Origin of the sequence: Pseudomonas sp. CAN1, from assembly GCF_030462585.1 — a bacterium.
Taxonomy (GTDB): Bacteria; Pseudomonadota; Gammaproteobacteria; order Pseudomonadales; family Pseudomonadaceae; genus Pseudomonas.
The window spans coordinates 1-41,261 of sequence record NZ_JASMRU010000039.1 but is presented as its reverse complement, the minus strand read 5'-3'; the positions used below and the strand labels follow the sequence as shown (position 1 = coordinate 41,261).

The 41,261-nt window shown below is 63.5% G+C and carries 34 protein-coding genes and 2 pseudogenes; 23 read left to right on the top strand and 13 right to left on the bottom strand.

The genetic code is table 11. The features are described 5' to 3' along the window. Positions 1-17: 17 nt before the first annotated feature. The 3 genes and pseudogenes from QO207_RS31570 to QO207_RS28075 all read left to right on the top strand — a co-directional run. Positions 18-119, top strand: a pseudogene (locus QO207_RS31570) (hypothetical protein); the annotation flags it as partial. 55 nt (positions 120-174) lie between these two features. Continuing rightward, positions 175-672 (top strand): annotated as a pseudogene (locus QO207_RS28080) (APC family permease); the annotation flags it as partial. Between the two features lie 56 nt (positions 673-728). Then, positions 729-1,373 carry a glutathione S-transferase family protein gene (locus tag QO207_RS28075; protein WP_301535527.1) on the top strand — a complete coding sequence of 215 codons (645 nt, stop codon included), beginning with the start codon at positions 729-731 and terminating at the stop codon, positions 1,371-1,373. 618 nt (positions 1,374-1,991) lie between these two features. Here the strand turns inward: QO207_RS28075 and metR are convergent. Together metR and QO207_RS28065 are read right to left on the bottom strand one after the other, a co-directional pair. Next, positions 1,992-2,912, bottom strand: a complete 921-nt coding sequence (gene metR / locus QO207_RS28070) for a transcriptional regulator MetR (RefSeq protein ID WP_301535526.1) — start codon at positions 2,910-2,912, stop codon at positions 1,992-1,994. Positions 2,913-3,029: 117 nt separating this feature from the next. After that, complete coding sequence (locus QO207_RS28065; protein ID WP_301535525.1) at positions 3,030-3,473, bottom strand: CopD family copper resistance protein; 444 nt, start codon at positions 3,471-3,473, stop codon at positions 3,030-3,032. A gap of 194 nt (positions 3,474-3,667) precedes the next feature. Here QO207_RS28065 and QO207_RS28060 point away from each other — a divergent pair, with 194 nt between their 5' ends. Then, a complete protein-coding gene (locus QO207_RS28060; protein WP_301535524.1) occupies positions 3,668-4,663 on the top strand; it encodes an alpha/beta fold hydrolase in 996 nt (331 codons plus the stop codon). A 131-nt stretch (positions 4,664-4,794) separates the two neighbouring features. Here QO207_RS28060 and QO207_RS28055 read toward each other — a convergent pair whose 3' ends face one another. Further along, positions 4,795-5,709: a LysR substrate-binding domain-containing protein gene (locus tag QO207_RS28055; RefSeq protein WP_301535523.1), complete on the bottom strand. Its 915-nt coding sequence runs from the start codon at positions 5,707-5,709 to the stop codon at positions 4,795-4,797. 96 nt (positions 5,710-5,805) lie between these two features. On the opposite strand from QO207_RS28055, the gene QO207_RS28050 reads away from it, so the two are divergent. The 10 genes from QO207_RS28050 (at position 5,806) to QO207_RS28005 (ending at position 21,418) form a co-directional block, all read left to right on the top strand. Further along, complete coding sequence (locus QO207_RS28050; protein ID WP_301535530.1) at positions 5,806-6,894, top strand: tartrate dehydrogenase; 1,089 nt, start codon at positions 5,806-5,808, stop codon at positions 6,892-6,894. Positions 6,895-7,137: 243 nt separating this feature from the next. Further along, positions 7,138-8,787, top strand: coding sequence for a BCCT family transporter (locus QO207_RS28045; protein ID WP_301535522.1), 1,650 nt, complete (start codon positions 7,138-7,140; stop codon positions 8,785-8,787). Positions 8,788-8,926: 139 nt separating this feature from the next. Continuing rightward, positions 8,927-10,048 carry an aromatic ring-hydroxylating dioxygenase subunit alpha gene (locus QO207_RS28040; protein ID WP_301535521.1) on the top strand — a complete coding sequence of 374 codons (1,122 nt, stop codon included), beginning with the start codon at positions 8,927-8,929 and terminating at the stop codon, positions 10,046-10,048. A gap of 137 nt (positions 10,049-10,185) precedes the next feature. Continuing rightward, positions 10,186-11,145: a PDR/VanB family oxidoreductase gene (locus QO207_RS28035; protein WP_301535520.1), complete on the top strand. Its 960-nt coding sequence runs from the start codon at positions 10,186-10,188 to the stop codon at positions 11,143-11,145. Between the two features lie 214 nt (positions 11,146-11,359). Then, on the top strand, positions 11,360-12,445 hold the full coding sequence (locus QO207_RS28030) for a helix-turn-helix transcriptional regulator (protein WP_301535519.1): 1,086 nt from the start codon (positions 11,360-11,362) through the stop codon (positions 12,443-12,445). 346 nt (positions 12,446-12,791) lie between these two features. Further along, complete coding sequence (locus QO207_RS28025) at positions 12,792-13,046, top strand: RHS repeat domain-containing protein (protein ID WP_301535518.1); 255 nt, start codon at positions 12,792-12,794, stop codon at positions 13,044-13,046. Between the two features lie 129 nt (positions 13,047-13,175). Further along, the gene (locus QO207_RS28020; RefSeq protein ID WP_301535517.1) at positions 13,176-19,277 is read left to right on the top strand and encodes an RHS repeat-associated core domain-containing protein; all 6,102 of its coding nucleotides are present in this window, start codon (positions 13,176-13,178) and stop codon (positions 19,275-19,277) included. A gap of 2 nt (positions 19,278-19,279) precedes the next feature. Then, a complete protein-coding gene (locus QO207_RS28015; RefSeq protein WP_301535516.1) occupies positions 19,280-19,714 on the top strand; it encodes a hypothetical protein in 435 nt (144 codons plus the stop codon). 213 nt (positions 19,715-19,927) lie between these two features. Then, the gene (locus QO207_RS28010) at positions 19,928-20,341 is read left to right on the top strand and encodes a hypothetical protein (RefSeq protein WP_301535515.1); all 414 of its coding nucleotides are present in this window, start codon (positions 19,928-19,930) and stop codon (positions 20,339-20,341) included. Positions 20,342-21,184: 843 nt separating this feature from the next. Next, positions 21,185-21,418 carry a hypothetical protein gene (locus tag QO207_RS28005; RefSeq protein ID WP_301535514.1) on the top strand — a complete coding sequence of 78 codons (234 nt, stop codon included), beginning with the start codon at positions 21,185-21,187 and terminating at the stop codon, positions 21,416-21,418. A gap of 163 nt (positions 21,419-21,581) precedes the next feature. On the opposite strand, the gene QO207_RS28000 is transcribed toward QO207_RS28005, so the two are convergent. The 4 genes from QO207_RS28000 to glpK all read right to left on the bottom strand — a co-directional run bounded on the left by QO207_RS28000 (position 21,582) and on the right by glpK (position 26,111). Further along, positions 21,582-21,908 (bottom strand): GlpM family protein, encoded by a 327-nt coding sequence (locus QO207_RS28000; protein WP_301535529.1) that lies wholly within the window; start codon positions 21,906-21,908, stop codon positions 21,582-21,584. A 91-nt stretch (positions 21,909-21,999) separates the two neighbouring features. After that, entirely contained in the window at positions 22,000-23,541 is a 1,542-nt protein-coding gene (glpD, locus tag QO207_RS27995) for a glycerol-3-phosphate dehydrogenase (protein WP_301535513.1), read from the bottom strand. 146 nt (positions 23,542-23,687) lie between these two features. After that, positions 23,688-24,443 (bottom strand): DeoR/GlpR family transcriptional regulator, encoded by a 756-nt coding sequence (locus tag QO207_RS27990; RefSeq protein ID WP_301535512.1) that lies wholly within the window; start codon positions 24,441-24,443, stop codon positions 23,688-23,690. A gap of 153 nt (positions 24,444-24,596) precedes the next feature. Beyond that, on the bottom strand, positions 24,597-26,111 hold the full coding sequence (gene glpK / locus QO207_RS27985; protein ID WP_301535511.1) for a glycerol kinase GlpK: 1,515 nt from the start codon (positions 26,109-26,111) through the stop codon (positions 24,597-24,599). 171 nt (positions 26,112-26,282) lie between these two features. On the opposite strand from glpK, the gene ybaK reads away from it, so the two are divergent. The 3 genes from ybaK (at position 26,283) to QO207_RS27970 (ending at position 28,915) form a co-directional block, all read left to right on the top strand. Further along, the gene (gene ybaK, locus QO207_RS27980) at positions 26,283-26,753 is read left to right on the top strand and encodes a Cys-tRNA(Pro) deacylase (protein ID WP_138212510.1); all 471 of its coding nucleotides are present in this window, start codon (positions 26,283-26,285) and stop codon (positions 26,751-26,753) included. Between the two features lie 324 nt (positions 26,754-27,077). Beyond that, entirely contained in the window at positions 27,078-27,863 is a 786-nt protein-coding gene (locus QO207_RS27975; protein WP_301535510.1) for a PhzF family phenazine biosynthesis protein, read from the top strand. 95 nt (positions 27,864-27,958) lie between these two features. After that, positions 27,959-28,915 (top strand): FAD-binding protein, encoded by a 957-nt coding sequence (locus QO207_RS27970; RefSeq protein WP_301535509.1) that lies wholly within the window; start codon positions 27,959-27,961, stop codon positions 28,913-28,915. On the opposite strand, the gene QO207_RS27965 is transcribed toward QO207_RS27970, so the two are convergent. Both QO207_RS27965 and argF read right to left on the bottom strand, forming a co-directional pair. Beyond that, on the bottom strand, positions 28,912-29,973 hold the full coding sequence (locus tag QO207_RS27965) for an ABC transporter ATP-binding protein (RefSeq protein WP_301535508.1): 1,062 nt from the start codon (positions 29,971-29,973) through the stop codon (positions 28,912-28,914). The genes QO207_RS27970 and QO207_RS27965 overlap by 4 nt on opposite strands. Before the next feature lie 17 nt (positions 29,974-29,990). Further along, positions 29,991-30,908, bottom strand: a complete 918-nt coding sequence (gene argF / locus QO207_RS27960) for an ornithine carbamoyltransferase (RefSeq protein WP_301535507.1) — start codon at positions 30,906-30,908, stop codon at positions 29,991-29,993. Positions 30,909-31,222: 314 nt separating this feature from the next. On the opposite strand from argF, the gene QO207_RS27955 reads away from it, so the two are divergent. The 3 genes from QO207_RS27955 (at position 31,223) to QO207_RS27945 (ending at position 35,003) form a co-directional block, all read left to right on the top strand. Further along, positions 31,223-33,316 carry a molybdopterin oxidoreductase family protein gene (locus QO207_RS27955; RefSeq protein WP_301535506.1) on the top strand — a complete coding sequence of 698 codons (2,094 nt, stop codon included), beginning with the start codon at positions 31,223-31,225 and terminating at the stop codon, positions 33,314-33,316. 132 nt (positions 33,317-33,448) lie between these two features. Further along, positions 33,449-33,775, top strand: a complete 327-nt coding sequence (gene grxD / locus QO207_RS27950; protein ID WP_017521010.1) for a Grx4 family monothiol glutaredoxin — start codon at positions 33,449-33,451, stop codon at positions 33,773-33,775. Positions 33,776-33,839: 64 nt separating this feature from the next. Then, the gene (locus QO207_RS27945) at positions 33,840-35,003 is read left to right on the top strand and encodes an MFS transporter (RefSeq protein ID WP_301535505.1); all 1,164 of its coding nucleotides are present in this window, start codon (positions 33,840-33,842) and stop codon (positions 35,001-35,003) included. Positions 35,004-35,065: 62 nt separating this feature from the next. Here the strand turns inward: QO207_RS27945 and bfrB are convergent, their stop codons facing one another. Beyond that, on the bottom strand, positions 35,066-35,542 hold the full coding sequence (bfrB, locus tag QO207_RS27940) for a bacterioferritin BfrB (RefSeq protein WP_024765400.1): 477 nt from the start codon (positions 35,540-35,542) through the stop codon (positions 35,066-35,068). 219 nt (positions 35,543-35,761) lie between these two features. Further along, entirely contained in the window at positions 35,762-35,977 is a 216-nt protein-coding gene (locus QO207_RS27935; RefSeq protein ID WP_045209834.1) for a bacterioferritin-associated ferredoxin, read from the bottom strand. A gap of 267 nt (positions 35,978-36,244) precedes the next feature. Here QO207_RS27935 and QO207_RS27930 point away from each other — a divergent pair, with 267 nt between their 5' ends. Beyond that, positions 36,245-36,847 carry a peroxiredoxin gene (locus tag QO207_RS27930; protein ID WP_301535504.1) on the top strand — a complete coding sequence of 201 codons (603 nt, stop codon included), beginning with the start codon at positions 36,245-36,247 and terminating at the stop codon, positions 36,845-36,847. A gap of 305 nt (positions 36,848-37,152) precedes the next feature. Here QO207_RS27930 and rnt read toward each other — a convergent pair whose 3' ends face one another. Together rnt and pyrC are read right to left on the bottom strand one after the other, a co-directional pair. Continuing rightward, the gene (gene rnt / locus QO207_RS27925) at positions 37,153-37,833 is read right to left on the bottom strand and encodes a ribonuclease T (protein WP_037011317.1); all 681 of its coding nucleotides are present in this window, start codon (positions 37,831-37,833) and stop codon (positions 37,153-37,155) included. Further along, positions 37,830-38,876: a dihydroorotase gene (gene pyrC, locus QO207_RS27920; RefSeq protein ID WP_301535503.1), complete on the bottom strand. Its 1,047-nt coding sequence runs from the start codon at positions 38,874-38,876 to the stop codon at positions 37,830-37,832. The genes rnt and pyrC overlap by 4 nt, the downstream gene beginning before the upstream one ends. A gap of 138 nt (positions 38,877-39,014) precedes the next feature. On the opposite strand from pyrC, the gene QO207_RS27915 reads away from it, so the two are divergent. Together QO207_RS27915 and QO207_RS27910 are read left to right on the top strand one after the other, a co-directional pair. Continuing rightward, on the top strand, positions 39,015-40,013 hold the full coding sequence (locus QO207_RS27915) for an OmpA family protein (protein WP_301535502.1): 999 nt from the start codon (positions 39,015-39,017) through the stop codon (positions 40,011-40,013). A gap of 132 nt (positions 40,014-40,145) precedes the next feature. Beyond that, on the top strand, positions 40,146-41,261 hold a 1,116-nt coding region (locus QO207_RS27910), incomplete at its 3' end, for an argininosuccinate synthase (protein ID WP_301535528.1).

The following is a 41,261-nucleotide window of genomic DNA, read 5'->3' as shown; positions in this document are numbered from 1 at the left end:
CTCCGCCCGCGCCGACGGTGGACCTGAGCAACGGCCACACGCTGGCCGGCACCGCCGAGGCCAACGCCAAGGTGATCATCACCGATGGCAACGGCAACCCCATCGGCCAGACCGCCGCCGATGGCAGCGGCCACTGGAGCTTCACGCCGTCCGCGCCGTTGGCCGATGGCACGGTGGTTCCTGATCGGCCTGATCGTCGGCCAGTTCACCTCCGGCCTGTCGGCCCAGGCCAGCGCCTCGCGCCTGCTGTTCGCCATGGGCCGCGACGGCGTGCTGCCGCGCCCGTTCTTCGGGCGCATCAGCAAACGCTTCGAAACCCCGGTGAACAGCATCGTGCTGTGCGGCGTGGTAGCCCTGCTGGCGCTGCACATGGACGTCACCACCTCCACCTCGTTCATCAACTTCGGTGCCTTCCTGGCCTTCAGCCTGGTGAACCTCTCGGTGATCTTCCACTACTACCTGAAAGCCGAGCGCCGCGGCCCGCGCGAGCTGGTGCTGTTCCTGCTGTTCCCGCTGATCGGCCTGCTCGCCGACCTGTGGCTGATGGTCAGCCTCGACCACCTGGCGATCTGGCTCGGCGCCACCTGGCTGGTGCTCGGCGTGATCTACCTCGCGGTGATCACCAGCGGCTTCCGCCAGCAACCGCCGGAGATGCACTTCGACGAGGCGTGAGCCCCGCGCGGGGCTATGCTGGGGACTCCGAGCCGTGCTGCCCGAGGAGACCCGCCATGCCCCGCCTCACCCTCTACCATTCGCCCCAGACTCGCTCCAGCGGCACCCTGGTGTTGCTGGAAGAGCTGGGCGCCGAGTACGACCTCGAACTGATCAACATGAAGGCCGGCGAGCAGCGCAAGCCGGCCTACCTGGCGCTCAACCCGCTGGGCAAGGTGCCGGCGATCCGCCTTGGCGAGTCGCTGGTCACCGAGCAGGGCGCCATCTTCATCTACCTCGCCGACCTGTTCCCCCGCGCCAACCTTGCCCCCGCCCTCGACGACCCGCTGCGCGGCCCCTACCTGCGCTGGCTGGTGTTCTACGGCTCCAGCTTCGAGCCGGCCATCGTCGACCGTGCCCTGAAACGCGACGCCGCCCCGCAGGCCATGAGTCCCTATGGCGACTACGACAGCGTGATGCGCGCCATTGCCGAACAGCTGGAGGCCGGCCCCTACCTGCTGGGTAGCCGCATGACCGCCGCCGACGTGCTTTGGGGCGCGGCCCTGCGTTGGGCCATCGGTTTCGGCGTGGTGCCGAAGCTGCCGGTATTCGAGCGCTACGTGGAGCTGGTGACGGCGCGCCCGGCCTTCAAACGGGTCTGGGAGCGTGACGCGCAGTGGGCCGAAGAACATGCCAGGGCGGCGGAGACCAAGCCCGGCTGAGCCCGGTAGAAGAGGGAGAGCGTTCAGGAGTAGCAAGACACGAAACTGCGGAAACAGTCTCGATTCGAGTGGGAATGTTCCTTTTCAAGAGTCGGCTTATTTCTGCCTTTCCCGCGTTGATCAATGATTTCTCCAACGCCGCGCCCCCCATCGCGTGGCGTTGGCAACCATAACGACTACAAGCCGCTTTTTGAGTCATGTCCCCAAGGCCCTCCGCAAGGAGGGCCTTTTTTCTGGGCATTTCCGACAACCATGGCAGCCCACTCCCGCCGTCGATGCTCGTCGAGTGAAGGGCGCTGTCGGGCGAATTCCGATAACAGGGGCGTAAGCGAGAGATTTTGCCGGCGCTGTGGCGAATATCGCAAAAGCGCACCGGACGCTTCCTACATCGGTGGCAGGGCTTGGAGAAATGTCCCGTCTCTCGGATCATGTGTCCCGCAGCGTGTTCCTACACGATGTGGTAATGATTGATCGACTAGTCAATCGTTAACTTTGGGCTCGCCAGCAATGGCGGGCCCTTTTTATGCCCGTCGATTCATCTGCGGGCCCTGATTGGCGCGACGTTCAGCGGATGGCGAAGAACTCTTCGGATGCAGGGTAGGGCGGGGAAATTGGCCGTCAGCCCTTCGCCGCGCTGACCCCTTCCAGCGTGGCGAACGAAGTGTCCTTCGCGGTCAGCAGGAAATCGCGCATGAACGGCGCGTCGAGCATGTCGGCGCGGATGGCGGCGAACAGGGTGCAGTACAGGCCTTTTTCGCCCAGGCGCTTGGCAGTCACGTAGCCGCGCGAGCTGTACTCGTGCAGCGCCCAGTTGGGCAGGCTGCAGACACCGCGTCCGGACGCCACCAGCTGCATCATCATCACCGTCAGCTCCGAGGTGCGCACCTGTGCCGGCTCGACGTCGGCCGGTTCGAGGAAGCGGGTGAAGATGTCCAGGCGGTCGCGCTCGATGGGGTAGGTGATCAGCGTCAGGTTGGCCAGGTCTTCCGGGACGATGCAGGACTTGCCGGCCAGCGCATGGTGGTTGTCCACCGCCAGCAGCGCCTCGTAGGTGAACAGCGGCACGTAGGTGATGCCGGCGATCTCCACCGGGTCGGAAGTCACCACCAGATCAAGGTCGCCGCGGGCCAGCGCCGGCAGCGGGGCGAAGGAGAAGCCGGAGGCGAGGTCGAGCTCCACTTCCGGCCAGGCATCGCGGAACTGGTCGATGGTCGGCATCAGCCACTGGAAGCAGCTGTGGCATTCGATGGCCATGTGCAGGCGCCCGGCGGTGCCGCCGGCCAGGCGCGCCAGGTCGCGCTCGGCGCCGCGCAATTGCGGCAGTACGGCGTCGGCCAGTTGCAGCAGGCGCAGGCCGGCGCTGGTGAAGCGCACCGGCTTGGTCTTGCGGATGAACAGCGACAGGCCGAGGCGTTCCTCCAGTTCCTTGAACTGGTGGGACAGGGCGGACTGGGTGAGGTGCAGGCGCTCGGCGGCCTCCACCAGGCTGTCGGCTTCGCGCAGGGCATGCAGGGTTTTCAGGTGACGGAGTTCTAGCATGGCGCGGCCTCGCCCTCACTATGAGGAAATCTTGATAAAACTTCGGAAAAATTGAGCTGAACTCATGATAAGCCCGCCGCTGGCGCTGCACCAGCGTGCTTTAACTCCGCCAGAGCTTCACCAGCTCAGATAGAACATGCCCTTGGCCAGCAGGACGATGAGCACCACGTGGGCGAACACGCTGTAGTGGATGCGCCGGGAGCGCTGGCCGCTCATGCGTCCTACGCGGAACGAGTACATGGCGAAGAGGAAATGGCCGAGGACACTGCTGGCCAGCAGCAGCTTCAGGCTAAGCAATGTGGCGAAGGGGGAGCCCAGCGGGTCGGCCAGCAATGGCGCATAGCGCAGGTGCAGCATGCCCAGACCGCTGCCGAACAGGGTCAGGATCACCCACGGCATCACCCGGCGCAGGCGTCGCCCCAGCGCGCCCTCCACTAATTTCATCGCCCGTGTCGGCACATGGCGGTGGATGCTCTCCAGGATCAGTACCTCGAAGAACACCGTGCCGACGAACATGATCGCGGCGAACAGGTGCAGCACCAGCAGGATGGGGTAGGCCATGACGAAACTTCCGAGCGGGGGGGTCCTATCTTCGCCAGTGCGAGGGGCGACCTCCCTTGATCCTGATCATGGGAAGGCTCGTCGGTGACCGCTCGGCGCCTTTCATCAAACTGTCACCGAGCTGTGGCAGAGCGCCCGACGGAAATTCATCAGAATCGCGCTCCACTGGGGTTTTGCGTTCCGGATTTTCGCTCATGCGTGCTTTTCTGCTGGCAGTCGCCTTTCTCTGCGGCCTGCCCTCTCTCTCTCTTGCCAGCGATCGTTGCGATGCGCGGGTGCCGACCGAACTGGTCGACCTGGGCGACGTGCGCCTGGCCTACCAGAGCATCGGCCGTCCACAGGACCCGACGCTGCTGCTGATCATGGGCCTGGGTGGCCAATTGATTCACTGGCCTGACGAGGTCGTCGAGGCGCTCTGTCAGCAGGGATTCCGGGTGATCCGCTACGACAACCGTGACGTCGGCCTGTCCGCCTGGCGCGTTCCTACGCCGACCGGGAACCTGACGTACGAGGTGATTCGCTATCGCCTGGGGTTGCCCGTCAGCGCGCCCTACAGCCTGACCGACATGGCCGGTGATGCCCTGCACCTGCTGGACGCCCTGCACGTCGAACGCGCCCATGTGCTCGGCGCGAGCATGGGCGGGATGATCGCCCAGCACGTGGCCGACCTGGCGCCGCAGCGGGTGATCAGCCTGACTCTGGTGATGACCAGCTCCGGCGCCCAGGGCCTGCCGGCGCCCAGCGAGTCGCTGCTGCGCCTGCTGGCGCGGCGTGAAGCGGCCACCCGCGAGCAGGCCATCGAGCAGCAGGCCGATCTGCTGGCTGCCCTGGGTAGCCCGGAAGTGCGCGATGACCGTCAGCAATTGCTGCAGCAGGCGGCACGTTCCTACGACCGTGCCTTCAACCCTGAAGGTGTGCAGCGGCAGATCCTGGCGATCCTCGCCGAGCCCAGCCGGGTGGACCTGCTCAACCGCCTGAACGTGCCGACCCTGGTGGTCCACGGCACCGCCGATCCGCTGCTGCCGGTGATGCACGGCGTGCACGTGGCGGCGCATATCCGCGGCTCGGTGCTCAAGCTGATCCCCGGCATGGCGCATCGCTTCCAGGAAGACTTCAAGGAACCGCTGCTGGGTGCGGTGCTGCCTTATCTGCGCGAGCACCAGGGTGGCGGGCACGTCGCCCAGCTCTAACGCAGATGGCTCTTTGTAGGAGCGAGCTTGCTCGCGAACGCAGTTCCCGGCGAGCTCGGGCATCAGGCGGTTCGCGAGCAAGCTCGCTCCTACGCAAAGAAGGTGCGGCGCGACCGGAGGACGGGCTTCTTCTAGGCATCTGGTTGGCTGTAACGCTCGGCGAAGTATTGGCGCAGGAACTCCACCGCCACCCGCACCTTGGCCGAGCTGGCCAGGGGCGCGGCGTACACCGCCCAGATGTCCGCCGGCTGCTGGTATTCCGGCAGCACCTGCACCAGGCAGCCGTCGTCCAGGCTGTCGTGCACGTCCCACCAGGAGCGCAGCAGGATGCCGCGCCCGTCGATGCACCACTGGTGCACCACCTCGCCGTGGTTGGATGACAACGGCCCTGTGACCTTCACGCTTTCCTCGCCTTCCGGACCCTGCAGGTGCCAGACGCCGAAGGGGTGGTCGCGCTCCTTGATCACCAGGCAGTCGTGCCCGGCCAGCTCCGCCAGCGAGCGCGGGGTGCCGCGGCGCTCCAGGTAGCCCGGCGCGGCGCAGAGCACCCGGCGGTTGCGCGCCAGCGGGCGGGCGATCAGGTTCGGGTCGATCTCGTTGCCCACCCGCACGTCGAGGTCGAAGCCTTCGCCGATCAGGTCCACCAGGCGGTCCTGCACATCCAGGCGGATATCCAGCTGCGGGTGGCGGGTGGCGAGTTCCGACAGGGCAGGGGCGACGAATCGTCGGCCCAGGCCCAGGCTGCTGGCGATACGCAACTGGCCGCTGGGCTCGCGGTGCAGCGCGGAGACGTCGTCGCCCATGCGCTGCACCGAGTCGAGGATGCGCAGCGCCCACTGGTAGACCCGCTCGCCGTCCTCGCTGACCGACACCCGACGGGTGGTGCGATGCAGCAGGCGCACGCCGAGGTCCTCTTCCAGCAGGCGGATGCGCTTGCTGACGAAGGCGGCGGACATGCCCAGTTCGCTGGCGGCCGCGGCAAAGCTGGAGCGGCGGGTGACATGGACGAAGACCCGCAGGTCTTCCAGGTTCGGCAGATTGTTCACGGTTCGTGTTTCAAGAATCCACGGTGGACTGGATTATGTTTGATTTCACGACTTATAGCATGGCTCGCACCGCCATTAATCCGACCCCCGAGGTGCATCATGAGCAAGACCTACAGAATCGCCACCCTTCCCGGCGACGGCATCGGCCAGGAAGTCCTGCCCGAAGGCCTGCGCGTCGTCCAGGCCGCCGCGCGCAAGCACGGCCTGCAGCTGGAGTTCGAGCAGTTCGAATGGGCCAGCTGCGACTACTACCTGGAGCACGGCAAGATGATGCCGGACGACTGGTTCGAGCAGCTGCAGGGCTTCGACGCGCTGTACTTCGGCGCCGTTGGCTGGCCGGACAAGGTGCCGGACCACATCTCGCTGTGGGGCTCGCTGCTGAAGTTCCGCCGCGAGTTCGACCAGTACGTGAACATCCGCCCGGTCCGCCTGTTCCCCGGTGTGCCGTGCCCGCTGGCCGGGAAGAAGCCCGGCGACATCGATTTCGTGGTGATCCGCGAGAATACCGAAGGCGAGTATTCGTCCCTGGGCGGACGCATGTTCGAAGGCACCGAGAACGAGTTCGTGCTGCAGGAATCGGTGTTCACCCGCCGCGGCGTCGACCGCATCCTCAAGTACGCCTTCGACCTGGCGCAGACCCGCGAGCGCAAGCGCCTGACCTCGGCCACCAAGTCCAACGGCATGGCCGTGAGCATGCCCTACTGGGACGAGCGCACCGCCGCCATGGCCGCCGGCTATCCGGATATCACCTGGGACAAGCAGCACATCGACATCCTTTGCGCGCGCTTCGTGCTGCAGCCGGAGCGCTTCGACGTGGTGGTGGCCTCCAACCTGTTCGGCGACATCCTCTCCGACCTCGGCCCGGCCTGCGCCGGCACCATCGGCATCGCACCGTCCGCCAACCTCAACCCGGAGCGCAAGTTCCCCTCGCTGTTCGAGCCGGTGCACGGTTCGGCGCCGGACATCTTCGGCCAGAACATCGCCAACCCCATCGCCATGATCTGGTCCGGCGCGCTGATGCTCGACTTCGTCGGCCAGGGCGACGAGCGCTATCGCGCGGCCCACGACGACATCCTCAAGGCCATCGAGCAGGTGATTGCCGAAGGCGCGGTCACCCGCGACATGGGCGGCAAGCTGTCGACCCAGGCGGTGGGTGCGGCAATTGCCGAGATCGTGGGCGGATAATTCCGACATCTTCGCAGATCACCGCCGCGATGCCCGTTCCTGAGCGGTTACGGGTATCGGCGGTGGTGTTGTGAGAGCGATGACAGGCTCTTGCACCCTGCGGCGTTTCATCGCAGACTGTTAACCATTAGATGTTTGTTAACTAATGGTTGATTAAGCGAGATCAACCTTGGTGACGATGCACCATCCGCTGCCTGCGCCGGATGAGTGACAACAACAATAAAACGTCCCAGGAGACGCCTGATGTCCCGCCTGCTGTCCCAGAACAACAAGAAGGTCGATGTATTCCTGATATCCATGAGCCTGGTGGCGGTGTTGCTTACCGTGATCGGCCTCGCTGCCTTCCCGGCCCAGGCCGAGCAGGCTGCCAACCAGCTGTTCGAACTCTCCACCCGCTCCTTCGGCACCGCCGTCCAGCTGATCATCTTCGGCAGCACCCTGGCGGTGCTGTACATAGCCTTCAGCAAGTACGGCAACATCCGCCTGGGCAGCGGCAAGCCCGAGTACGCCACGGCGACCTGGGTGTTCATGTTCATCTGCGCCGGCATGGGTTCCTCGACCCTCTACTGGGGCGTGATGGAGTGGGCCTACTACTACCAGTCGCCGGGCCTGAACATCGTCCCGCAGTCCCGTGAAGCCCTGGAGTACAGCGTCGGCTATTCCTTCTTCCACTGGGGCATCAGCGCCTGGTCGATCTACGCCCTGGCCTCGCTGGCCATGGCCTACCACTTCCATGTGCGCAAGAAGAGCGGCCTGAACCTGGCTTCCGTCATCGAGGCCGTCACCGGCTTCAAGTCCACCGGCCCGGTCGGTCGCCTGGTCGACCTGATCTTCCTGCTGACCATGATGGGTGCGCTCACCGTGTCCCTGGCGCTCACCGCCTCGACCCTGACCCGCGGTCTCTCCGGGCTGGTCGGTACGCCGGACACCTTCACCGTGCAGGTGATGGTGATCGGCATGATCGCCGTGCTGTTCTCCCTGAGCTCCTACATCGGCATCGATGGCGGCCTGCAGAAGCTGAGCAAGGTCGTCTGCTACGGCGCTCTGGTGTTCGCGGCCGTGGTGCTGCTGGTCGGCCCGACCCAGTTCACCATCAACAACACCGCCAACGGCCTCGGCCTGATGATCCAGAACTACGTGCACATGAGCCTGTTCACCGACCCGGCAGGCGACGGCGCGTTCACCCGCAACTGGACGGTGTTCTACTGGCTCTGGTGGGTGTCCTACGCGCCGGGTGTGGCGATGTTCGTGACCCGCGTGTCCCGTGGCCGGCAGATCAAGGAAGTGGTGTTTGCCCTGCTGCTGGGCGGCAGTGTCGGCTGCTGGTTCTTCTTCGGTGCGCTGGAGAGCTACAGCATGCACCAGTTCATCACCGGCGCCATCGACGTGCCGAAGATCCTCACCGAGCAGGGCGGCGAGAGCGCGGTGGAAGCGCTGCTGCTGGGCCTGCCGGTGGGCAAGCTGTTCCTCGCCGTGTACCTGTTCATCATGGCGGTGTTCTGCGCCTCGCACATGGACGCCGCCGCCTACGCCGTGGCCGCCACCAGCACCCGCAACCTGCAGGAAGGCGACGATCCGACCCCGACGCACCGCTTGTTCTGGGCTATCACCCTGACCCTGGTGCCGCTGGCCATGCTGTTCGCCAAGGCCTCGCTGTCGACCATGAAGACCGCCGTGGTGCTCACCGCGATTCCGTTCACCGTCATCCTGCTGGTGAAGGTCTACGGCTTCTTCAAGTGGATGCTGCAGGACTACGGCTCGATACCCGCCTATCGCATCGAGGAAGAGGCTGCCGCCATGGCACTGGAGGGCCAGAGCTCCCAGGCCCCAACTGCCGAGGTCTTGCCGCTTGCCGACCAGCCGGTTGCCGAAAAGGCAGCCCTCGCCCAGTAAATCCTGCGTGACGCCGCCAACCCGAGGGCGGCGTCACCGGCAGGCTTTTTTTTGCCTGCACTGTTAACCATCGGGTTGCAGTTAACCAATAAGTAATGACCGCGCCCCGCGCGAGTCGATGAAAGCCTGGAGATATCTGATGACCGATTTCGAACGCCTGCCCGCCGACTTCTGCAGCAACCCTGAACACGCCTTCACGATCCCGGCGAGCTTCTACACCAGCGACGCCGTGTTCGAGCACGAGAAGGAAAAGATCTTCGCCCGCAGCTGGATCTGCCTCGGCCACCGCAGCGAAGTCGCGCAGAAGAACGCCTACATCGTTCGCGAAGTGATCGGCGAAAGCATCATCGTCGTGCGTGGCCGCGACGACGTGCTGCGCGCCTTCTACAACGTCTGCCCGCACCGTGGTCACCAGTTGCTGGAAGGCAGCGAAGGCATCGCCAAGAACGTCATCACCTGCCCGTACCACGCCTGGACCTTCAAGCTCGACGGCGAGCTGACCCACGTGCGCAACTGCGACCAGGTCGAGGCCTTCGACAAGGGCGACTTCAGCCTGGTGCAGCTCAAGGTCGAGGAATACGCCGGGTTCATCTTCATCAACATGGACCCCAATGCCGGCAGCGTCGAAGACCAGCTGCCGGGCCTGCAGGCGAGCATGCGCAATGCCTGCGCGGTGATCGACGACCTGCAGCTGGCCGCACGCTTCGTCAGCCAGACCCCGGCCAACTGGAAGTCCATCGTCGACAACTACATGGAGTGCTACCACTGCGGCCCGGCGCACCCCAGCTTCGCCGACTCGGTGGACGTCGGCCAGTACGGCCACACCCTGCACGGCAACTGGTCGCTGCAGTACGGCATCGCCAAGTCCTCGGAGCAGTCGTTCAAGGTCGACGAGTCGGTCAGCGATCCGTCGTTCGCCGGCTACTGGGCCTGGCCCTGCACCATGTTCAACGTGCCGCCGGGCGCCAACTTCATGACCGTGATCTACGAGTTCCCGGTCGACGCCGAGACCACCCTGCAGCACTACGACATCTACTTCCTCAACAAGGACATCACCGAGGAGCAGCAGAAGCTCATCGACTGGTACCGCGAAGTCTTCCGCCCGGAAGACCTGCGCCTGGTGGAGAGCGTGCAGAAGGGCCTGAAGTCCCGCGGCTACCGCGGCCAGGGGCGGATCATGGTGGACAAGCAGCGCACCGGCATCAGCGAGCACGGCATCGCCCACTTCCATAACCTGATCGCCGTCTCGCACCTCGACTGACAGCGCAGACCGCCGGCACGGATGCCGGCGGTGTTCCACCACACGAATTCTTCATACCTCGCCCGGTGGTGGAAGCCGGGCGGAGGGATTGCCCGGGCGGCACGGCCGCCGCCCAGCGGGCGCAGCCGAGGTGAACCATGGCCAACAACTACGAGATGTTCAGCGTGCGGGTGACGGCGGTCGAGCAGGCGACCCCGCAGATCAAGCGTTTCACCCTGGCGCGCAGCGATGGCCAGCCGATGCCGGCGTTCAGCGGCGGCAGCCATGTGATCGTGAAAATGGCCGACGGCCTGAGCAACGCCTATTCGCTGATGAGCGATCCGCGCGACCTCGGCCACTACCAGATCGGCGTGCGCCTGGAAGAGCAGTCCAAAGGCGGTTCGGCCTTCATGCACCAGCAGGTGCAGGTTGGCAGCGAGCTGACCATTTCCACCCCGAACAACCTGTTCGCCCTCGACCCCAAGGCCGGGCGCCATGTGCTGATTGCCGGCGGTATCGGCATCACCCCGTTCCTCTCTCAGCTGCATGAGTTGGAGGGCGGCGCGGTGCCCTACGAACTGCACTACGCGTTCCGCAGCCCGGAGCACGGTGCCTTCCAGGGCGAATTGGCCGACGGCCCGCACAACCAGAATGTGCGCTTCTATATCGACAGCGAAGACCGCCGCCTCGACCTGGCGGCGCTGTTCGCTTCCCTGGCGGCGCAGGATCACGTCTATGTCTGCGGACCCAAGCCGCTGATCGACGCGGTGATCGCGGGCGCTAAGCAGGCCGGCATCGATGACGCGCGGGTGCACTTCGAACAGTTCGCCGCCGCCCCCGCCAGCGGCGGCGCCTTCACCCTGGTGCTGGGCCGTTCGGGCCGCGAGCTGCGGGTGGAGGAGGGCATGACCATCATCCAGGCCATCGAGAACGTGAAGGCGGCCCAGGTCGATTGCCTGTGCCGCGAGGGCGTCTGCGGCACCTGCGAGACGCGCATCCTCGAAGGCGAGGTGGAGCACTTCGATCAGTACCTTTCCGACGAGGAAAAGGCTTCGCAGCAGACCCTGATGCTCTGCGTCTCCCGCGCCCGTGGCGAGCGGTTGGTGATCGATCTCTAGCTTGAACATCCGGCGAGCGTAGGAGCGGACTCCGTCCGCGATTGGCCGGCCGCGCTCCCTGGTTGCTCGGAGCGGCGGCGAAAACATCGCGGACGGAGTCCGCTCCTACGAAATCCCCGCGACCCTGGCATCGGGTGTCAGCCTGGTCTGTCATCCATCGGTTTACAGCTGTGTATACTGCGGCCCTCGACTTCGTCCAGGGACCGCGCCCCCCATGCTGGAAAACAGCTTCGCCTTCCGTCTCAAGGAACTGCTCGAACTTCACAAGCTGACACTGCAGACCGTGGGCACGGCGCTGGGGATTTCGCGCACGGCGGTGCACAAGTGGACCAAGGGCGGTGAGATCGACTACGACAACCTGCGCAAGCTGGCGGACTTCCTCAAGGTCAACTGGCTCTGGCTGCGTTATGGCGAGGAAGCGCTGCGCAGCGTGCAGGACGCCGAGCCCGTCGAGCTGCCGATGACCGACCTGCGCCGCCGCTACACCGCCGAGATCATGGAGAGCGAGACGCGCATGAAGCTGGCCCAGGAGGGCGCGCGCATCGTCACCTGGGAGTGGAACCTGATCAGCGACGAGGTGACCTATTCACCCAACGTCGAAGCGGTCTACGGCTGGCAGGTCAGCTCCAACCAGGAATTCTGGAGCCACCTGCCGGCCGAGGACCTGGCCACCGTGCAGGCGATGTACGACGGCGCCGCCGCCGATGGCAAGGGTTGCGAGTGCGACTTCCGCATCGTCCAGCCCGACGGCAGCGTCCGCTGGATCGCCTCGCGCGCCACGGTGGTCAACGATGCCGTCGGCCGACCGCTGAAGATGGTCGGCATCAGCATGGACAACACCGAGCGCATGGCCACCGAGGAACAGCTGCGCAACAGCGAGGAGCGCTTTCGCGCGATCTTCGAGCTGACCTGGGGCGCGCTGGCCTACATCGGCCTCGACGGCGGCTGGCAGCGGGTCAACGGCAGCCTCTGCGAACTGCTCGGCTACCGCGCCGAAGAGCTGTACGCCATGACCTTCCAGGACATCACCCACCCCGATGACCTGGCGACCAACCTCGACCTGCTGCGCCAGCTGCTGGCCGGCCACTTCGACCGCTATGTGGTGGAAAAGCGTCTGCGCCGCCGCGATGGCGAGTACGTCTGGGTCCGCGTGCGCACTTCGCTGCAGCGCCGCCAGCAGGACGCCCAGCCCGATCACCTGATCAGCGTGTTCGAGGACATCCGCGCCGAGCGCGCCGAGCGCGAGCGCCTGCAGCTGCGGATTGCGGAACTCGAAGCGCAGCAGGTGCCGCGTACCTGATCTGCGAACGCCTCTGCCTGCGCACTTACAACGAACTCTCCCGCCTTTACTGACTGCTTCTGCACTGTGAGAACGGTCAGTTTTCGTTCGCCATCAAAAGACCTCCGATCGGGCAAGTCCAGTGTGCGCAGCCGGATATCAAGAGGTCTGATCGATAACGAATGAGTGATTTTTCCTCATTGAAAAATGCCGATTCTGATTTCTTCTGCATGGCTGGCTGCCATGGAACTCCCCTCCGAGTATGAGCCACGACGGTTGATTCACCTGCTGACTCAGCAGGGGCCTTCAAGCCGTGGGGCTCGCTGCGCTTGCCGTGACCCCCCCGGAGTTCACCCAGGAGAGCGCTATGCAAACAGAAAACTGGCAACGCTGCTTTAAACCCGGACACCTGTTCTCAGTGGCCGTCCTGAGCATCACCCTGATGCTGGGAAGCCTGGTTTCGATGACCTCCGCATGGGCTGGCACGGCTGCCTATGTCTACGACAGCCTCGGTCGGGTCAAGCAAGTCACCTACACCGATGGCGCCAAGATCACGACCATAACTTACAGCTACGACGCGTCCGGCAACCGGACCGTCGTCGTTACCAGCAAGAACTACTGACCTACGACCTCCCTGGATTGCGGCCGATGTTCGTCAACGGCCGCAGGTTGTCGTGCGCCATGGATATTCCAAAAACAATTGAATGCATTGGCTAGGTCTCGTATGCGAGGCCGGGCGGAGGGATCGAACATGAAGACCATCAAGCACGGGGTAGTGCTGGGAGGAGTCAGCCTGCTGGGGCTGCTATCAGTTGCTCAGGCATGGGGGGCAGGAAACGTACAGTTCAGTACCGATAGTCCCGCGATTGCATACAGCGAGCAGTCGGCTCAGCGTCCAGGTAACGGACCGGTACTGCGAAGCAATGTGGTCGAGGCGCCACTACCGGCCACCGATCCGAACTGGGCTCCTGCGCCGGGCACAGTCAGGCTCATGATGAACCCAGTCACACTCGAGCAATCGCGTCAGCACAGTACTTCGCTGACCTTCCCCGGCAATCTCATCCAGGGCGATGTCCCCGGCGCCTTGGATACCACGCGCGACAAACCCTTGCTGAAGGCCATGAGCATGGGCGGCGACGCTAACCCCGTAGGCCCCGCATCGGTTCCCGAGCTGGCCCGAGCGCTGCGCTACAACGTCGACCTCATCTACCAGTACATCCGCAACAACGTTGAGTACTACCCCATCTGGGGCGTTCAGAAAGGATCGCTTGGGACGATCATCGACAATCAGGGCACCGCTTTTGACCAGGCGGCGCTGATGGTTGAGTTGCTCAGGGAGTCGGGTTACACGGCAAGCTACGTGCGCGGTGCGATCAAGTTGTCGGCGCAGCAGGTTCGACAGTGGTATGGCATCGATACCAGCAACGCCTGCGCGGTGATCGGTCTATTTGCCCAGGCCCAGATTCCGCTAGCCAGCATCAATGCGACCGTGGCGGGCACTTGCCCCACACTGAACGCGGCTTTGACGGACCTGACCATCGAGCACGTTTGGGTCAAAGTCGTCATCAACGGTACAGCCTACGTTTTCGATCCCAGCTACAAACCCCACACGTTCACGCAGCCGATCAATCTGGCCAGTGCCTCGGGCTACAACGCGTCGAGCTTCCTCGCTAACGCCAAGTCGGGCGCCTCCATCAGCCCCGGCTATTCGGTGCAGTACCTGAACCGCAACGGCATTCATAGCACCCTGACCAACTATGCGCAGAACCTGGCGACATGGCTGCGGCAGAACAAACCAACAGCAGGTGTGGCGGATGTAGTGGGTGGGCAGACCATCGAGCCCTTCCTCGGGGCGATACTGAGACAGACCAGCCTGCCGTACGCCGATACCCGTTACAGCGTCGTGGAGACTGATAGCATCCCGGCCGGATACAAGCCCACCCTGAGGGTGATCTATCAAGGTATCGACCAGACCTTCACGTCGGATGCCATCTATGGTCGCCGTGTGAGCATTACCTACAACGCCAGTAACCAGCCGGAGTTGCGGCTCGGTCCAACCCTGATTGCTACGGGCAATCCGGTTGCCCCAGGCACCGACACCAGCATTCAGTTCATCGTTTGGCACAATGCTTATGCCTCCTCGACCTCCAAGGACGCGAACTTCACTCAGCGTCTGAAGGCCGGCGGGACCTACATGGTCACCAATGGCTGGGGCCCGGTTGGCAGAGGGCTGGCGCAGAAGTTCCTGACCAACCTCGAGGACCGGCGCGCGGCTGGCGTCGCCGAGACGGCCGAGCCCGTATTGGGTAGCACATTGTCAGTGGTAGGCGCGCAATGGATGGGGCAGAACACCGCCGTTGGCTATCTGGCCGAGCGCATTGGTCAGTCCAGAATCCTGCACCACCACCAGGTTGGCATCACCGGCTACTACGATGCCACCTACGTTGACCTTCCCAGCAACGTGGTCAGCGTGTTCAACGATGCCGGGAACGCTCAGAAGGAAGTAGCCACCTTCGCCAACTGGGGCATGCACCTGAGCATGCTCGAGTCCACGACCGTGCAGCAAACCACGGGCGTCAATGCCGTCTCCACCGTCAGCCTGATCGACAAGGCCGCTGCCGCGGGGATAAGGATCTACAACGCCACCGCAAGCAACTACATCGCCCAGGTCCGCCCCAACCTCAGTAACTGCAGCGCTTACGACAGTACCTTCCAGGGCGATCTGAGCCGCGGGCTTAGGCTGATGGTGCCAGCGGACTGTAACCTGACCCAGGACTCCTGGAGGGGCGTCGGCTACTTCAACATTCGCGAAAGCGGAGGTCTGCAATTGGGGGCCGTCATTAGTGGAGGAATGTCCGGGGGATTCTCGACCTTCAAGCTTCCGGCACCCGCTACCAACCAGAAGATTGAAGTCAATACGCAAAGCACCATGGGCAAGTTCTTCCAGGCGGGCGCCAACTTACTGGGCGACCCTATAGACATGGTGAAGGGCAATTACCTCTATGAGCACGCCGATCTCAACAGTGGGGTAGGTGATTTTCCGCAGAGCCTGAGCTTCCAGCGCTTGTACAGCTCCGGGCTGCGGACTCAGGACAGCGCGGTCGGTAAAGGCTGGGGACACAACTTCAACGGCAGCATTCGGGTCGGTTCGGATGGTTACCAGGGGCTGGGTGAAGACTCAGCTCTGGATGCCGTGTATGCCCTGGTGGAAATGCAGGCCTCCCACGATCTCCCGATGAGCAGCAGTGTGCCGGTGGAGAACCTGGCTACCGCCGCCATCGCGCAAAATTGGCTGAGCGGCAAGTTGACCAACAACACCCTGACCGTTACCCAGGGCCTCAACGGCGAGGTGTTCGTCCTGATGCCCGATGGCACCTATAACCCGCCTCCTGGCAAGGCTGTCCGCCTGACCAGGAACGCGGATGGCACCTACACCTACCGCAAGAAAGACCTCGCCCAGCAGGTGTATGACAGCACGGGCAAGATCACCCGTTACGTCGATCCGAGCGGCATCGAGGTGCGTTTCAATTACAGCGGCAACAACCTCGCCTCCGTGGAGAACAGCCTGGGCCGCTCCCTGTCTTTCACCTACAACGGCACGCGCATCAGCCGGGTCAGTGATGGCAGCCGCAGCGTCCAGTACCGGTATGACGGTGACGGCAGCCTGGTGACCTACATCGACGGCAACAGCCAATCCACTACCTACCAGTACGATATGCCGGGGCGGATGACCAGGCTGTTCTACCCCAGCTTCCCCAGCACGCCAGCGCTGACCAACGTCTATGACAGCGCTGGGCGCGTGCAAACCCAGACCAATGCCCTGGGCAAGCTCTACAGCTATTACTTCGCGGGATACCGCACGGAGGAAATCGGCCCCGGTAACGTCAGCCGCGTCAACTATCTCGATGCATCGGGCAATGTCCTGCAGTCCAGCGACCCGCTGGGCCGTTGGGCCATCAGCACCTATGACGGCCAATCGCGCCTGACCAGCAAAACGCTGCCTGAAGGCAATCGTGTCGAGTACACCTACGATGACAGCCGTTGCCTCTACGCCAGCACGAGCCTGGGCTGTACGCACAACGTCAAGACCATCAAGCGCATTGGCAAGCCAGGCTCCGGGGCACCGCTCCTGACCGAAAGCTTCCTCTACGACAGCACCACCAACCAGGTCTCCAGTGCTTACGATGCGCGTGGCAAGGAAACCCGCTACCTGTACAACCCCCAGGGATTGCCGAGCCAGATCCTCGGGCGATACGGCAGAACCACGGCGGCCGGTGCAACCGCGCAAGCGCAAACCACCTTCGCCTACACCCCGTTCAGCCGGAGTGGCTGGAACACCTTCTACCTGCCCACCAGTCGCAGTGAGCTCATTGATACGAACAGGTGGACAACCCAAACCACCAGCTACAACACGTCCAACAAATACGCCCCGCAGACCCAGGTACTCGACAGTGGCACAAACGGGGTCAACTCCACGTCAACCTTGACCTATGACGCTGTGGGTAACCTGACTTCGGTGGATGGTCCGCGCCTGGACCTGCCCGACATCACCACCTACGCCTACGATGCCGAGAGGCGCCCACTGCGGGTGACCGATGCGCTCGGCAAACAGCAGGTCATCGCTTACGACGCAGATGGCCGCGTCATCCGCAAGGCGGCGCAACTGGGCAGCCAATGGATGGTGAGCTGCACCACCTACAGCGCTTCGGGCAAACCCACGCGCGAATGGGGCCCCGCGCTGACCAGCGCGAGCACCAGTTGTCCAGCGCAGGCCGCCCCGGTGGCGATGACCGATACCACCTACGACGACCTCGACCGCCCCTACAAGACCACCCAATACCTGACCTCGGCGGAGGGCGGTAGCCGCGTTACCCAGACCGTCTACAACGCCGACGACAGCGTGCAGAAAATCCAGCGCGCCGTGGGCTCGGCCCTGGCGCAGGACTACGTCACCTACACCTACACCGGCAACGGCCAGATCGCGACACTCAAGGACGCACGCGGCAATCTCACCACCCGCCAATATGACGGCCACGACCGCCTGTTCCGCCTGGTCTTCCCGGACAAAGCCATCACCAACCAGTCGGACTTCAGCAACTACGAAGAGTACGGCTACGACCTCAACGGCAACCTGCTCACCTTGCGGCGCCGCAACGGCCAGCTGCTGGGCTACGAATACGACGACCTCAACCGCCAGATTGCCCGCAACTACCCCAACGCCGCGGATAACGTACGCCTCGGCTACGACCTGCGTGGCCTGAAGAACGAAGTGCGCTACGCCGACAGTCACTCATCGGTCAGCAACACCTGGGACGGCCTGGGCCAACTGATCGCCTCCACCACCAACGGCCGGACCATGAACTACAAGTTCGGCACCACCCCGGGGAACCGCACCCGCGTGACCTGGCCGGACGGTTACTACGTGGTGGTGGTTTACGACATCCTGCGGCGGGTCATCGATATCCAGGAAAACGGCATTACCAGCCTGGTCAAGTTCACCTACGACGACCTCGGCCGGCGCACCGCCATTACCCGCCCCAATACCACCAACACACAGTACGGTTATGACGCTCAGGGTCGCCTGAGCCGCCTCAGCCAATACTTCTCCAACGCCTCGCAGGACGTCACCCACACCTACAGCTACAACCAGGTAGGCGACATCCTCCAAGTCAACAACAGCAACAGCCTGTACCAATGGGACTACGCCAAGGCCGGCACGCTCAACTACATCAGCAATGGCCTGAACCAATACGCCTCGGTCAACGGCGTGGCGCACAAACACGGCGCCAACGGCAACCAGGTCACCGATGGAGTAGCGAACTACACCTGGAACTTCGACAGCTTCAACCGATTGTCAGCAGTCGATCTCCCCGGTGCTACTGCCAGCTTCGTCTACGACCCGGAAGAACGGCTGTCCCGCACCACCGTCAACGGCACCACCAACGACCTGCTCTACGACGGCGAACGCTTGCTAGCGGAGTACCAGAATGGCCAGTTGAGCAAACGCTACATCCACGGCCCCGGCATCGACGAACCCCTGCTCTCGATCAACGCCGCTGGCGCCAAGAGCTGGTTCTACGCGGACCACCAGGGCAGCCTCATCGCCCAGGCCAACGAAACGGGATTCAGCAGCAACTACAGCTACGGACCGTTTGGCGAGCCGAGTAGCGGCAACACCCTACGCTTTGGCTACACCGGCCAGCAGTACTTCCCGGAACTGGGGCTGTACCACTACAAGGCACGCTTCTACGATCCGAAGCTGGGCCGCTTCCTGCAGAACGACCCGATTGGCTATCAGGATGATATGAACCTGTATGCCTATGTGGGGAATAATCCGCTTAATCGGGCTGATCCGACCGGAATGTTCGCGGGGCAGGCAGAAGCGTTTGCGGGGGAGGTAGGTAACTCCTATTACATCCAGACATCGCTTAGCCAACTGACTACCCTTCCGGATTTGGATTGGGCCCTGAGCGGACTAGACGCTTTCCCAGGTGGTGGTGCTGCAAAAGGTGTAGGGACTGCCACAATTACCGCAGGCGCGGGGCTAGTTAAAAAGGCGAATGCTGCTGAGTCGGCCATTGCAGACTTTAATCAGGCTAGGAACTCTGCAATAAAATGGTTGGAGCAGGGTTCATTTAAAGCTGATGTGCCGACTATTGGAAAGTTTGGAGAAAATTATGGGAAGCCTATCGGAATGCAAAGCTCTAATGGTAAGGCAGGATTTCGTGTTGAATTTGATGAAAATCACGGCGCCCATATAAACGTTTGGTCTGGAAAGAGCAAGGATACATTCGTTTTTCAAGGCGGGCAGGAACTTGTAAATAAACTGGTTAAGCAGTTTTCAAGGGAGTAGCTATGACCACCTACGATGACGACCTTAGGAGTGCGCTTGCGGCATACTATGCTGGGGGTCTCCTTGCTGAGGGGGGGAGGGCTGATGAAGTATTTAGAGAGATTGGGGAGATGTTTCCATTTGTCGGTTCGAAAATTAAATGGGCTATGGCAAATGATGTAGTCCAGAGCAAGGTTTCTGGAGAGATGGCCGTGGCCGAAAGCGTTGATTTTTTTTGCGAGGTTACCAAGTGGATGCCAGAAGATGAAATTGTCACCTATGTGGGGGATAGTGCAACGACATTTTCGATCACGGGGCGGTTAAGTGTATTCTGGCAGGCTGTTCATCTTATAGTTGATGTGCCGCAGCATCATTATTTTTTAGGAAGAAGTAGCGGTTGGTGTGTATCCTTGACGATGGAGGGGGATATGAACTTTGGCTTCTCTTCGGTAATTTAGTCGAGGGTCGGCGATTAGATGAAAGGCACACCTCTTTTGTGCGAGGGGTTTCTTTTTGTTGTTTCTGAGTTATTTGATTTCGTATTGGTTTCGTGTCTTTCGACTTTTCTCTCTGGGGGCCTCAGAATGATTCAGCCGCAATCGCTAATAGCCAGTTAAATACAGTCGTGCCCGACGACTAATCCTCAAGATCAAATGTTTCCTTAGGATGAAATGGCTTTCAAAATTGGTTCTATCAAATGGCCGGGCTCTTCTCCCGCGGCGCTTTCAAGGTATCTTGAGGTTTTAATTGTTTCAGTGGATATGCTTGGCATAGATTTTGGCGATAGTGAATTTGATCCGATTCAACTTGCTAAGGAGTATATTCGCGGAGATATCACAAAGGAGCAGTTAAACTCTGCGGCTGATTTTTGGTGGGTGAAGATAAATGATGAAGATGGGTTGAGGAATTTGCAAGGTCATGACGCTCTGATGGCAAGGATAGCGCTCTGCTTTTTGTCGATCAAAAGCTCTGATCCAGAGTTTCTTAATGAGAGTCTTTCGTGGTATCTACAGGTTTTAGAAAGGTCAGGTCTTGATGTGGATTATTCGATTGATTTGATGGCTTTATATTTTAAGGCCGATTGATATGTCTTTGTGTAAACTGGAGGTCGGCCTCCCTGTTGTGTGGCGGGGAGGGTTAGTGTCGGCTCTTAATTGAGTTTTAACTGGGCGTGTGCTTGCTGCGGTATTGTAAGCACGCCGCCCGGATAAATTTTCAACTCAATGCGTAAGGAATAGTCTAAATTGGCCAGGAGTTTCAGGCCTGCTTTATAATTTCTTCAGCAGATATCAGGGCGTTAAGGTGTTGTTATTCATGATGAAAGTGTCTTAAGGTGAGAGGCTCTGGTTCAAGTCGGCACGGTGTTTTGGTTAGCATTGGTTGGTTGATTAAAGATCATCCAAGTAACGCTGCAGCTGGTTTGGCTTGCCATAGAAGAAGTAAAGGTCCTGAGGGTTTATTTAGTGTTTTTGTAAAATTCATTGCTGCTGACTCGGCCGAAAAGGGTTGGAGGTTGGCAAAATTTTTCGCACTATCTGAAGATATGGACTATAGGCTTTCTTTAGCAGATAGCGCGCTTATAGTTACCTCCGGGCTGAGCGCTATCGCGGAGGCCGAAGTGCTGTCGGAATTTTATGAGCAGATATAGTTGTTTTATTAAATTCAGCTCGTGATTGTTTTGCTTGAGGAGGGTTTATGGCGCTCTGTCAAGCTCTCTAAAGTCACCTTCCCGTCGCGTGGCGGGGAAGTTTTGACGGGAGTAAAATAATCCGTCTACTTTCTCTACGCCGCGCCGCGCAACCGGCCTCGCGTGACTTGGTCGGATGGTTACCTCGTGGTTGTGGTTTTCGGCTCCCAGTGGGACTACGCCAAGGTCCACTCTCAGTTACATCAGCAATAGACTGAGCCTGTACGCTTTGGTCCACAGGATGTCGTACAAGCATGGGTTGAACGACAACCAGATCACCGATGGTGTGGCGACCTACACCTGGAACTTCGACAGCTTCAATCGATTGGCCGACGTCGTGTTGCCCGGAGCTTCGGCCAGCTTCCTCTACGACCCCATGGAGCGCTTGGCGCGTACAACCGTCAATGGCACACCAATGAATTGCTGTACGACGGTGAACGACTGGTCGCGGAATATGATGCCAATGGCCAGTTGAGCAAGCGCTACATCCATGGCCCTGGCATTGATGAGCCTCTGCTGACGATCAGCGGAACGGGTGTGAAGAACTGGTTCTACGCGGACCACCAGGGCAGCCTCATCGCCCAGGCCAACGAAAACGGGCTTCAGCAGCACTACGCCTATGGCCCGTGCACGCTGATTCAGTGCAGGCGCACCCAGCAGAACACCAGCAGCGACGCAGCCACCAGCCAGGCCATGGCAGCCATCGCCAGTGACAGCTCCAGGCGCATGCGGTCGACCAGCAGGTAGAGCGCGGCCAGGTAGACGAAATAGGGGATGATCGACCACATGCCGAACAGGATGGTGGTCTTCAGGTCGTCCAGCGAACGGCCCTTGCCGACGATGTAGTGGGCGATCAGGGCGAAGGTGGGGAACAGCGGCACCAGGCCCGCGATGTAGTAATTGCGCGTCTTCGACAGCGCGGCGAGGATCAGCACCACGCCGGCGCCGAGGGCTGCCTTGAGGATCAGGTCCACTGTGTTCTCTATGCGGCGACGCCACCGGGGCGGTGGCGTCGAGGATTATCCGCGAGACTGATAGCTGCCTCCAAGTCGACCTTCAGGCGAGTTGCGCTGCCGCCTGCTGTGGGCTTTCGCTGCTGAGCAACTGCACCAGGCGCTCCTGCTGCCGGGCATTGAGGAACAGGCCGAGCTTGGTGCGGCGCCAGAGGATGTCTTCGGCGTCGCGCGCCCATTCCTCGCGGACTAGGTATTCCACTTCCCGCGCGTAGAGCCCGGCGCCCAGGTGTTCGCCGAGTTCGCTTAGGTTGTGCGCGCCGTCCAGCAGCTTCCAGATGCGGCTGCCGTAGGTGCTGGCCCAGCGCCGGGCGAGGGCCGGGTCGAGCTGGCGCAGGCGCTCCATCAGCTGGATGGCGAGGTCTTCGACGCTGGTCATGGCTTCGCCGCCGGGCAACGGCGCGTCGGCGGTCCAGGCGGGTCTGATGACGGCGGAGAAGTGCCCGGCCAACTGTTCGAGCGCGGCTTCGGCGAGCTTGCGGTAGGTGGTCAGCTTGCCGCCGAACACCGAGAGCAGTGGCGCTTCGCCGGGGGTGTTGTCCAGCGCCAGGGTGTAGTCGCGGGTGACCGCTGAAGGATCGTCCGACTCGTCGTCACACAGCGGGCGCACGCCGGAGAAACTGCGCAGGATGTCCTGGCGGCCCAGCTGGCGCTTGAAGTGAGCGTTGACCACATTGAGCAGGTAGTCGGTCTCGGCTTCGCTGATGCTGATCTTCGCCGGGTCGCCCTGGTATTCGCGGTCGGTGGTGCCGATCAGGGTGAACTGGCGCAGGTAGGGGATGGCGAAGACGATACGTCGATCCTCGTTCTGCAGGATGTACGCATGCTCGCCCTCGTACAGGCGCGGCACGATCAGATGGCTGCCCTGGATCAGGCGGATGCCGTAGGGCGGCTTCTGCCGCAGCTCCTCGCGCAGGAAACGATCGACCCAGGGGCCGGCGGCATTGACCAGCGCGCGGGCACGTACCGAATACAGGCTGCCGTCTGCGCGCTCCAGATGCAGGTGCCACAGGCCTTTGCTGCGCCGGGCGCTGACGCAACGGGTGCGCGGGTGAATATGCGCGCCATTCTCGCGGGCGGCCATGGCGTTGAGCACCACCAGGCGGGCGTCGTCCACCGAGCAGTCGGAGTATTCGAAACCGCGGGTGATCTCGGCCTTCAGCGGGCTGTCGAGGCCGAAGCGCACGCCACGGGAGGCCGGCAGCTTTTCGCGCTTGCCCAGGTGGTCGTAGAGGAACAGGCCGGCACGGATCATCCAGGCCGGGCGCAGGTGCGGGCGGTGCGGCAGCACGAAGCGCAGCGGGTGGACGATATGCGGGGCCTTGGCCAGCAGCACTTCGCGCTCGGCGAGGGCTTCGCGGACCAGGCGGAATTCGTGGTGTTCCAGGTAGCGCAGGCCGCCGTGGATCAGCTTGCTGCTGGCGGAAGAGGTATGGCTGGCGAGGTCGTGCTGTTCGCAAAGGAACACCGACAGCCCGCGCCCGGCGGCGTCCGCCGCGATCCCCGCGCCATTGATGCCGCCGCCGACAACGGCGAGGTCATAGACTTCGGCAAGGGGCGCATTGCGCTTGCTGGTGGGATTCATGGGGCCGCCTGGGTTTTGAAAGTGAATCTTTTGATGTTCGTTTTCGAAAATATCCTAGTTCAGTGAATGAAATATGACCAGCCTTCGGCGCGAATTCGCGCAGGCATTCGTCTGAATATTCGAAAGTGAATGGGATTGAGCGGGGCTCAGACCAGTTCGAGCTGCACCTTGTGCTGCTGCATCAGGCGCGCCACCGGTGCCGGCGGCGGGTTGTCGGTGAACACCCGGCTGACCAGGGAGATCGGCCCCAGGCGTACCACGGCGTTGCGCCCGAACTTGCTGGAGTCGGCGGCGAGGAACACCTGCCGGGCATTGTCGATGATGGCGCGGGAGACGCGCACTTCCTGGTAGTCGAAGTCCAGCAGGCTGCCGTCCTCGTCGATGCCGCTGATGCCGACCACGGCGAAGTCGACGCGGAACTGCTCGATGAAGTCCACCGCCGCCTGGCCGACCACGCCGCCGTCGCCGCGCACGGTGCCGCCGGCGATCAGCACTTCGAAGTCTTCCTTGCCGGCGAGGATGCTGGCGACGTGCAGGTTGTTGGTGATGATCTTGAGGTTCTGGTGGCCGAGCAGGGCGCGGGCGATGGCTTCGGTGGTGGTGCCGATGTTGATGAACAGCGAGGCGTTGTCAGGGATCTGCGCGGCGATGGCATCGGCGATGCGCTGCTTTTCATCGCGCATCTGGTCGGCGCGGGTGTTGTAGGCAGTGTTCTCGACGCTGGAATCCCAGGCCGCGCCGCCGTGGTAGCGGCGCAGCAGGTTCTGCTCGGCCAGCTGGTTGATGTCGCGGCGAATGGTCTGCGGGGTCACGGCGAACTGCTGAGCAAGTTCCTCGATGCTCAGGTAGCCGCGTTCGCGGACCAGGTCGAGGATGCTTTGCTGTCGGGGTGGCAGGTTCATGCGCTGTGCTCGTGCGGACGGGCTGGGAGGGCAAGGATGCCGCAGCGCGGCCGGGTCTGTCATGGACTTGTAGGAGCGAGCTTGCTCGCGAACCGCTTGATGCCTGGGTGCCAAGCGAGGTTCGCGAGCAAGCTCGCTCCTACATGAAGGCCGTCAGTCCTCGGCCGCCCAGCCGCGCGTGCGCTCCACGGCCTTCTTCCACCCGGCATACAAGCGCGTGCGCTCCGCCTCGTCGCAGGCCGGCTGGAACACCCGCTCGATCACCGCCTTGTTCTTCAGCTCGCCCAGGCTGCCCCAGAAACCGCAGGCCAGTCCCGCCAGCACGGCGGCGCCGAGGGCGGTGGTCTCGCGCATCTGCGGGCGCTCCACCGGGGTGCCGAGGATGTCGGCCTGGAACTGCATGAGGAAGTTGTTGGCCACCGCGCCGCCGTCCACGCGCAGGGCGCGCAGCGGTTCGCCGGCGTCCTGCTGCATGGCGTCGAGCACGTCGCGGGTCTGGTAGGCGATGGACTCCAGGGTGGCGCGGATCAGGTGGTCGGCCTTCACTCCGCGGGTCAGGCCGAACAGCGCGCCACGGGCGTAAGGGTCCCAGTAGGGCGCGCCGAGGCCGGTGAAGGCGGGCACCAGGTAGACGCCGTTGCTGTCCTTCACCTTGGTGGCGAAGTACTCGGAGTCGTGGGCGTCGTTGATCACCTTCAGCTCGTCGCGCAGCCACTGCACGGTGGAGCCGCCGTTGAACACTGCGCCTTCCAGCGCATAGGCCACTTCGCCGCCTGGCCCGCAGGCGATGGTGGTGAGCAGGCCGTGTGTGGACTTCACCGCCTTGGCCCCGGTGTTCATCAACAGGAAGCAGCCGGTGCCGTAGGTGTTCTTCGCCTGGCCCGGCTCCACGCACATCTGCCCGAACAGCGCGGCCTGCTGGTCGCCGGCGATCCCGGCAATCGGCGTGCGGTGCACACCGAGGCCGCCGACCTTGGCGTGGCCGTACACCTCGGAGGACGCGCGCACCTGCGGCAGCATGGCGCGCGGTACGTCCAGCGCGGCGAGCAGGCGTTCGTCCCAGTCGCGCTTGTGGATATCGAACATCAGGGTGCGCGAGGCGTTGGTGTAGTCGGTGACGTGCACCTCGCCCTCGGTGAGCCTCCAGATCAGCCAGCTGTCGACTGTGCCGAACAGCAGCTCGCCGCGCCGGGCACGTTCGCGGGCGCCTTCGACGTTGTCGAGGATCCACTTGAGCTTGGTGCCGGAGAAGTAGGGGTCGATGACCAGCCCGGTGGTGTCGCGGATGTGCTGCTCCAGACCGTCGCGCTTGAGCTGCTCGCAGATCGCCGCGCTGCGCCGGCACTGCCAGACGATGGCGTTGTGGATCGGCCGGCCAGTGGTCTTGTCCCATACCAGGGTGGTTTCGCGCTGGTTGGTGATGCCGATGGCGGCTACTTCGGCGACGCTGATGTTGGCCTGGGCGAGGGCTTCCACCAGGGTCGAACTCTGGGTTGCCCAGATTTCCATCGGATCGTGCTCGACCCAGCCCGGCTGCGGGTAGATCTGCGCGAACTCGCGCTGGGCGGTGCTGACCACGTTGGCGTCGTGGTCGAAGATGATGGCGCGCGAGCTGGTGGTGCCCTGGTCGAGGGCGACGACGTATTTCTTGTTCGTAAGGTTCGTCATGGCAGCGGCCTTGTACGGATTCCGTTCGGCAACCCCGGCGGCAGTGCCGGGTAGGGATTGGCGGTGAACATACGGGATTCGTCCGCGTCGGTGAAGCGAACACCGTGCAGTGCGCCACACCTTGGCTTACTGTTATGCGCTGGAAAGCCGCCTGCGAGACGCCCGCCGATCATGACCCCCGCCATCGACCTGCTGAAGAAGAACCGAGCCGAACACCACGTGCTCAGCTACGAGCACGACCCCAAGGCGCCGTCCTATGGCCTGGAGGCCGCCGAGAAACTCAACCTCGACCCGGCGCGGGTGTTCAAGACGCTGCTGGCGGCGAGCGAGAAGGGCGAGCTGCTGGTGGCGGTGGTGCCCGTCGTAGGCACCCTCGACCTCAAGGCGCTGGCCCACGCGGCGGGCGTGAAGAAGGCCGACATGGCCGACCCCAACGCCGCGCAGCGCGCCACCGGTTACCTGGTGGGCGGGATCAGCCCGCTGGGGCAGAAGAAGCGCTTGCGCACCTTCATCGACGAATCCGCCCAGGGTTTCCCGACCATCCACGTCAGCGCCGGGCGGCGCGGGCTGGAAGTGGAGCTGAGCGCCGAGACCCTGGCCGGGCTGACTTCGGCGAAGTTTGCGCCCATCGGGCGGCCCTGAGCTTTTGGGTAGGAGCAACTGTTTTCTCTGAAAGTTCATGCCTGGGTTCTCCCTCTCCCTAACCCTCTCCCTGAAGGGAGAGGGGACTGGATCGATGCCGGCTGAAACTGCGGCATCAGCCGGCACGGATAGCTCCCTCTCCCTTCAGGGAGAGGGCGGGGGAGAGGGCAGGCCCCGGCACGAGATTTCAGGTATGGAGCGCGCCGTGCCCGCGATAGCACGCATGGCGCACTACTGCAAGTTGGGGACTGTGTGGCCCCTACTGTACGGTTCGCCGCCCGCCGGCTTCTGTCATGCTCGGTCATCACTTACAAGGAGATCACCATGCTGCTCGACTTCCACCAGGTGGACGCCTTCACCGACCGTCCCTTCGCCGGCAACCCGGCCATGGTCTACCGCCTCGACGCGTGGTTGAGCGATGAGCTGATGCAGAAGATCGCTGCCGAGCACAACCTGTCGGAGACCGCCTTCCTGGTGAAGGAGCCCGAGGGCTGGCGCATCCGCTGGTTCACCCCGGCCGCCGAGGTGCCGCTGTGCGGTCACGCCACCCTGGCCAGCGCCCATGTGCTGTTCGAGGTATTCGATGAGCCGGGCGAGGTGCTGGAACTCAATTCGCTGTCCGGCCCGCTGCGGGTGACCCGCGAGGATGGCCGGCTGGCGCTGAACTTCCCGGCGCAGCCGCCCAGTGAGCTGGGCGCCACCGTGGAGTTGGAGCAGGCGTTGGGGCTGCCCGTGGTGGATGCCCTGTCCACCTCCAAGCACCTGATGGTGCTGCTGGAGTCGGAGCAGGCGGTACGCGAGTGCAAGCCGGATTTCGCCGCCCTGGCGCGCATGCCTTATCTGGGAGTGATCGTCACCGCCCGTGGCGAACAGCATGATTTCGTCTCGCGCTTCTTTGCCCCCGCCATCGGCCTCAATGAAGACCCGGTCACCGGGGCGACCCATTGCAACCTGATCCCCTACTGGTCGGGCCGCCTGAACAAGCTGCAGCTGCGCGCCTACCAGTGCTCCGAGCGCGGCGGCGAGCTGTGGTGCCGCCTGGAGGGCGACCGCGTGAGCATCGCCGGTTACGCCCATCTGGTCGCCAGCGGCCGTCTGCTGGTTGTTTGATCTGTGACCGGGGGACATTGCGCTCCCCGGCGTAGGCTGGCCTTCACTGAAAACCGCGCCGCTCGGGCGCGGTTCGCAGCTTCGCAGGCACTCCTATGGCAATCCTGGTCATCGCTGACTACCAATCCCACTCCGGTTCCGCGGTTCTCGCACCGGCTACCCTGAGCGCCCTGGCAGCCGCCCGGCAGATCGGTGGCGACACGCATCTGCTGCTGGCGGGCAGTGGCCTTGCCCAGCTTGCGGAGCAGGCTCGCAGTATCGAGTGCGTCACCCGCGTCGTGCTGGTGGACGATCCCGTCTACGACCACCTGCTGGCGGAAAACCTTTCCGCACTGGTCGTGCAACTGGCTCCCGGCTACAGCCACATTCTTGCGCCCGCCACCGCGATGGGCCGCGATTGCCTGCCGCGCATCGCTGCGCTGCTGGATGTCGATGCGGTATCCGATGTCATCGCAGTGATCGACAGCGAAACTTTCCAGCGCCCGATCTATGCCGGCAACGCCATCGCCACGGTTCGCTGCGCAGGGCCGGTGAAGGTGTTGGGGATTCGGCCAACGGCTTTCGATCCGGTTGCCGCTGAAGGCGGCAACGCCGAGCTGGAAAGGCGCAACGGGGCGGGCGATCTCGCGCTGACGTCCTGGCTGGGCGAGGAGCGCCCGGACTTCGAACGTCCGGCGCTGGAGTCGGCCAAGGTGATTGTCGCCGGCGGGCGTGGCCTGCAGACCGCGGAAGGTTTCGCTGCGCTCTATCCCTTGGCGGATCGTCTGCACGGTGCTGTAGGCGCGTCGCTGGCCGCGGTGGACGCGGGCTTCGCGCCGGCAGAGCTGCAGATCGGCCAGTCCGGGCGCATCGTCGCGCCGGAGCTTTACCTGGCGGTGGGAATCTCCGGTGCTGTGCAGCATGTGGCGGGCATGAAGGACGCCAAGGTCATCGCCGCGATCAACCTCGACCCGGATGCGCCGATCTTCGAGATCGCCGACTACGGCCTGCAGGGCGACTTGTTCGAATTGCTGCCGGAGTTACTGCGCGAATTGGACAGCGCGCTCGGCTAGAGCGCCACGCTGCCCTGCGCCGGGAACAACACCAGGTGCTCGGCGGCCACGCCGATGGCCACTTCGTCCCCCAGCTGGTGGTCGGAGTGGCTGGGGAACAGCGATTCCAGCTGGGTACCGGTGGGGAGTTGCAGGCGATACAGCGTCGCCGCGCCGAGGAAGGATTTACCGATGATCCGCGCCTTCAACACGCTATCGGCGGCCGGCACCAGGTCGTCCGGGCGCAGCAGCACGTCCACCGCGCTGCCGTCCGGCAGGCTGTAGGCGCGGTTGCCGCGCAGCAGGCCCAGTTCGGTCTGCACTGCATCGCTGCCGCACATCTGCCCACGAATGAAGTAGCCCTGGCCGACAAAGCTGGCGACGAAGGGCGTCTGCGGTTCGTGGTAGAGGTTGAACGGGGTGTCCCACTGCTCCAGCACGCCCTGGCGGAACACGCCGACATGGTCGCTGACGGCGAAGGCCTCTTCCTGGTCATGGGTGACCAGGATCGCGCTGGTGCCGCGCGCCTTGAGGATGTCGCGCACCTCATGGCTGAGCTGGCGGCGCAGTTCCACGTCGAGGTTGGAGAAGGGTTCGTCGAGCAGCAGCAGTTGCGGCTGCGGTGCCAGCGCGCGGGCCAGTGCCACGCGTTGTTGCTGGCCGCCGGAAAGTTCGTGGGGGAAGCGCAGGCCAAGGCCGTCGAGCTTCACCAGCTCCAGCAACTCGCCGACGATGCGCTCGCGCTCGGGGTGCTTGCGGATGCCGAAGGCGATGTTGTCCGCCACCGACAGGTGCGGGAACAGCGCGTAGTCCTGGAACACCATGCCGATCCGGCGCTTCTCCGGCGACAGGGTAAAGCCGGGGCGGGAAATCACTTCGCCGGCCAGTTCGATACGGCCGCTCTGCACCGGCTCGAAACCGGCGATGGCGCGCAGGGTGGTGGTCTTGCCGCAGCCCGAAGGGCCGAGCAGGCAGCCGATGTCGCCGGCGTTCAGGTGCAGGCTGACGCCTTGCACCACACGCTGCTGTTCATAGCCACAGGAAAGATCGTCGAGGGTGAGCAGCAGCGGTTGGGTCATCGGACTCTAGACAGGGATCAGGCGTAGTGGGCGTGCTCGACCAACAGTTCGAGCAGCGCCTTCTGGGCGTGGAGACGGTTTTCCGCCTGGTCCCAGGCCACGGAGCGCGCGTCGTCCAGCAGGTCTTCGCTGATCTCTTCGCCACGGTGGGCCGGCAGGCAGTGCATGAATAGTACATCCGCCGCCGCGCCATCGAGCAGCGCACGTGTTACCTGATATGGCTGGAACAGGCGCAGGCGCGCGGCCGCTTCGTCTTCCTGGCCCATGGAGGCCCAGACGTCGGTGCTCACCAGGTGCGCGCCGGCTACCGCTTCGCGCGGGTCGCGGAAGATCTTCACGCGCTCGCCGGCCTCCTGCATCAGCGCGGCGTTCGGCTCGTAGCCTTCCGGGCAGGCCACGTGCAGCTGGAAGTCGAAGCGGATAGCCGCCTCGATGTAGCTGTTGCACATGTTGTTGCCGTCACCGATCCAGGCCACGGTCTTGCCGGCGATGCTGCCGCGGTGCTCATGGAAGGTCTGCATGTCGGCCAGCAACTGGCAGGGGTGCAGGTCGTCCGACAGGCCGTTGATCACCGGCACGCGAGAGTTCTCGGAGAATTCGATCAGGTTGCTGTGGGCGAAGGTGCGGATCATCACCGCATCGACCATCCGCGACATCACCCGCGCAGCATCGGCAATCGGCTCGCCGCGACCCAGCTGGGTGTCGCGCGGGGAGAGGAAGATGGCCTGGCCGCCGAGCTGGATCATGCCGGCTTCGAAGGAAATCCGCGTACGGGTCGAGGCCTTCTCGAAGATCATGCCCAGCACGCGGTTCTTCAGCGGTTCGTAGAGCACGCCTCGGTTTCGCAGGTCCTTCAGCTCGGTGGCGCGGCGGATCAGACCGAGCAGTTCTTCGGTCGTGTAATCCAGCATCGAGAGGAAGTGACGTGCGCTCATGGTTCGTACCTACTACTTATTCTCAGAATCAGGCCGAGGTACCGACCGGCTTTCGTGAGAAAAAACGGGCTGAACCTGCGGCGGGACCGCATGGAGCGGGAAATGGGGGAAGGCGCGATCCTATAAGGAAATGACGGAAATACGCAAGTTTCGCCCGGAGCCCCCGTCGGGCGGGGCTTCAACATGGTCGTTCCTGATGCCCCGCGATTCACCCGACGGAAGCTGGTGGTGCTCCGCCAGGCCAGGATTCATAGTGCMTTCGACCCCGCGACCGGCCCCATGAGGCGCCGGCGACAACAATAACGAGGCGAGCCATGAGCAAGACCCTCCACCACCGTGCGTGCCACCTGTGCGAGGCCATCTGCGGCCTGACCATCGAGACCGAGGATGAACGCATCCTCTCGATCAAGGGCGACGCCCAGGACAGCTTCAGCCGCGGCCACATCTGCCCCAAGGCGGTAGCGCTGCAGGACATCCAGAACGACCCGGACCGCCTGCGGCAACCGGTGCTCCGCGTCGGCAACGAGTGGCAGCCGATCGGCTGGGACGAGGCCTTCGAGCTGGTCGCCACGCGCCTGGCGGACATCCGCGAACGCCATGGCAATGATGCCGTGGCCGTGTACCAGGGCAACCCCAGCGTGCACAACTACGGGCTGATGACCCACAGCAACTACTTCCTCGGTCAGCTGAAAACTCGCAACCGTTTTTCGGCCACTTCCGTCGACCAGCTGCCGCATCACCTGGTCAGCCAGCAGATGTTCGGCCACGGCCTGCTGATCCCGATCCCCGACATCGACCACACCGACTTCATGCTGATCCTGGGCGGCAACCCGCTGGCCTCCAACGGCAGCATCATGACCGTGCCGGACGTCGAGAAGCGCCTGAAAGCGCTGAAGGCGCGCGGCGGCAAGCTGGTGGTGGTCGACCCGCGCCGCACCGAGACGGCGGCGCTGGCGGACCAGCACCTGTTCGTCCGCCCCGGCGAGGACGCGGCGTTGCTGCTGGGCATCCTCGATACGCTGCTCAGCGAAGGGCTGACCCGCGAATCCTCCCTGCCGGTGAATGGCCTGGAAGCGGTGCGCGAAGCGCTGGCGCCGTTCAAGGTCGAGGCCATGGCTGCGCGCTGCGGTGTGCCGGCCGATGACATCCGCCAGCTGGCGCGGGCTTTCGCCGCCGCCGACAAGGCGGTCTGCTACGGACGCATGGGCGTTTCCACGCAAGTCTTCGGCAGCCTCTGCCAGTGGCTGGTGCAACTGATCAACCTGGTCACCGGCAACCTCGACCGCGTCGGCGGCACCCTGTGCACCACGCCGGCGGTGGACCTGGTGGCGACCACCGCGGGTGGCGCGTTCAATCGTTGGCAGAGCCGCGTGTCCGGCCTGCCGGAGTACGGCGGCGAGCTGCCGGTGGCGGCGCTGGCCGAGGAAATGCTCACCGAAGGGGAAGGGCAGGTGCGCGCGCTGGTGACGGTCGCCGGTAACCCGGTGCTGTCCACGCCCAATGGCCGCCGTCTGGAGCAGGCCCTGGACGGCCTGGAGTTCATGCTCAGCGTCGATCTGTACATCAACGAAACCACCCGCTACGCCGACCTGATCCTGCCGCCCACCGCGCCGCTGGAGCACGATCACTACGACACCACCTTCAACGTCTTCGCGGTGCGCAACGTCACCCGCTTCAACGAGGCGATCCTGCCCAAGCCTGAAGGCATGCTGCACGACTGGGAAATCTTCGTCGGCCTGGCCAAGGCCTACGCCGCGCGCCAGGGTACCGAGCTGAAGCCGACCATGGCGCCGGAGCAGATGATCGAGATGGGCCTGCGCTTCGGCCCCTACGGCGACGCCAGCGAGCACAAGCTCAACCTGGCGCGGCTGCGCGAACATCCCCACGGGCTGGACCTGGGACCGCTGCAGCCCAACCTGGCGCCGCGCCTTAAGACCGCCAGCCGCAGCATCGAGGCCGCACCGGAAATCTTCCTCAATGACTTGCGCCGCTTCGCCGACAGCCAGTCCCATGCCATCGACCAGCTGCTGCTGATCGGCCGCCGCCACGTGCGCAGTAACAACTCGTGGATGCACAATTATCATCGCCTGGTGAAGGGCAAGCCGCGCCATCAACTGCTGATGCACCCGCAGGACCTGGCCTCGCGCGGGCTGGTGGACGGGCAGAAGGTACGGGTGCGCTCGCGGGTCGGCAGTATCGAGATCGAGGTGGCTGCCAGCGACGAAGTCATGGCCGGTGTGGTCAGCCTGCCCCACGGCTGGGGCCACGGGCGGCCGGGTGTGCAGCTGGCGATCGCCCGCGAGCAGGGTGGTGCCAGCGCCAACGACCTGACCGACGAGCGCCACCTCGATGCGCTCTCCGGCAACACCGCTCTCAACGGCGTGCCGGTGGAGGTCGAAGCAGCCTGACAAGCTGACGCGCGTCACCTGCAAAGCCGAGCGTTGCACTCGGCTTTGCAGTACAATGCGCGGTACCGTGCCGGCCAAAGCCCACCGTGGGGACTGCCGGGTCAGTATCTGAAAGTTAAGCCGAGGAAGTTCATGGATATCATCGATACCATCAAAGAGCAGATCTCCAGCAACCCTGTCCTGCTGTACATGAAGGGTTCGCCGAACGCTCCCCAGTGCGGTTTCTCGTCCCGCGCCGCGCAGGTGCTGATGGCTTGCGGCGAGAAGTTCGCCTATGTCGACATCCTGCAGAACCCGGAAATCCGTGCCAACCTGCCCAAGTACGCCAACTGGCCGACCTTCCCGCAACTGTGGGTCGGTGGCGAGCTGGTCGGCGGCAGCGACATCCTGGCCGAGATGTTCGAAAAGGGTGAACTGCAACCGCTGATCAAGGACGCCGTGAGCAAGGCCAACGCCTGAGTCTTTCGTGCTGTCGCACAAAGCCCCGCCTTGGCGGGGCTTTGTTTTTGGGAAGAAATAAACAATGACTGAACAGACGCGGGCCAACGCTGCGCGCTGGGCGTGCGGATACTGCTTCGCCATGGGCGGGATGGTCCACGGCAGCGTGATGGGGCGGGTGCCGGCCCTCAAGAGCATGACCGGGGTCGACGAACAGCAACTGGGCCAGGCCCTGCTGGGCGCGGGCTTCGGTGCGCTGCTGGCATTCGCTTTTGCCGGTGCGCTGGTGCGCCGCTACGGTAGCCGGGCGATCACCGTGATTTCCGGGCTGGCGCTGATGGCGACCTTTCCGCTGCTCGGGCTGGCCCAGGACGTCTGGGTCCTGGCGGCGGGCTTCCTTGCCGTCGGCCTGACCTTCGCGACCATGGACGTGGCGATGAACACCCAGGCGGTGGAAGTCGAGCGGCGCCTCGGCCGCCCGTGCATTTCCAGCCTGCATGGCATGTACAGCCTGGGCGGACTGGTCGGGGCGGTCGGCGCGGCGGCCTTTGCTGACCTCGCGCCGATCTGGCACTTCAGCCTGCTGGCGCTGATCGCCGTGGCGATCCTGCCGTTGTTCGCGCGGAACCTGTTCGAAGGCCGTCCGGAACCGATGGAGGAGGAGGCGCCAGCCCAACGTGGCTGGCGCCTGCCGCCACCGGCGCTGATCGGCCTGGGTCTGCTGACCCTCTGTGCGTTCGTTTCCGAAGGGGCGGTCGCCGACTGGGGCGCCTTGCTGTTGCACCAGGTATTGGGCGCGTCCGAACGCCTGGCTGCGCTGGGCTTCGCGGCATTCTCCGCGACCATGGTGCTGGGCCGGCTGTTCGGTGATCGCCTGCGCGTGCGCTTCGCCGACGAGGCGCTGGTGCGCAACCTCGCGCTGCTGGCGATTGCGGGCATGTTCCTGGCGCTGTTCAGCCCCTGGGTCTACGGCGCGATTGCCGGTTTCGCCCTGGTGGGCGCGGGACTGTCGGTGGTGGTGCCGATCCTGATCGGCGCGGCGGGCAACCGGCCGGGCGTCGAGCCTTCGCGCGGCGTGGCGGCGGTGGCGTCGTTCGGCTATGGCGGTTTGCTGATGGGCCCGCCGTTGATCGGCTTCCTCGCCGAGCACGTGGGCTTGCGCCTGTCGTTGCTGGTGGTGGTGGGACTGTGCGCCGGGCTGGTGCTGAAGGCGTCACTGGTGCGCCGTCCGCCGAAGGCGAACGCCTAGAAGGGAAGGGCACCGGCGTCCACAACCGCGCCGGTGCCTTTTTTCTGTCAGTCGACTGGCTATCAGTCGTCTTCGTGCATGTGCGACTGCAGGTAGTTTTCCAGACCGACTTTCTGGATCAGGCCCAGCTGGGTTTCCAGGTAGTCGATGTGCTCTTCCTCGGACTCGAGGATGTCCTTGAGCAGGTCGCGGCTCACATAGTCATGCACGCTTTCGCAATGCACGATGGCGTCGCGCAGGTCCTTGGTGGCCTTGAGCTCCAGGTTCAGGTCGCACTGCAACATTTCCTGGGTGTTCTCGCCGATCAGCAGCTTGCCCAGGTCCTGCAGGTTGGGCAGGCCTTCGAGGAACAGGATGCGTTCGATGAGCTTGTCGGCGTGCTTCATCTCATCGATGGACTCGTGGTACTCGTGTGCGCCAAGGCGCTTCAGGCCCCAGTCGTTCCACATGCGCGAGTGCAGGAAGTACTGGTTGATGGCGATCAGCTCGTTGCCGAGGATCTTGTTCAGATGCTGGATGACTTTCTTGTCGCCTTTCATGCCGGGGTCCTGCCGTGTGGAGTGGGAGAGATGAAATTCTCGCGCCCTTATAACCATCTGTCAAACATAAGTCCTTGAATTTGTTATAAAAAGGAATATGAATGCGAATGTTTTCATTCCGCAACTTGGCGCTAAACCACTGAATTCTGGGCATAAAAAAACCGGGCCAAGGCCCGGTTTCTTCGGAATTCCTGCTGAACTGATCAGCGGTATTTTTTCTCAGCCCGCCGCGTAGGCCAGGTTGTAGTTCATCGACTGGGCACTTTGCAGCTCGCCGAGGGTATCGCGAACTACCTGTTTGGCGAGGCAGGCGCACTTGCCGCACTGGGTACCGACGCCGGTGCATTCGCGCACTTCGCGGTAGTTGCAGGCGCCGTCGTAGATCGCATCGCGGATCTGGGTATCGGTAACACCGTTGCAGAGGCAGACGTACATGGTTGCACTACAGTCGCTGTGGGGTTGTTGGAAACGATACTAATAATAATGAGAATGATTGTCAAAAGTTACCAGGGTCTCATCCAGTGCTCCCGATAAATGGTTAACCGGTTCAAGGAGTTAGCCGCGAAGCCGCGTGGATGTAGGCGTTGCTTGCGCGGTGTATGATGGCTGCCCCACTGGAGCGGGAGCCCCTAAAGCTCGGCGGTTTCGAGCGTGCAGCGGATTTCTCGCTCCGCAGCGCTTCACCATTTCCGGAGACAAGGAATGAGCGTACTCGTCGGTAAGAAAGCCCCCGATTTCAACGTGGCCGCCGTGCTGGGCACGGGCGAGATCGTCGACAGCTTCGTGCTGTCCGAAGCCATCAAGGGCAAGTACGGCCTGGTGTTCTTCTACCCGCTGGACTTCACCTTCGTCTGCCCGTCCGAGCTGATCGCCCTGGACCACCGCATCCCCGACTTCCAGGCGCGCAACGTGGAGGTGATCGGCGTCTCCATCGACTCCCACTTCACCCACAACGCCTGGCGCAACACCCCGGTGGACAAGGGCGGCATCGGCCCGGTCAAGTACACCCTGGCCGCCGACATTACCCACGAGATCGCCAAGGCCTACGACGTCGAGTCCGAAGGCGGCGTGGCCTTCCGTGGCGCCTTCCTGATCGACCAGAACGGCGTGGTGCGCTCGCAGATCATCAACGACCTGCCGCTGGGCCGGAACATGGACGAGCTGCTGCGTCTGGTCGACGCCCTGCAGTTCACCGAAGAGCACGGCGAAGTCTGCCCGGCCAACTGGAAGAAGGGCGACAAGGGCATGACCGCCTCGCCCGAAGGCGTCGCCGCTTACCTGGCCGAGAATGCCGGCAAGCTGTAAGGCTGCTGGTGCATGAAAAAGCCCCGCTTCGGCGGGGCTTTTTATAGGTGCTGGACCGCCTGATTGGCGTAGGAGCAACTGTCTTCTTCTGATAGTTCGTGCTTTGGATTTTCCCTCTCCCTAACCCTCTCCCTTCAGGGAGAGGGCGGAGGAGAGGGGGGCTGCGCAGAACTTCACGTAGGAGCGGACTCTGTCCGCGATGATATCCGGCGCGATGCGAACCTATCGCGGACGGAGTCCGCTCCTACGAATAGCCAAAGAAAAAGCCCCGCGACTGCGGGGCTTTTTCATTCAGGAGGGTGCGATCAGTGATCGTCTTCCATCCAGCCGCCGAATTCCTTCCAGCGGTTGACGATGCCGCAGAACAGCTCGGCAGTCTTCTCGGTGTCGTAGCGCGCCGAGTGGGCTTCGCGGTTGTCGAACTCGATACCGGCGGTCTGGCAGGCCTTGGCCAGGACGGTCTGGCCGTAGGCGAGGCCGGCGAGGGTGGCGGTGTCGAAGCTGGAGAACGGGTGGAACGGGTTGCGCTTCACGCCGCTGCGGTTCACCGCTGCATTGAGGAAGCCCAGGTCGAAGCTGCTGTTGTGGCCGACCAGGATCGCCCGCTTGCAGCCGTTGGACTTCAGCGATTTGCGGATGCCACGGAAGATTTCGGTCAGCGCCTGCTCTTCCGGCACGGCCATGCGCAGCGGGTGGTCCAGCTTGATGCCGGTGAACTCCAGCGCCGCCTGCTCGATGTTGGCGCCTTCGAAGGGCTCCACACGGAAGAAGTAGGTGTGCTCGGGGAACAGGTAGCCGCTCTCGTCCATGCCGATGGTGACGGCGGCGATTTCCAGCAGGGCGTCGGTACCGGCGTTGAAGCCGCCGGTCTCGACGTCCACCACGACCGGCAGGTAGCCACGGAAGCGGCGCGCCATCGGGTGGCGCGGGCCGGGCGGGAAGGAACCGTCGAGTTCTTCTTCGAAGATTTCGTTCTCGTCACTCATGCCTCGGTCTCCAGCAGGCGCCAGCGCAGTTTTTCACCGGCGCGCAGCGGGACCACGTCGAAGTCGCCGAACGGCAGCGAGGCCGGGGCTTCCCATTCTTCGCGGACCAGGGTGATGCGGTCGCTGTTGCGCGGCAGGCCGTAGAAATCCGGGCCGTGGAGGCTGGCGAAGCCTTCCAGTTTGTCCAGCGCCTTGCGCTGTTCGAAGGCTTCGGCATACAGCTCGATGGCGGCGTAGGCGGTGTAGCAGCCGGCGCAACCGCAGGCGGCTTCCTTGGCGTGGCGCGCGTGGGGCGCCGAGTCGGTGCCGAGGAAGAACTTCGGGCTGCCGCTAACCGCCGCATCCAGCAGGGCTTCCTGGTGGGTGTTGCGCTTGAGGATCGGCAGGCAATAGAAGTGCGGGCGGATGCCGCCAACCAGCATGTGGTTGCGGTTGTACAGCAGGTGGTGCGCGGTGATGGTGGCGCCGACGTTGGCCGGAGCGGCCTTGACGAAGGCGGCGGCATCGCCGGTGGTGATGTGCTCGAAGACCACCTTGAGGGTCGGGAAACGCTCGACCACGCGGGTCAGGTGCTCGTCGATGAAGCGCTTCTCGCGGTCGAACACGTCGACCTCGGCGCGGGTCACCTCGCCATGCACCAGCAGCGGCAGGCCGACTTCGGCCATGGCTTCGAGCACATGGAAGATGTTGTCGATGCTGGTCACGCCGGAATCGGAGTTGGTGGTGGCGCCGGCCGGGTACAGCTTGGCGGCGTGCACGAAGCCGGAGGCCTTGGCCGCACGGACTTCCTCGGCGCTGGTGCGGTCGGTGAGGTAGAGCACCATCAGCGGCTCGAAGCGGCTGCCGGCCGGGCGGGCGGCGAGGATGCGCTGGCGATAGGCATCGGCTTCGGCGGCGTTGCGTACCGGCGGGACCAGGTTCGGCATGATGATGGCGCGGCCGAAGGTGCGGGCGGCGTCGCCGACGGTTTGCGCGAGAGCGGCGCCGTCGCGCAGGTGGATGTGCCAGTCGTCGGGGCGCAGAAGTGTCAGGCGGTCGGACATGCGGATTCCAGGGAGGCGGTTGCAGCGGGAAGAGGGTGAAATGCTACCGGAAAAGCCCGTCGCCGGCACTCGCTATCAAGTTTTGCCGAGGCCGACCGATAGAATCTGGGACGCCTTTTTATCTGTGTGGAAGCCATCGTGCGCCAGCCCTCTCTTCTCCTGCTCGCTCTCTGCGCCAGCCTTCCGGCCTGGGGGCTGACCTTCCAGACGCGCATGGAAAGTGCGCAATGGACGGTGGCGGGCGACCAGTTCGAGTGCCGGCTGTCGCAGAGCGTGGCCGGTTTCGGCCTGGGCGAATTCGTCTGGCGTGCCGGCGAGCAGCCGACCTTCCGCCTCAAGCCGCAGACCGGCTGGCTGGGTAGCGGCTCGGCGACCCTGCTGGCGGCCGCACCGCCGTGGCGGCCGGGGCAGGGCGACCTGAACCTGGGGTCGGTGCAGGTCGGTTCGGGCGATGTTCCGTTCAACAGCACCCAGCAGCAGGCCGGGCGCCTGCTTGGCGGCCTGCTGGAAGGCCGTGCGCCGGAAGTGCGCCACCGCACACGTACCGGCGAGAACCTGCTGGTGCGGCTGATGCCCACGCGTTTCGCCGACGGATACACGAAGTTCCAGGACTGTTCGACGAAGATGCTGCCGGTGAACTTCGATCAGGTGCGCCAGAGCCAGGTCGGCTTCCCCGATGGCGGCACCGAGGTCGATCCCTTGGGCCGCGCCAAGCTGGACATCATCCTGCAATACATGAAGGCCGACCCGACGGTGAACCGCATCGAGCTGGACGGCCACTCCGACAACAGCGGCAATCGCCTGGCCAACCGCGAGGCTTCGCGCCGCCGCGCCATCGCCGTGATGGAATACCTGAAGGCCAACGGCGTGGCCGAATCGCAGATCACCGTGCGCTTCTATGGCGAGCGCTACCCGCTGGTGAAGAACAACTCCGCCGCCAACCGCGCGAAGAATCGCCGGGTGACGGTGAACCTGTCCCGCGAGGCGGTCGTCGAACAGGCTCCCGTCGAAGCCCCGCCACCCCCCGCCRCACCGGCTCCCAGCCCTGCCAGCGTGCCCGCGCAGAGTGCGCCGGCAGCGCCTGCTGCCAACGCTGCCAACCCTCCCGCCACGCCAGCCGCGACACCCAAGGGATAACCTGCGGCGGGGCGTCGCACCGACGATAGTATTTGTCGCTTTGTCGTCAAAAGCTGTCGCCCCTCTGTAAATTATTGCGGGCGGACAGTAGAATCGACCCCTTTCGTGACAACCCCCGTGGAGTTGAGTGGCATGGCGGACGTGAAGAAGGTAGTCCTGGCGTATTCCGGTGGCCTGGATACCTCCGTGATTCTGAAGTGGCTGCAGGATACCTATAACTGTGAAGTGGTGACCTTCACCGCCGACCTGGGTCAGGGCGAGGAGGTCGAACCGGCCCGCGCCAAGGCCAAGCAGATGGGCGTGAAAGAAGTCTTCATCGAGGACCTGCGAGAAGAGTTCGTCCGCGACTTCGTCTTCCCGATGTTCCGTGCCAACACCGTCTACGAAGGCGAGTACCTGCTGGGTACTTCCATCGCTCGCCCGCTGATCGCCAAGCGCCTGATCGAGATCGCCAACGCCACCGGCGCTGACGCCATCTCCCACGGCGCCACCGGCAAGGGCAACGACCAGGTGCGTTTCGAGCTGGGCGCCTACGCGCTGAAGCCGGGCGTGAAGGTGATCGCTCCCTGGCGCGAGTGGGACCTGCTGTCCCGCGAGAAGCTGATGGACTACGCCGAAACCCACAACATCCCGATCGAGCGCCACGGCAAGAAGAAATCGCCGTACTCCATGGATGCCAACCTGCTGCACATCTCCTATGAAGGCGGCGTGCTGGAAGACACCTGGACCGAGCACGAAGAGGACATGTGGAAGTGGACCGTCTCCCCGGAGAAGGCCCCTGACGCTGCCACCTACATCGAGCTGACCTACCGCAAGGGCGACATCGTTGCCATCGACGGCAAGGACATGACTCCGGCCCAGGTACTGACCGAGCTGAACCGCATCGGCGGCGCCAACGGCATCGGCCGTCTGGACATCGTCGAGAACCGCTACGTCGGCATGAAGTCCCGTGGCTGCTACGAGACCCCCGGCGGCACCATCATGCTCAAGGCGCACCGCGCCATCGAGTCGATCACCCTGGACCGCGAAGTCGCTCACCTCAAAGACGAGCTGATGCCGCGCTACGCCAAGCTGATCTACACCGGCTACTGGTGGAGCCCGGAGCGCGAAATGCTCCAGCAGATGATCGATGCCTCCCAGGAGCACGTGAACGGCGTCGTGCGCCTGAAGCTGTACAAGGGCAACGTCATCGTGGTCGGCCGCAAGTCCGACGACTCGCTGTTCGATGCCAACATCGCGACCTTCGAG

What these genes read in the sequence shown, in the direction of transcription:
- argF (WP_301535507.1), bottom strand. Translation starts at nt 30,908, where the DNA reads ATGAGCGCACGTCACTTCCTCTCGATGCTGGATTACACGACCGAAGAA.
- QO207_RS27935 (WP_045209834.1), bottom strand. Translation starts at nt 35,977, where the DNA reads ATGTACGTCTGCCTCTGCAACGGTGTTACCGATACCCAGATCCGCGAT.
- QO207_RS27955 (WP_301535506.1), top strand. Translation starts at nt 31,223, where the DNA reads ATGAGCAAGACCCTCCACCACCGTGCGTGCCACCTGTGCGAGGCCATC.
- QO207_RS28040 (WP_301535521.1), top strand. Translation starts at nt 8,927, where the DNA reads ATGACCGATTTCGAACGCCTGCCCGCCGACTTCTGCAGCAACCCTGAA.
- QO207_RS28035 (WP_301535520.1), top strand. Translation starts at nt 10,186, where the DNA reads ATGGCCAACAACTACGAGATGTTCAGCGTGCGGGTGACGGCGGTCGAG.
- QO207_RS28005 (WP_301535514.1), top strand. Translation starts at nt 21,185, where the DNA reads ATGTCGTACAAGCATGGGTTGAACGACAACCAGATCACCGATGGTGTG.
- rnt (WP_037011317.1), bottom strand. Translation starts at nt 37,833, where the DNA reads ATGAGTGACGAGAACGAAATCTTCGAAGAAGAACTCGACGGTTCCTTC.
- pyrC (WP_301535503.1), bottom strand. Translation starts at nt 38,876, where the DNA reads ATGTCCGACCGCCTGACACTTCTGCGCCCCGACGACTGGCACATCCAC.
- QO207_RS28075 (WP_301535527.1), top strand. Translation starts at nt 729, where the DNA reads ATGCCCCGCCTCACCCTCTACCATTCGCCCCAGACTCGCTCCAGCGGC.
- QO207_RS27965 (WP_301535508.1), bottom strand. Translation starts at nt 29,973, where the DNA reads ATGACCCAACCGCTGCTGCTCACCCTCGACGATCTTTCCTGTGGCTAT.
- QO207_RS28060 (WP_301535524.1), top strand. Translation starts at nt 3,668, where the DNA reads ATGCGTGCTTTTCTGCTGGCAGTCGCCTTTCTCTGCGGCCTGCCCTCT.
- QO207_RS28010 (WP_301535515.1), top strand. Translation starts at nt 19,928, where the DNA reads ATGGCTTTCAAAATTGGTTCTATCAAATGGCCGGGCTCTTCTCCCGCG.
- QO207_RS28065 (WP_301535525.1), bottom strand. Translation starts at nt 3,473, where the DNA reads ATGGCCTACCCCATCCTGCTGGTGCTGCACCTGTTCGCCGCGATCATG.
- grxD (WP_017521010.1), top strand. Translation starts at nt 33,449, where the DNA reads ATGGATATCATCGATACCATCAAAGAGCAGATCTCCAGCAACCCTGTC.
- bfrB (WP_024765400.1), bottom strand. Translation starts at nt 35,542, where the DNA reads ATGAAAGGCGACAAGAAAGTCATCCAGCATCTGAACAAGATCCTCGGC.
- QO207_RS27945 (WP_301535505.1), top strand. Translation starts at nt 33,840, where the DNA reads ATGACTGAACAGACGCGGGCCAACGCTGCGCGCTGGGCGTGCGGATAC.
- QO207_RS27990 (WP_301535512.1), bottom strand. Translation starts at nt 24,443, where the DNA reads ATGAACCTGCCACCCCGACAGCAAAGCATCCTCGACCTGGTCCGCGAA.
- glpK (WP_301535511.1), bottom strand. Translation starts at nt 26,111, where the DNA reads ATGACGAACCTTACGAACAAGAAATACGTCGTCGCCCTCGACCAGGGC.
- metR (WP_301535526.1), bottom strand. Translation starts at nt 2,912, where the DNA reads ATGCTAGAACTCCGTCACCTGAAAACCCTGCATGCCCTGCGCGAAGCC.
- QO207_RS27975 (WP_301535510.1), top strand. Translation starts at nt 27,078, where the DNA reads ATGCTGCTCGACTTCCACCAGGTGGACGCCTTCACCGACCGTCCCTTC.
- QO207_RS28025 (WP_301535518.1), top strand. Translation starts at nt 12,792, where the DNA reads ATGCAAACAGAAAACTGGCAACGCTGCTTTAAACCCGGACACCTGTTC.
- ybaK (WP_138212510.1), top strand. Translation starts at nt 26,283, where the DNA reads ATGACCCCCGCCATCGACCTGCTGAAGAAGAACCGAGCCGAACACCAC.
- glpD (WP_301535513.1), bottom strand. Translation starts at nt 23,541, where the DNA reads ATGAATCCCACCAGCAAGCGCAATGCGCCCCTTGCCGAAGTCTATGAC.
- QO207_RS27970 (WP_301535509.1), top strand. Translation starts at nt 27,959, where the DNA reads ATGGCAATCCTGGTCATCGCTGACTACCAATCCCACTCCGGTTCCGCG.
- QO207_RS28020 (WP_301535517.1), top strand. Translation starts at nt 13,176, where the DNA reads ATGAAGACCATCAAGCACGGGGTAGTGCTGGGAGGAGTCAGCCTGCTG.
- QO207_RS28045 (WP_301535522.1), top strand. Translation starts at nt 7,138, where the DNA reads ATGTCCCGCCTGCTGTCCCAGAACAACAAGAAGGTCGATGTATTCCTG.
- QO207_RS28015 (WP_301535516.1), top strand. Translation starts at nt 19,280, where the DNA reads ATGACCACCTACGATGACGACCTTAGGAGTGCGCTTGCGGCATACTAT.
- QO207_RS27930 (WP_301535504.1), top strand. Translation starts at nt 36,245, where the DNA reads ATGAGCGTACTCGTCGGTAAGAAAGCCCCCGATTTCAACGTGGCCGCC.
- QO207_RS28030 (WP_301535519.1), top strand. Translation starts at nt 11,360, where the DNA reads ATGCTGGAAAACAGCTTCGCCTTCCGTCTCAAGGAACTGCTCGAACTT.